The sequence below is a fragment of the Pedobacter psychrodurus genome (genome assembly GCF_004331735.1).
Taxonomy (GTDB): Bacteria; Bacteroidota; Bacteroidia; order Sphingobacteriales; family Sphingobacteriaceae; genus Pedobacter; species Pedobacter psychrodurus.
Genome location: NZ_SJSO01000011.1, coordinates 115,344 through 173,014, shown reverse-complemented (window position 1 = coordinate 173,014; position 57,671 = coordinate 115,344). Strand labels below are relative to the sequence as shown.

48 protein-coding genes and 1 tRNA gene (2 of these 49 cut by a window edge) are annotated in these 57,671 nt (G+C 36.5%); 30 read left to right on the top strand and 19 right to left on the bottom strand.

Translation table 11 applies throughout. The features are described 5' to 3' along the window. From EZ456_RS14885 to EZ456_RS14875, 3 genes are all read left to right on the top strand, one after another. On the top strand, positions 1-574 hold the 3' end of the coding sequence (locus tag EZ456_RS14885) for a glycogen synthase (protein WP_131531395.1). Its footprint begins 839 nt before the window's first position; 574 of the gene's 1,413 nt are visible here — the last part of the coding sequence; its start codon lies off the left edge, out of view; the stop codon is at positions 572-574. 8 nt (positions 575-582) lie between these two features. Continuing rightward, positions 583-1,851, top strand: a complete 1,269-nt coding sequence (locus tag EZ456_RS14880; RefSeq protein ID WP_131531393.1) for a glucose-1-phosphate adenylyltransferase — start codon at positions 583-585, stop codon at positions 1,849-1,851. Between the two features lie 647 nt (positions 1,852-2,498). Continuing rightward, positions 2,499-4,283, top strand: a complete 1,785-nt coding sequence (locus tag EZ456_RS14875) for a glycoside hydrolase family 15 protein (RefSeq protein WP_131531391.1) — start codon at positions 2,499-2,501, stop codon at positions 4,281-4,283. Positions 4,284-4,627: 344 nt separating this feature from the next. Here EZ456_RS14875 and EZ456_RS14870 read toward each other — a convergent pair whose 3' ends face one another. The 4 genes from EZ456_RS14870 to EZ456_RS14855 form a co-directional block, all read right to left on the bottom strand. Next, the gene (locus EZ456_RS14870) at positions 4,628-6,799 is read right to left on the bottom strand and encodes a bifunctional alpha,alpha-trehalose-phosphate synthase (UDP-forming)/trehalose-phosphatase (RefSeq protein ID WP_165501330.1); all 2,172 of its coding nucleotides are present in this window, start codon (positions 6,797-6,799) and stop codon (positions 4,628-4,630) included. Positions 6,800-6,884: 85 nt separating this feature from the next. Next, a complete protein-coding gene (locus EZ456_RS14865; protein ID WP_131531387.1) occupies positions 6,885-8,237 on the bottom strand; it encodes a sensor histidine kinase in 1,353 nt (450 codons plus the stop codon). Between the two features lie 67 nt (positions 8,238-8,304). Then, entirely contained in the window at positions 8,305-9,675 is a 1,371-nt protein-coding gene (locus EZ456_RS14860; RefSeq protein ID WP_131531385.1) for a sigma-54-dependent transcriptional regulator, read from the bottom strand. Positions 9,676-9,810: 135 nt separating this feature from the next. Continuing rightward, positions 9,811-10,188, bottom strand: a complete 378-nt coding sequence (locus EZ456_RS14855; protein ID WP_131531383.1) for an endonuclease domain-containing protein — start codon at positions 10,186-10,188, stop codon at positions 9,811-9,813. A 301-nt stretch (positions 10,189-10,489) separates the two neighbouring features. Here EZ456_RS14855 and EZ456_RS14850 point away from each other — a divergent pair, with 301 nt between their 5' ends. From EZ456_RS14850 to EZ456_RS14815, 8 genes are all read left to right on the top strand, one after another. Continuing rightward, positions 10,490-11,734: an efflux RND transporter periplasmic adaptor subunit gene (locus tag EZ456_RS14850; RefSeq protein WP_131531381.1), complete on the top strand. Its 1,245-nt coding sequence runs from the start codon at positions 10,490-10,492 to the stop codon at positions 11,732-11,734. A gap of 102 nt (positions 11,735-11,836) precedes the next feature. After that, a complete protein-coding gene (locus EZ456_RS14845; protein ID WP_131531379.1) occupies positions 11,837-12,535 on the top strand; it encodes an ABC transporter ATP-binding protein in 699 nt (232 codons plus the stop codon). 216 nt (positions 12,536-12,751) lie between these two features. After that, a complete protein-coding gene (locus EZ456_RS14840) occupies positions 12,752-15,124 on the top strand; it encodes an ABC transporter permease (protein ID WP_131531377.1) in 2,373 nt (790 codons plus the stop codon). Positions 15,125-15,201: 77 nt separating this feature from the next. After that, on the top strand, positions 15,202-17,574 hold the full coding sequence (locus tag EZ456_RS14835; protein ID WP_131531375.1) for an ABC transporter permease: 2,373 nt from the start codon (positions 15,202-15,204) through the stop codon (positions 17,572-17,574). 69 nt (positions 17,575-17,643) lie between these two features. Beyond that, positions 17,644-20,025 carry an ABC transporter permease gene (locus EZ456_RS14830; protein WP_131531373.1) on the top strand — a complete coding sequence of 794 codons (2,382 nt, stop codon included), beginning with the start codon at positions 17,644-17,646 and terminating at the stop codon, positions 20,023-20,025. Positions 20,026-20,100: 75 nt separating this feature from the next. Continuing rightward, complete coding sequence (locus EZ456_RS14825) at positions 20,101-22,491, top strand: ABC transporter permease (protein WP_131531371.1); 2,391 nt, start codon at positions 20,101-20,103, stop codon at positions 22,489-22,491. Between the two features lie 75 nt (positions 22,492-22,566). Further along, entirely contained in the window at positions 22,567-24,936 is a 2,370-nt protein-coding gene (locus EZ456_RS14820) for an ABC transporter permease (RefSeq protein WP_131531369.1), read from the top strand. A 75-nt stretch (positions 24,937-25,011) separates the two neighbouring features. Next, positions 25,012-25,692 (top strand): ABC transporter ATP-binding protein, encoded by a 681-nt coding sequence (locus EZ456_RS14815; protein ID WP_131531367.1) that lies wholly within the window; start codon positions 25,012-25,014, stop codon positions 25,690-25,692. A gap of 57 nt (positions 25,693-25,749) precedes the next feature. Here the strand turns inward: EZ456_RS14815 and EZ456_RS14810 are convergent, their stop codons facing one another. The 6 genes from EZ456_RS14810 to EZ456_RS14785 are packed head-to-tail and all read right to left on the bottom strand — an operon-like array spanning position 25,750 to position 33,705. Next, the gene (locus EZ456_RS14810) at positions 25,750-28,179 is read right to left on the bottom strand and encodes a glycoside hydrolase family 95 protein (protein ID WP_131531365.1); all 2,430 of its coding nucleotides are present in this window, start codon (positions 28,177-28,179) and stop codon (positions 25,750-25,752) included. Positions 28,180-28,212: 33 nt separating this feature from the next. Next, positions 28,213-28,662 (bottom strand): L-rhamnose mutarotase, encoded by a 450-nt coding sequence (locus EZ456_RS14805; RefSeq protein ID WP_205945100.1) that lies wholly within the window; start codon positions 28,660-28,662, stop codon positions 28,213-28,215. Between the two features lie 60 nt (positions 28,663-28,722). After that, positions 28,723-30,021 (bottom strand): alpha-L-fucosidase, encoded by a 1,299-nt coding sequence (locus EZ456_RS14800; RefSeq protein WP_165501329.1) that lies wholly within the window; start codon positions 30,019-30,021, stop codon positions 28,723-28,725. A gap of 13 nt (positions 30,022-30,034) precedes the next feature. Then, complete coding sequence (locus EZ456_RS14795; protein ID WP_131531361.1) at positions 30,035-31,687, bottom strand: sodium:solute symporter; 1,653 nt, start codon at positions 31,685-31,687, stop codon at positions 30,035-30,037. A gap of 18 nt (positions 31,688-31,705) precedes the next feature. Then, positions 31,706-32,926, bottom strand: a complete 1,221-nt coding sequence (locus tag EZ456_RS14790; RefSeq protein WP_131531359.1) for an enolase C-terminal domain-like protein — start codon at positions 32,924-32,926, stop codon at positions 31,706-31,708. A gap of 14 nt (positions 32,927-32,940) precedes the next feature. Then, the gene (locus EZ456_RS14785; protein WP_131531357.1) at positions 32,941-33,705 is read right to left on the bottom strand and encodes an SDR family NAD(P)-dependent oxidoreductase; all 765 of its coding nucleotides are present in this window, start codon (positions 33,703-33,705) and stop codon (positions 32,941-32,943) included. A 219-nt stretch (positions 33,706-33,924) separates the two neighbouring features. Between EZ456_RS14785 and EZ456_RS14780 the strand changes: the two genes are divergently transcribed. The 9 genes from EZ456_RS14780 (at position 33,925) to EZ456_RS14740 (ending at position 41,536) form a co-directional block, all read left to right on the top strand. Beyond that, complete coding sequence (locus EZ456_RS14780) at positions 33,925-34,803, top strand: AraC family transcriptional regulator (protein ID WP_131531355.1); 879 nt, start codon at positions 33,925-33,927, stop codon at positions 34,801-34,803. A 90-nt stretch (positions 34,804-34,893) separates the two neighbouring features. Beyond that, positions 34,894-35,691, top strand: a complete 798-nt coding sequence (locus EZ456_RS14775; protein ID WP_131531353.1) for a helical backbone metal receptor — start codon at positions 34,894-34,896, stop codon at positions 35,689-35,691. A gap of 86 nt (positions 35,692-35,777) precedes the next feature. Beyond that, positions 35,778-36,080 (top strand): hypothetical protein, encoded by a 303-nt coding sequence (locus EZ456_RS14770; protein ID WP_131531351.1) that lies wholly within the window; start codon positions 35,778-35,780, stop codon positions 36,078-36,080. Positions 36,081-36,578: 498 nt separating this feature from the next. Next, a tRNA-Leu gene (locus EZ456_RS14765) sits at positions 36,579-36,660 on the top strand. Between the two features lie 168 nt (positions 36,661-36,828). Continuing rightward, entirely contained in the window at positions 36,829-38,178 is a 1,350-nt protein-coding gene (gene tig / locus EZ456_RS14760; protein WP_131531349.1) for a trigger factor, read from the top strand. Between the two features lie 53 nt (positions 38,179-38,231). Then, the gene (locus tag EZ456_RS14755; RefSeq protein ID WP_131531347.1) at positions 38,232-38,591 is read left to right on the top strand and encodes a four helix bundle protein; all 360 of its coding nucleotides are present in this window, start codon (positions 38,232-38,234) and stop codon (positions 38,589-38,591) included. Between the two features lie 59 nt (positions 38,592-38,650). Continuing rightward, entirely contained in the window at positions 38,651-39,358 is a 708-nt protein-coding gene (clpP, locus tag EZ456_RS14750) for an ATP-dependent Clp endopeptidase proteolytic subunit ClpP (protein ID WP_057932889.1), read from the top strand. Continuing rightward, entirely contained in the window at positions 39,342-40,580 is a 1,239-nt protein-coding gene (clpX, locus tag EZ456_RS14745; protein WP_131531345.1) for an ATP-dependent Clp protease ATP-binding subunit ClpX, read from the top strand. Before clpP ends, clpX begins: the two co-directional genes overlap by 17 nt. 92 nt (positions 40,581-40,672) lie before the next feature. After that, positions 40,673-41,536 carry an AMP nucleosidase gene (locus tag EZ456_RS14740; RefSeq protein ID WP_205945099.1) on the top strand — a complete coding sequence of 288 codons (864 nt, stop codon included), beginning with the start codon at positions 40,673-40,675 and terminating at the stop codon, positions 41,534-41,536. Between the two features lie 358 nt (positions 41,537-41,894). On the opposite strand, the gene EZ456_RS14735 is transcribed toward EZ456_RS14740, so the two are convergent. After that, entirely contained in the window at positions 41,895-42,755 is an 861-nt protein-coding gene (locus EZ456_RS14735) for a sigma-70 family RNA polymerase sigma factor (RefSeq protein WP_010601359.1), read from the bottom strand. 454 nt (positions 42,756-43,209) lie between these two features. Here EZ456_RS14735 and EZ456_RS14730 point away from each other — a divergent pair, with 454 nt between their 5' ends. Genes EZ456_RS14730 through EZ456_RS14720 form a run of 3 tightly spaced genes read left to right on the top strand, consistent with a single transcriptional unit; the run spans position 43,210 to position 44,601 of the window. Continuing rightward, on the top strand, positions 43,210-43,767 hold the full coding sequence (locus EZ456_RS14730) for a DUF2975 domain-containing protein (protein ID WP_131531343.1): 558 nt from the start codon (positions 43,210-43,212) through the stop codon (positions 43,765-43,767). 3 nt (positions 43,768-43,770) lie between these two features. Then, entirely contained in the window at positions 43,771-44,358 is a 588-nt protein-coding gene (locus tag EZ456_RS14725; RefSeq protein ID WP_131531341.1) for a hypothetical protein, read from the top strand. Between the two features lie 36 nt (positions 44,359-44,394). After that, entirely contained in the window at positions 44,395-44,601 is a 207-nt protein-coding gene (locus tag EZ456_RS14720) for a helix-turn-helix domain-containing protein (RefSeq protein WP_131531339.1), read from the top strand. Between the two features lie 380 nt (positions 44,602-44,981). Here EZ456_RS14720 and sucC read toward each other — a convergent pair whose 3' ends face one another. The 8 genes from sucC to EZ456_RS14680 all read right to left on the bottom strand — a co-directional run bounded on the left by sucC (position 44,982) and on the right by EZ456_RS14680 (position 51,360). Then, the gene (gene sucC / locus EZ456_RS14715; protein ID WP_131531337.1) at positions 44,982-46,181 is read right to left on the bottom strand and encodes an ADP-forming succinate--CoA ligase subunit beta; all 1,200 of its coding nucleotides are present in this window, start codon (positions 46,179-46,181) and stop codon (positions 44,982-44,984) included. 186 nt (positions 46,182-46,367) lie between these two features. Further along, complete coding sequence (locus tag EZ456_RS14710; protein ID WP_131531335.1) at positions 46,368-47,066, bottom strand: hypothetical protein; 699 nt, start codon at positions 47,064-47,066, stop codon at positions 46,368-46,370. Between the two features lie 115 nt (positions 47,067-47,181). Then, positions 47,182-47,490 (bottom strand): hypothetical protein, encoded by a 309-nt coding sequence (locus EZ456_RS14705; RefSeq protein WP_131531333.1) that lies wholly within the window; start codon positions 47,488-47,490, stop codon positions 47,182-47,184. 98 nt (positions 47,491-47,588) lie between these two features. Then, a complete protein-coding gene (locus EZ456_RS14700) occupies positions 47,589-48,362 on the bottom strand; it encodes a ferritin-like domain-containing protein (RefSeq protein ID WP_131531332.1) in 774 nt (257 codons plus the stop codon). Between the two features lie 118 nt (positions 48,363-48,480). Next, a complete protein-coding gene (locus EZ456_RS14695; RefSeq protein ID WP_131531331.1) occupies positions 48,481-50,052 on the bottom strand; it encodes a DUF4153 domain-containing protein in 1,572 nt (523 codons plus the stop codon). Between the two features lie 12 nt (positions 50,053-50,064). Beyond that, positions 50,065-50,376 (bottom strand): hypothetical protein, encoded by a 312-nt coding sequence (locus EZ456_RS14690; protein ID WP_131531330.1) that lies wholly within the window; start codon positions 50,374-50,376, stop codon positions 50,065-50,067. A gap of 49 nt (positions 50,377-50,425) precedes the next feature. Next, the gene (locus EZ456_RS14685) at positions 50,426-50,722 is read right to left on the bottom strand and encodes a winged helix-turn-helix domain-containing protein (RefSeq protein WP_057932898.1); all 297 of its coding nucleotides are present in this window, start codon (positions 50,720-50,722) and stop codon (positions 50,426-50,428) included. A 2-nt stretch (positions 50,723-50,724) separates the two neighbouring features. After that, positions 50,725-51,360 carry a hypothetical protein gene (locus tag EZ456_RS14680; RefSeq protein ID WP_131531329.1) on the bottom strand — a complete coding sequence of 212 codons (636 nt, stop codon included), beginning with the start codon at positions 51,358-51,360 and terminating at the stop codon, positions 50,725-50,727. A gap of 203 nt (positions 51,361-51,563) precedes the next feature. On the opposite strand from EZ456_RS14680, the gene EZ456_RS14675 reads away from it, so the two are divergent. From EZ456_RS14675 to EZ456_RS14645, 7 genes are all read left to right on the top strand, one after another. Next, positions 51,564-52,214, top strand: coding sequence for an ABC transporter ATP-binding protein (locus tag EZ456_RS14675; RefSeq protein ID WP_131531327.1), 651 nt, complete (start codon positions 51,564-51,566; stop codon positions 52,212-52,214). A gap of 72 nt (positions 52,215-52,286) precedes the next feature. Continuing rightward, positions 52,287-52,766, top strand: a complete 480-nt coding sequence (locus EZ456_RS14670) for an ATP-grasp domain-containing protein (protein WP_131531326.1) — start codon at positions 52,287-52,289, stop codon at positions 52,764-52,766. Position 52,767: 1 nt separating this feature from the next. Beyond that, positions 52,768-53,376: an HAD hydrolase-like protein gene (locus EZ456_RS14665; protein WP_131531324.1), complete on the top strand. Its 609-nt coding sequence runs from the start codon at positions 52,768-52,770 to the stop codon at positions 53,374-53,376. Between the two features lie 2 nt (positions 53,377-53,378). After that, the gene (locus tag EZ456_RS14660; protein WP_131531322.1) at positions 53,379-54,869 is read left to right on the top strand and encodes a S41 family peptidase; all 1,491 of its coding nucleotides are present in this window, start codon (positions 53,379-53,381) and stop codon (positions 54,867-54,869) included. A gap of 148 nt (positions 54,870-55,017) precedes the next feature. After that, complete coding sequence (locus tag EZ456_RS14655; protein WP_108200553.1) at positions 55,018-55,284, top strand: hypothetical protein; 267 nt, start codon at positions 55,018-55,020, stop codon at positions 55,282-55,284. A gap of 51 nt (positions 55,285-55,335) precedes the next feature. After that, complete coding sequence (dprA, locus tag EZ456_RS14650) at positions 55,336-56,430, top strand: DNA-processing protein DprA (RefSeq protein ID WP_131531320.1); 1,095 nt, start codon at positions 55,336-55,338, stop codon at positions 56,428-56,430. A gap of 157 nt (positions 56,431-56,587) precedes the next feature. Next, positions 56,588-57,671: the 5' portion of a pyridoxal-phosphate dependent enzyme gene (locus tag EZ456_RS14645; RefSeq protein WP_131531318.1), read on the top strand. Its footprint extends 278 nt past the window's final position; 1,084 of the gene's 1,362 nt are visible here — the first part of the coding sequence; it begins with the start codon at positions 56,588-56,590; its stop codon lies beyond the right edge, outside the window.

Sequence of the window (57,671 nt, the reverse complement as noted above, 5' to 3'; positions counted from 1 at the left end):
TGTTTTCCAATTAGATCCGTCTAAACCCCTATTTACTTTCATCGGTAGATTGGTTGATGAAAAAGGTGCTGATTTATTGCCTGATATTTTTTATACGGCTTTACAACAGCATGGGGATAATATTAATATCCTGGTTTTAGGATCAGGTGATAATTGGGTGGAAGGCCGTTTAAATCAATTGAAAGGTATTTTTGCTGGTAAATACAATGCCTATATCGGCTACAATGAGCAGGTTTCGCACGAGATGTATGCTGGTGCAGATTTTCTGATCATGCCATCGAGAGTGGAGCCTTGTGGTTTAAATCAGCTTTATGCGTTAAGGTATGGAACTGTTCCCATTGTGCGCCGGATTGGAGGACTGAAAGATACGGTAATTGATATAGGAGACAACGGTTTTGGGATTTGCCACGATCAAACAAGTATTTGGGATGTTACCCATGCCATTAACCGTGCAGTTGAGTTATATAACGACAAGAAGGCTTTTAAAGCAGTAAGAAAAACAATGATGAAGATAGACCATTCGTGGGATAACGCAGCATTAAATTATATAGAATTATACCAAATATTAAAATAAGCTTAAACATGACCGACAAAGTTTTAGGCGTTATCCTTGGCGGTGGCCAGGGCTCTAGATTATCGCCATTAACACAAACACGTTCTAAACCAGCAGTTCCGATTGCTGGTAAATACCGATTGGTAGATATCCCGATTTCAAACTGCCTAAATTCTGGTATTCATCGAATGTTTGTGTTAACCCAGTTTAATTCAGCATCCTTAAACAAACACATTAAAAACACGTATCACTTTAGCCATTTTAGTACGGCTTTTGTTGATATTTTGGCGGCTGAACAAACTGTACAAAACTCAGGTTGGTTCCAAGGTACAGCAGATGCAGTTCGTCAGTGTATGCATCATATTGTTTCGCATGAATTCGACTACATCTTAATCTTATCTGGCGATCAGTTGTACCAGATGGATTTTAAAGATATGATTGAAAAACATATCGAAGCCAATGCCGAAATTACCATTGCCACTATCCCGGTAACAGCTAAAGACGCAACTGATTTTGGTATTTTAAAAGCCGATGATGAAAACATGATCACCTCTTTCATCGAAAAGCCTAAAACAGGTTTGGAAGATTGGATTTCGGATACCGGTGCAGAAATGCAGGGCGAAGGGCGTAACTTCTTAGCTTCGATGGGTATTTACGTTTTCAACCGCGAGTACCTGATCAATATCTTAAATGAGAACGAAGAGGAAAAGGATTTTGGTAAAGAGATTTTGCCTAGAGCGATTTCTCAGAGCAGGGTTTTAAGCTATCAGTACGAAGGTTACTGGACCGATATTGGTAATATTTCATCTTTCTTTGAAGCCAATTTAGGCTTAACGGATGAAATACCTAAATTTAATATGTTCGATAGTAACCATGCTATTTTTACAAGAGCCAGGATGTTACCGCCATCAAAAATTTCGGGTACCACTTTAGATAAAACCATTATTGCTGAAGGCTGTATTATTCAGGCCAGTAAAGTAGAACATGCTGTTTTAGGGATCAGATCAAGAATTGGCAAGGATACCGTAATTACCAATGCCTATATTATGGGTAGCGATAGGTACCAAACGCTTGAAGAAATTCAGGAAGAAACCAGTAAAGGGAATTCATTAATTGGTATCGGCGACCGCTGTTTCATCAACAACGCTATTATCGATAAAAACTGTCGCATTGGAAACGATGTGAAAATTAATGGTGGCAACCATTTAGAAGATGGCGACTTTGAACTTTATGCTGTTAAAGATGGTATAGTTGTAATTAAAAAAGGAGCAGTAGTACCTAGTGGAACCGTTATTTAAGATAATCATTATCATTAACTTAGCCAGTCGCGATTTTTCGTGACTGGCTTTTTTTTATGTACAGACCTTATAGGTTTTAAAAACCTATAAGGTCTTGATGACAACCCCTTTCTTATAAACCTGATAAAGCGAAAAGCCCGGAGCGAGGTACGAGTGAGGAATGAAGCGGTAGCAGGACTGCAGGCTGCTGTTAACAGAACCTTTCATTTCCAAGAAATGGTAGATACTTTATTTAATGCTATATTATTTGGAAGGCAATTGTTGTGGTTTATTTTAAAGTTAGCCCTGCTTTTCATTACTTCCGATGAAAAATCGGAATCATTCCAATCAGGCTTATTTGTTGGAGGTCTGTTCAAATCATCAAGTAAAAGAAACTTTCATTCCAAGATAATTATAAGAACTGACCCTTTATTCTTAAACCTGATAAAGCGTAAAGCCCGGACTGAAGAATGAGGGAGGACTTGAAGCGATAGCAGGACTGCTCTCAGCCATTGAAACAGAACCATTCATTTCAAAAAAAAACACTTAATTAATCCTTTTTTATTTGTAAACCTTATGGTTCTTTGAAACCTATGAGGTCTTTTTTGACATTTCTCCCTAACATTTTTCCGCTCGGCTTGTTAATAAATAAACAAAAAATATAGTTTATGGCTGAACAGCACCTCTATCAAACAGGAATTATAGGAAATTGCGCTTTCATTGCACACGTAAATAAAAATACTGATATATCTTGGCTTTGCTGGCCCCGTTTCGATAGCCCTTTTGTATTTGGCAGTTTATTGGATGAGAAAAAAGGAGGCGAATTTTCAATCCTGCCACAAGGCGAATTCACTTCGAATCAATATTACATCGAGAACACCAATGTTTTAAGAACAGAGATTACCGCCGAAGATGGAAAATATCGGATTACAGATTTTGCACCACGTTTTCATCTATACGATCGCTATTTTAAACCATTAATGTTTATCAGAAAGATCGAACCTTTAGAAGGAAATCCGCGCATTACCATAAAATGTGAACCAGTTTGCGATTATGGGAAAGGCAAAATGAAATCGAGTAGGGGCAGTAACCACATTGATTATTTCGGCTGCGACGAAAATATTCGTCTAAGCACTAATGTGTCGCTTACCTATATTCTTGATGAAAAAGCATTTGTATTAAATGAGGCTAAATATCTTATTATGACTTATGGTCAAAATTTAGAGGCCGCTGTAGTAAGTACAGCTGAAAATTTTTTACGGGAAACCATTGCCTATTGGCGGTTATGGATTAAACATTCATCAATAGCAGGTTTTTACCAGCCTTTTGTAATCCGTTCGGCCCTGGTGCTGAAAATCCATCAATATGAAGATACAGGCGCGATTATAGCGGCCAGTACCACGAGTTTACCAGAATCGCCTGGCAGTACCCGAAACTGGGATTATCGATACTGCTGGCTGCGCGATTCGCATTATGTACTAACTTCGTTAAATCATATCGGGCATTTTGAAGAAATGGAGAAGTATTTTAATTACTTATCTGATATTTCGCATGCCGAAGATACCCGTTACCAACCTTTGTATGGCATTGCGGGCGAAAGGGAAATTACCGAGCATACGCTAAATCATTTAGAAGGTTATAAAGGCGAACAACCCATTAGGGTAGGAAACCAAGCATACGAACACATTCAAAATGATATTTATGGTCAGGTTTTAATTTCGATGTTACCGCTTTATACCGACCACCGTTTTGTTTTTTCAGAACGTAGCGATTCGGTAAGATGGATTGAAAGTGTGCTTTCTAAAATGGAGCGTACAATTGATGAAAAGGATGCCGGAATCTGGGAATTCAGGAACATTGCCAATGTACATTGTTACAGTAATTTATTTCAATGGGCAGGAGCACAGGCTGCTTTAAAAATGGCTAAAACTATTGGTAATGAGGATTTCGAAAAACGGGCGCAGATTTTAATTGATAAGGCTGCTGCACATATAGAAGCCTGCTACGATCCGGAACGAAAAGTTTATACCAATGCTGTAGGAAGCCCACATTTAGATGCCAGTACTTTACAGTTGATTATGATGAATTATTTGGATCCGGCTTCAGATCGGGCGAAAGACCATTTAATCGCTTTAGAAAAGGAGCTGAAAACGGAAGACGGACTATTTTACCGTTACTTACATGCTGATGATTTCGGTAAACCAAAAACAACATTTTTAATCTGTGCCTTTTGGTATGTAGAAGCTTTGGCTTGTGTTGGCCGAACGGATGAAGCGATTAAAGAATTCGAAAACATTATTAAATATTGTAACCACCTTCTTTTATTTAGTGAGGATGTTGATGCAAAAACAGGTAGCCAGTGGGGTAATTTCCCCCAAGCGTATAGCCACGTAGGTTTAATGAATGCAGCTTATCGCATTGCAATTAAACTGGATAGGCCGATATTTTTGTAAAGTAGTAAGTGGATTGCAAATCGACATTCCAAGGAGGCTGTATCATAAATTGTGATTTTATTCGAATTTGTCACGTTGAGCTTGTCGAAACGCTTTGAAAGGCACTTAAGCAGGTCCTTCGACAGGCTCTCCTCAGGAGCCCTTTGGACAGGATGCAACTATATTTATGGTACAGCCTCTAACTTAATTAAAAAAGGTTTGTGGGAGACACAGACCATGGCATTTGAATTTTTATTTAGCGCTACGTCATTCTCGCGCATGCGGGAATCCTAAAGCAATAAGCATTATGATCCCCAATCGAGTTGGGGATGACGTTACGCTAAATTTTAACTCCTTCCCACAAACTATTCTTTAACTAAACTCCAAAGCAGTTTTCTCACTTCTTTAAAATCATTTAGGTAATATTTTGCTTCCGAAATGTTATTGCCAACTTTAATGGTAAAAGCATCATCTGGCAATGCCCTGAAAATATCTTCATCGGTATGGTCATCGCCAAGCGCTAAAATAAAATCTGGCTTTTTATTGTACAACCAGTTTAAAGCAGCTTTGCCTTTGTTAACTTCCATATTTTTAAACTCAATTACTTTATTGCCCGGCATGAGTTGAAGACCTTTATCTGCAGCTAAAATTTTCATGTGGCTGATAATTTCATTGGCCCTTAAATCGCCAAGTCCTTCTTCTGCTTTTCGGTAATGCCAAACCAATGAGTAACTTTTTTCTTCAATAAACGATCCTGGCGTGCGATCTGTATAGGTTTCTAATAAAGTCTTTATTTCTTGTTTCCACTGATCGGTTAAAAGTGGCAGGCTATTCCATTTATCTCCGAACGATTTTTGCCAGGCACCATGTTCCGCAATCAAATCTACCTTCAGGTGTCCAAACCATTTTTCCAGGGTTTCATTCCTTCTACCGCTAATAATTACAACTTTATTTGCCTTATCAAGTGTGAGGTTCTCAATTAAATCGTACAATTCTGCATCTGGCGAAGCGTCATCAATATTTCCCGTAAAATCTACAAGTGTACCATCATAATCTAAAAATAGCACACGATCTTGTGTTTGTACATATTTGGTTGCAATCACTTCATTAATGGCATTTACTGCATGTTTTGTTAATAATGATTTTTGAGAATCTTTCACTTCGTTTAATCTTAAAATAAAATTGTTAACCCAATGTTTAACATTGAATTTTTCTACAATTGCACGCATGGCTTTCATGCGCAGTTGTTGTTCTGCTAAAGGCATTTTAAGGGCAGTAACAATGGCTTCCATAATATCGCCCAGGTTATTTGGGTTAACAATCACAGCATCTGTTAGTTCCTTAGAGGCACCGGCCATTTCACTTAAAATAAGCACTCCATCATTATTGTTCCTACTGGCCACATATTCTTTACTCACGAGATTCATTCCATCCCGCATGGGCGTTACCAAACAGATATCTGCTGTGGAGTAAAGGGCTGATAACACTTCAATAGGGAAGGAGCGGTAAAAATAATTTACCGGAATCCAGTTCATTGAACGGTACCTCGCATTTAAATTTCCAACAAACTGATCAATCTGATGTCTTAACTCGCTATATTTTGGTACGGTATCCCTGGAAGGAACAACAATCATAAAAAGCTCAATTTTGCCGATATATTCGGGATAGTGCTGGAGTAGTAATTCTAAAGCTTTTAATCTTTCTAGTATGCCTTTGCTGTAATCAAGCCGATCTATAGACAGGATTACTTTCATATCTTCTTTACCTGTCCTGAAATATTCAATCTCTTTTTGCACCTCCTTAGTTGCGGTTAAACCTGAAAATTTATGATGATCTATTCCCATTGGAAAGGCTTCGACAACAATTTGCCTTTCATTGCTACTGAGTACGTTTGATGATGAATTTACTGGAAGCAAACGTGTTGCGGTACTGATAAAGTGGCGAACATCATCAAAAGTATGGAAACCGATTAAATCTGCACCTATAAGTCCATTTAATAGCTCTTCACGCCAGGGAATCAATCTGAATATTTCGTAAGAAGGAAAGGGGATATGTTGGAAAAAACCGATGGTAGCATTGGGTAGTTTTTCTCTTAAAATGCCCGGTAGAAGGAGTAATTGGTAGTCTTGTATCCAGATTTTATCTCTTCTGTTGAGTACCTGCATGGCACTTTTTGCAAATTTCTCATTAACAGATTGGTAGCAGTCCCAGTAGTTTTGCTCGTAATGTGCATATGTAACGAGATAATGAAATACTGGCCATAATACTTCGTTTGAAAAGCCTTCGTAATATAAATTGATTTCGGTTTGAGTAAGGTAAACCGGGTAAAGGTTTAATGCTGCCAGTTTTTGTGTAACTTCTTCCTGGCGTTCTTCTGGCACTTCGATTCCTGGCCAGCCGATCCAGATGGAATTACCCGATTTGTAAACGTCTCCCAGTCCAGTGGCAAGTCCTCCTTCACTTGGAATAAATGTGTATTCGTCGTTTTCTTCGATGATTTTAACGGGTAGTCTGTTCGATATTATAACTGTCTTCATGCTTGTATTTGATGTATCCACATCATTAAAAGCGTATTAAACTGGTTTTTGTTTGATATTTTAGTTCAAAAAAACATTCAAATGATTAAACATAATTAAATACCAACGAAAAAGTAGTGCTATTATCGGGGATAGAAATAACTTCTATACTGCCCCTGTGCATTTTCATAATATTGCGGCTAATGGTTAAGCCTATTCCTGATCCATTTTTTCTGGTGGTATAAAATGGAACAAAAATCTTCTCCAGGTCACCAGCATCGATACCTTTTCCATTATCGGTAACATCTATATAAAGTTTGGTGTTTTCTAAGCGGTAATTTACGCTAATGTGTGGGTGTTCTCTGTTTTCTACAGCATAAATACTGTTGGTAATCAGGTTAATCAGCACTTGTTCAACTAATTTTAAATCAAGCTGGATGGTGATTTTTGAAGAAGTTTGCTCCACATCCAATACCACGTTTTTAACTTTGGCAAATGGCTGCATTAATACTTTAATATGTTTCAGTATTTCGCCAATGGTATGCGGTTCAAGATTTGGTGTAGGCAGCTCTGCAATTAATCGATAGTCTTTTACAAAATCCAATAAACCCGATGATCTTCGTTGTATGGTTTGCAAAGCCGTTTTTAAATCGTCCATTTCATCCTCAGTGAGCATTTTCTTGTCTGTTACCATTTTGTTTATGGTATCTGATAATGAGCTGATTGGTGTGATCGAATTTAAGATCTCATGAGAAATTACGCCAATTAATCTATTCCATGCTTCTGTTTCTTTTTGCTCAATTTCATCTTTAATGTTTTGAAAACTAATAATGGTATAATTATTCCCATAAAGGTTTAAAGGGATCACCTCGGTTGACAATTGAATCAGTTTGTCCTGGATTTTTAGCTCCAAAAATCTTTTCCCTCCTGTAGAAATCTGTTCTATCTCGTTAGAAAAATTGGGTAGATGCTCCTTTAACCGATGCCAATATTTATAAGCAGGAACGCCTAAAAGATTGGATGCTGCCTGGTTAAAAAATGCAATCTCTTCTTTCTCCTGCTCAGTATTGTTCACCACAATTACACCTACAGGAACCTGTTCCAGGATGGTTTTTATCAGTTGAAACATGGCTTCCTGTTCCAATCGGATCTGTTTATGTACCTGTAAAATATCGCTAAAGGATTCGTATAACTCAGGAAAACTTCCTTTAGTTGCCTTGTTTTTAAAGTTTAAGGTATGATCTCTTGTTTTAACGGCAAGAATAAAACGGTTAATATCTGATCGGATTTGATTGATGTAATAGTAAAGTGAAATAATTGCTCCCAATAAAATCAGTGCAACCCCGATTATGGTAAACCAGAGCTGAGTGTTTTTAATTAGGTAAAATAAGAGGTAGCCTAACAGATTGATAATCAGCAGGCGAAATATTAAACGAAAAGTAAAACGTTGATAAAACATGTTTTTAAAGCTGAAAGCTTAAAGGCGAAAGACTAAAGCTTTAAGCTCTGGTCTTTCAGCTTTCAGCTTAGATTCCAAATTTCTCAATTCTTCTGTACAATGCAGCTCGCGTTAAGCCTAATTCTGCTGCGGCTTTTGATATATTTCCTTTGTGTTTATCAATTGCTTTCTGCACCATCATTTTTTCCATATCCTCAAGTGCCATTTCATCAGGCATTGCGTTATTCTGTGCGTAGCGCTGCGGACTTAACTGCAGATCTTCTTCTGCAATATCAGCACCATCGCTCATAATAACGGCTCTTTCTAAAACGTGCTGTAACTCGCGCACATTGCCTGGCCATTTATATTGTAAAAGTGCTTCTTGAGCTTTAATACTTAGTTTTCTTATATCTTTATGGTATTTTGAGCTAAAAACCTGCATAAAATGATTGGCCAAAAGTAAAATATCTGTTCCACGTTTACGCAATGCCGGTAATAAAAGCTCAACCGTATTAATTCGGAAAAGTAAATCCTGTCTGAAGGTGTTTTTAGATACCATTTCGTTCAAGGGCATATTTGTAGCCGTTATTAGGCGAACATTTACCTTGCGTTCTTTACTTTCACCTAAGCGGGTAACTGTACGGTTTTGCAAAACACTTAAAAGTTTAGCCTGAAGCGGTAAGGTTAAATTTCCAATCTCATCTAAAAAGATCGTTCCACCATCGGCAAGTTCAAAGCGGCCAGGTTTATCTTCCTTGGCATCGGTAAAAGCACCTTTGGCATAACCGAATAATTCACTTTCAAATAAATTTTCGTTTAATGAACCTAAATCCACATGCATAAAAACCTGGTTTTTCCGCTGCGAGTTTCCATGAATCTCATAGGCGAAAACTTGTTTTCCCGTTCCGTTTTCGCCCAGAATAAGCACATTGGCATCGGTAGGGGCTACTTTTAAGAGCGTATTTTGCAATTGTTTTATTTCATCTGCCTGTCCAACAATATTCTCGAAACCTCTTGTTAGATCTTTTTGTAACGAGGAATGTATTTTTTCTAGTTTCTTTACCTTTTTGGTCGATTCGCGGAGTTTAGATGCCGAAGAAATGGTGGCAAACAGCTTTTCGTTTTCCCAGGGTTTAAGAATAAAATCGGTAGCTCCTTTTTTAATCGCCTTTACTGCCAGTTCAACATTGCCAAAAGCAGTCATTAATATGACTACATAATCTTTATCAATCGATAAAATATGTTCTAGCCAATATAATCCTTCGCGGCCATCACTAGCACCTTTTTGGTAATTCATGTCGAGCAAAATGATGTCTATTTCATTTTTACTTAACAAAACGTTGATCTCTTTTGGCGATTTACAGGTAATCACCTGTTTTACCTGCTGCTTTAAAAACAAACGGGCACTAAGCAGGATATCGTCGTCGTCATCGATAATTAAAACTGTGGCATCAAGCATAACCTCTCCCTATTAAAGTTAGTATATATTTATTCTTTTTTGCTGTCCCTCTCCTTGAAGAGAGGGATTTGCAGTAAAGTGGTTTGAACCTAATGTTCTTGTTGGGTGTAATTTTTGGTGCCTGCCTCCCTATCCTCAAGGAGAAAGGTATCTTTTAATAACATTTATAACCTTATCCAGGTTATTATTTACATCCTCATTCGTAAATCGGATTACCGTTATTCCAATCTGCTTAAGTTCATCAGTTCGGTTTTGATCATATTCTTGATTTTCGGCTTTTTCATGTATTCCTCCATCAACTTCAATTACCAATTTCGCTTCCGGGCAATAAAAATCCGCTATATATTTGTGTAATGGATGTTGTCTTCTAAATTTAAAATTCAGGATTTTTCTATTTCTCAAACATTGCCACATGATTTCTTCAGCCTCTGTTTGATTTTTTCGCAATGCTTTCGAAAATTCAAACAGCTTCGAATTGGCACTATGAAATAACTTATCCTTATAATCATCCATATCTTATTGATTACTTAACCTATTAAAGATAATGTTTATGCTTTTTATTTTACATCAGAAGTATCAAACCTATTCTCTGTACCTTGCTTTTTTCTCCTCCCTGCCCCTCTCCACATGGAGAGGGGATAAAGGGGTGAGGCAAAAATACCAAAACTGTCCGCTCCCGCACATCAACTGTCCGATAATGAACAGATAAAAAATAAGATAACTTTTAATTTATTGATTGTTAGCGCTTTAATTATATTTTGTGCTTTTGGCACAAGCTTGGTTATTAGTGAAACCAAACAGTACAACCGAACACATGGATAAGAAAATAGAGAAGAAAAGATTTAGCACTAAAACCCTGTTAATTATGGGTGGAGCAATTGCTTTCGTGGCAGTTGTAATTTATGGCTATACTTTATCCCTCAAAAAAGTTTACAGTGCAGATGCCGATAAATTAACCATCAGTAAAGTAGAATATGGCGATTTTGAAGATGTAGTGTTATTAAATGCCAGTGTAGTTCCGTTAACTTCGGTAATTGTAAGTTCATCAGAGGGTGGCACGGTTGCCGAAATTTTTACTGAAAATGGTGCTTCTGTTGTAAAAGGAACCCCATTACTAAGAATTTCCAATTCAAATGCCATGTTGAGTTATACTTCAAGCCAAACAGCAGCTACAGAGCAGATTAATCAGTTGCGTAAATCGAGATTGGATTTAGAGCAAAACCAGAGGGTTTTAAATCAAGATGTTTTGGATGTAGAAAATAGCTTAAGAACGGCAACCCGCCAATATCGTTTAGATAGTTCTCTTTTCACTAAAAAAGTAATTACACAACAAGAATTTAATAAATCAAGCCAGGATTATGAATATTATCAGGGCAAATTGAAAATTGTACGTCAGGCCATTAAGCAAGAAAATCAAAGCCGTAAAATGCAACTGGCTCAAATCGATCAATCGATGGGACAAATGAATGAAAGTTTAGAGATGATCCGCAATAACATCGAAAATATGACGATTAAAGCTCCGGTATCAGGTAAATTATCCTCTTACGATCCTGTAATTGGTAAATCATATAATTCTAACGAAATGATTGGAAAGATTGACGTATTGCAAGGTTATAAACTTCAGGCAGGTGTTGATGAATATTATATCAATCGGGTAAAAGAAGGACAAACGGCTAACTGTGAGTTTAATGGTAAAACTTATAACTTAACCGTGAGTAAAGTAATACCCGAGGTTACAGCAGGTCAGTTTCAGGTAGAAATGGTTTTTAAAGGAGCAGCACCTGAAGGTTTACGTCGCGGATTATCGTTACAAACAAAATTAACGCTGTCTGATAATAGCAAATCGCTGCTTCTGGCTCAGGGACAGTTTTTCCAGAGTACAGGCGGTTCTTGGGTATTTGTGGTAACTAATGGTAAAGCAACCAAGAAAAATGTAAAAATCGGGCGTAAAAACTATCTGTACTACGAAATATTGGATGGTTTGCAAAAAGGTGATGAAGTAATTACTTCGTCTTACGATCAGTTTAACCAGTATGATCAGGTGGAGATTAATAAATAGGTTAGCGATTAGCGTTAGGGGTTTAGCGTCAATTAACCAAATAGACAATAAAATTAACAATATAATCAGGTCTTGATACCTTATACTTGATACTAAAAAGCTATGATTAAAATAGAAAATCTGGAAAAAGTTTACAAAACCGAAGAAGTAGAAACTACGGCACTTAACGGCATTAACCTCCATGTTGCAGCTGGAGAATTTGTTTCTATCATGGGCCCATCGGGCTGCGGGAAATCTACCTTATTAAATGTAATGGGTTTATTAGATAAGCCCGAAAGTGGAAGTTATAAGTTTATCGACACTGAACTTTTAACACTTAACGATAGGGAACGTTCTAATTTCAGAAAAAGAAATATGGGCTTCGTTTTCCAGAATTTCAATCTGATTGATGAATTAACCGTTTTCGAAAATATCGAACTGCCATTAATTTATAACAAGATTCCTGCTGGAGAACGCAAGAGGCTGGTAAATGAAATTATCGAAAGAATGAATATTGTAAACCGTAGCGGTCATTTTCCTCAACAATTATCAGGTGGACAGCAGCAGCGTGTAGCCGTAGCAAGGGCTTTGGTTACCAAACCAAAATTAGTTCTGGCTGATGAGCCTACCGGAAATCTGGATAGCGCACATGGTAACGAAGTAATGGAGCTACTTTGCGAACTGAATGAAACCGGAACGACCATCGTGATGGTTACGCACTCCAGTCATGATGCAAGTTTTTCAAACAGGATTATCAATCTGAAAGATGGTCATGTGATATCGGAGAAGATAAACAAAAGCAGGAACGAAGAGCTGATATAGAGGCCTAAGGTAAAAGGTTTAAGGCATATGGTTAAATCACATCTTAAACCTTTAGCTCTAAACCTTCAACCTCAAAAAAGATTTTAGTTTAGTTAATAATAGCCGCCCAATAATCTTCCCCGGATGGGGAGATTTGGGAAGGCAAAATGGTAAAGACCACCAGGTAGGCATTTTTGAACGCCACACACTAAACGCTTATCGCCAAACAATAAAAATATGTTCAAATTAAACTTAAAAATCGCTTTGCGAAACCTCTGGAAAAACAAGGGATTCTCCTTAATTAACATTGGAGGATTAGCCATTGGCTTGGCCAGTTGCATGGTTTTGTTGCTCTATGTTGCTTATGAATGGAGCTACGATAAGCAATTCACCAATAATGACAAAACTTATGTAGTTTATCAAAACATGGAGGCAAGTGGTAAAACTTTTAGCTGGGCGTGGACACCAAATGTTATGGCTAAAGAAGTGCAAGAAAAAATCCCCGGCGTTAAGTATACCTCTCACACTACTTATCCGAGGAAACAACTCATTACCGTTGGCGATAATAAGATAAATAGCAATGCCGTCTTTGCCGATCAGAATTTTATTAAAATATTGGATTATAAATTTCTTGAAGGTAATTCAGCAAAAGTTTTAAAAGATGTAAATACCATCATCCTTACCAAATCTTTTGCAACAAAATTATTTGGAAATGAAGATCCTATTAATAAGACAGTAAAGCTCGAGAACGAGGAAGTATTAAAAGTTGAAGCTGTAATAGAAGATGCTCCTGCAAATAGCAGCCTAATTTTTGAATGTATTATGCCTTGGGCATTATTCGAAAAGCGTCAATCTTGGGTAAAGGAAGGCAATTGGGGGAACAACATGTGTTTAACACTTGTTCAGTTAAAGGATAATAACTTTTTCACTACTGCAAATGATTTGATGCATGGTATTTACAAACGCAATCAAAAAGATAATACAGCAGTAGCTTTATTGCATCCTTTAACCAAATGGCACTTATACGATGATTTTCAAAACGGTAAATCGGTAGGTGGAAAAATAGATCAGCTTAAAATATTTTTATTGCTGGCCTTTTGCATATTGCTAATTGCCTGTGTAAATTTTATGAATTTATCTACAGCACGCTCAGAGCGTAGGGCAAAAGAAGTTGGCGTTCGTAAAGCAATTGGATCGACACGTAAATCGTTAATTAATCAGTTTTTTTTAGAATCCCTGCTCATCACATTTATCGCCACAGGTTTAGCTTTTATCTTAATTGAGGTTAGTTTGCCATATTTTAATAGTTTGTTAGATATTAAATTAACAATCGATTATTATAATGGCCCATTTTGGTTAGCATTATTGGGTTTAATGATTTTAACCGGCTTTATTGCGGGTAGTTATCCCGCGCTGTATCTATCTTCTTTTGAGCCTATCAAAGTTTTAAAAGGTTTCACGCTTAAAGCAGATTCATCCACTTCGGTGAGGAAAGTATTAGTGGTTGGCCAATTCGTTTTTGCTGCAAGTTTAATTATTTGTACAGCAGTAATTTATCAGCAACTTAACTATGTTAAAAATAAGCCTATTGGTTACGATCAATCCAATTTAATTCAAATAGCGGTATCCGGTAAAATGAATGATGCTGGTAAATTAGAATTGCTTAAAACGCAACTACTAGAATCAGGCGCTGCAAGCGATGTTACTTTTTTTAGTACAGATTTTACTGAAGGAGGAGATAATACAACGGGTGTAGAATGGGAAGGTAAAAACCCGAACGAGGCTATTTCTTTTAATCATAGAGCAATAGGATATGATTTTGTTGAAACTATTGGAACTAAGATGGTTAGTGGTAGGGAGTTTTCTGCGAAATTTCCTAATGATACAGCTAGTGTATTGTTAAATGAAGCGGCTGTGAAAATGATGGGATTAAAGAATCCGATCGGTAAGGTTATTACTTTCTGGGGAGACAAAAAGCTAACTATAGTTGGTATTGTTAAAGATTTTGTGGTAGAAAGTGTGTACCAGAGAGTGGCCCCAATGATTTTTAGGGTTAATGTAAAGGACGATGCGAAGGTTATCATTGCGCGGTTAAATCCAAATCAAAATATCAGTTCATCACTGGGTAAAATTGATGATTTAGTGAAGCAAATGGAACCTAATTATCCTGTTAACCGCAAATTTGTGAACGAATCTTTTGAAGTGAAATTTAAAAATGAAAAACTTTTAGGTTCACTTTCAAACTGGTTTGGTGGTTTCGCCATTTTCATTTCTTGTTTAGGATTATTAGGTCTGGCACTTTTTATGGCAGAGCAACGCAAAAAAGAAATCAGTATCCGTAAGGTTTTAGGCGCCAGCACTGGCAATATCCTCGTGCTGCTAAATAAAGATTTTATAAAATTGGTGGCCATTGCCAATCTTATAGCGTTCCCATTAGCATATATCATTGTAAATAAATGGCTTTCAGCTTTCGAATATCGTATTGCTATATCAGCATTGCCATTTATTGTAGCTATTGCTTTATCGGTACTCATTGCCATACTTACGGTTAGTGTCCAGTCGGTTAAGGTGGCAAAAGCAAATCCTGTTGATGCATTAAAATATGAATAATACCAGCGTAAAGCGGATCGCATTAGGCGATAAATCTGCGCCAAACGCTAAGCGCACTACGCTAAACCCTATACCTTATGTTTAGATTAAACTTAAAAATCGCTTTGCGGAACCTTTGGCGAAACAAGGTAAGCTCATTCATTAATGTAATTGGCCTGGCTATTGGTTTAGCTGCCTGTTTAATGTTGCTTTTGTATGTAACCTACGAATGGAACTTTGATAAGCAGGCTAAAGAATCGGCTAATGTTTTTACCACTATGACTAATATTCCTGGCGATAACGGTAAAATTTCCGGAACTTTTGAAGGCTCTACCACTGCTTTCGGACCAGCGATTAAACAAGATATCCCTGAGATTCAGTACACCGCAAGGATGGATTACGGTGCTAAGAATTTAATCGCCAATGGGCAGAATTCATTTAAGCGGATATCGAAATTTGCTGAACCCGATCTTTTAAAAATGTACGATTATGAGTTTGTACAGGGCGATCCTAAAACAGCTTTAAATAATCCAAATTCGGTTGTTTTAACAACAAATACTGCTAAAATACTCTTCGGAAGCACTGATGTGATAAATAAAACCATTCGTTTTAAAGATCGGTTCGATTTAAATATTACAGGTGTGATTAAAGATCAGCCAGATAACAGCTCAAATAAATTTGATTATTTAATGCCATGGTCTTTTTACGAGACTATTGATGAACGTGCAAAGAGTTTAAACTGGGAAAACTATAGTTATACAACTTTGGTGAGATTAAAAACAGGGGCAAATTTGAAGCTGGTTAACCAAAAAATATACAACGTTCTTAAAAAGAATACGAACGATAATTACCAATCTCAAGTCTTGTTTCCTTTATCTGCGCTTCATTTAAACGGAAAATTCGAAGAAGGTAAAAGTGTAGGTGGCGCAATAGAGCAAATTTATTTATTTATGGCCCTGGCACTTGGTATCTTACTTATTGCCTGTATTAATTTTATGAATATGGCTACGGCCAAATCAGAAAAACGTGCAAAAGAAGTAGGTATAAAAAAGACCATAGGTGCTAACCGGGGTTCTTTGGTTATACAGTTTTTAACCGAATCGATGATGTTAACCTTTATCGCGGTAATATTTGCTGTTGCCATTTTAGAAATCTTCCTGCCAACCTTTAACCAGTTGTTAAATATAAAGTTAAGCATGTCTTATTTTGATAAAGGTAGTTGGTTAGGCATTTTAGGCATCGTATTTATAACGGGTTTAATTGCCGGAAGTTACCCTGCATTTTATTTGTCGTCCTTTAACCCGATTCAAACTTTAAAGCGAAAAATAAAATCTGGAGGGCTGTTTTCAATCAGCTTAAGGCAGGTATTGGTTGTGGGCCAATTTTGCTTCGCCATTGTGCTCATTATCTCCACTTTGGTGATTTACAGGCAAATACAGTACATTAAAAATAAACCTGTAGGGTTTGATGTAAATGCTTTGGTTGAAATACCTCAGGATGGCGAATTGAAAACGAAATATGATGTTTTGCGCGCTCAGTTGCTAAAATCAGGTGCTGTTACCGCCATGTTCCAATCGTCTGTAAGTTTATCACATCGTGGGCAAAACTTTATGGATATTCAGTGGGAAGGCATGACCAAGCCAGACAATACCCAATTGTTTAACCAGGTTTCTACCACTTATGATTTTATTAAAACAAACGGGATTAAATTAATAGAAGGAAGAGATTTTTTAGAAAAATTTGCTTCTGATTCTGTAGGTGTTATGGTAAGTGCCTCGGCTGTAAAAACATTTGGATACAAGAACCCTGTTGGGAAAACAGTTACGGTATTTGGCGATAAGTATCATATTATCGGTGTGTTTAACGATTACGTTTGGGATTCTCCTTATAAATCAAATCACCCAATGGTGGTTTTCTTCGATCAAAGACGTACTGGAAACATTACCATGCGCCTAAACGAAAACAACAGTTTGCAAAGTAATATCGAAACCATTAACAGGATTACCAAGTCTATAAATCCAGCATATCCGCTGGAGATCAACTTCCTGAACGCTTTATACAGCGAAAAATACAATACAGAAAAAACTTTGGGCGTGTTATCGAACCTATTTGGTGGCTTAGCCATATTTGTTTCTTGTTTAGGTTTGTTTGGCCTGGTTGCTTATAGTGCAGAGCAACGGACTAAAGAATTTGGGGTAAGAAAAGTACTTGGTGCTTCGGTAAGCAATTTAATGAAGTTGTTATCGCTCTCATTTATAAAAATGATTATAGTTGCCATTTTTATTTCAGCCCCTATCAGTTACTATGCAATGGGCAAATGGCTTAATAAATTTGAATTTCATACCGAAATCAGCTGGTGGATTATCCCAGTAGCCGCTTTCGGAACCTTATTAATGGCTGTAATTACAGTAAGTTTTCAGGCTTACAAAACCGCAAACGCCAACCCTGTTGATGCACTAAAATACGAATAATTTAGTTGGCAGTTTTCAGCTGACAATATAACAATTAACCAGTTTAACAATTTATACAGTTTACCCATTATGTTCAGATTAAACCTAAAAATAGCATTGCGTAACCTATGGAAAAACAAAGGATTTACATTGATCAATGTGGGGGGGCTTGCCATCGGCATGGCCTGTTGTTTAATGTTACTCTTGTATGTAAATTACGAATGGAGCTACGATAAGCAGTATAAAAATGCCGATAAAGTATATTTTGCTGCGTTAAATTTAAAGTTTAACGGTAAACTGGCTACCACAATGGCAGTTCCTAATAAACTGGCCAAAGCTGGGGTTTCAGAATTGCCAGGCATTAAAAGTGCGGCCCGTATTTCGATGAACAATGGTCAGAAATTATATAGCCATAATCGGAATAGTTTTAAACTAATAGGATTTAATGTAGATCCCGATTTTTTAAAAATCCTTGAACAGAAATTTATCTACGGCGATCCAGGGACTGCTTTATCCGAGCCTAATAACGTACTTATAAGCGAATCGACAGCAAAGAAATTATTTGGTAACCAGAACCCAATAGGACAAAGTATTAAATACGATAATAGGGTAAGCTTAAAAGTTAGTGCTGTAATACAAGATTTGCCAAAAAATCAAAGCATGCAGTTTGATGTTTTACAGCCATGGGCTTTTTTTGAGCAAGAAAATCCTTCTGAAAAAAATTACGGTTGGGGAGCAATTACTTGTTTAACCTTATTTCAGCTTAAAGATAATGCTTCTTTAGATGCAACCAATGTAGCACTAAAACACTTCATCGTAAACAAAGAACCCGATTTAAAAGAAATGACCTACGAACCTTTCCTTTTTCCTTTAAGCAAATTTCATTTATACGATGATTTTGACAATGGGAAATCGGTAGGGGGTAAAATTGATCAGTTGCGATTATTTGTTTTTCTGGCCATCTGTGTATTATTTATCGCCTGCATCAATTACATGAATCTTTCAACTGCTAAATCAGAGAAACGTGCCCGCGAGGTAGGTGTTAGAAAGGCTTTAGGTTCGACCAGAAATACAATAATGGGCCAATTTATAATCGAATCGCTTTTGTTGTCGTTTTTAGCAATGTTAATTGCCTTTACACTGCTCGAAGTCTCGTTACCTTATTTTAATAATCTGCTCGATATTTCGATCAAAATTAATTACAATGCTTATCAGTTTTGGAGCGTATTACTTGCTATAGTACTGGTAACTGGTTTGCTTGCTGGTAGCTATCCTGCATTTTACCTTTCATCATTTATACCCGTAAAGGTATTAAAAGGGTTTAAGGGTTCAACTGGTTCATTATCTATCCGCAAAACACTTGTAGTAGTGCAGTTTAGCCTTTCCATTTGCATGATTATTTCAGCAATTGTAATTTACAGCCAAATTCAGCACCTTAAAAATAAGCCCTTAGGCTTTGATCAAACTGCGCTGGCACAGGTCGATTTAGAAGGAGAGTGGACAAAGCCACAGAAGTTGCAAACTTTTAAAAATGAATTGGAGAGGGCAGGCGCCATAATTGCTGCAACAGAATATGCAAGTTCGTTTACAGATGGTGGTTCAATTACTAGCGACATTCAATGGCCAGAAAAGCCCAAAAATGATGTCTCGATTATTAATTATAGAAGTACAGGTTTTGATTTTGCCAAAACAACTGGTGTAAAGATTCTTTCAGGGAGAGATTTTGATCCTAAATTTTCGGCTGATACATCTACATCTCTGCTCCTCAATCAAACTGCTGTTAAAATAATGGGGTTAAAAAATCCTGTGGGTACCGTTATCCATTGGGGCGATAACCCGCCACTTAAAGTGGTGGGCGTGGTGCAAGATTATTCTAACGAATCGCTTGCTTCTAAAATACAGCCAACAGTTTATTATTACAATGTCAAAACGAGTCGAGTTTTGCTGCTTAAACTCAATCCTAAGCAGTCGCTTTCTAATTCAATCGAAGCGATAAAATTGGTAAGTCAACGTTTAAATCCTGCTTATCCAATCGAAGTGAAACTGGTTAGTCAGGGCATGGCCGAAAAACTCCGGAGCGAAAAGTTGCTCAGTGTACTTTCTAATATTTTTGGAGGATTTGCCATTTTCATTTCTTGCTTAGGTTTATTAGGTTTAGCGCTATATACCGCTGAACAGCGCAGTAGAGAAATCAGTATCCGTAAAGTATTGGGCGCCAATCTTTCTGATATCCTGGTCCTTTTGAACAAAGATTTTATGAAACTGGTAATCATATCTAATGTGATCGCTATTCCGGTAGCCTATATTCTTGTTGCCAAATGGCTTGAGAAATATGATTATAAGATTACTATTAATCCATGGCCTTTTTTGCTTGCCCTTTTAACCTCGGTAATTATAGCCATTTTAACGGTAAGCCTGCAAACCTTTAAAGTAGCCAAAGCAAACGCTGTTGATGCACTTAAATATGAATAAACTTACGTATCGGGTTTGGCGTTAGGCGATAAATTTTCGCTAATCTCCAAACGCTTTTCGCTCAACCTTAAAACTATGTTCAAACTCAATTTAAAAATCGCCTGGCGAAATCTTTGGAAAAACAAAGGCTATACCTTGATCAACGTTCTTGGCCTATCTATAGGTATGGCGAGTTGTATCCTGATTTTTATTTTTATCCGTTATCAAATGAGTTTTGATGAAGGCTTTAAAGATCAGGATAGAATTTATCGCATGGTTTCCAGCTGGGATTACAGTGATGGAAACCAGTTTTATTCGCAAGGCGTGCCTATTCCGATTACACCTGCCGTACGAGATGATTTTTCGCCCTATATTGAAAAAGTTTCTGCCATACAAAATAGCGGTGGAATTGTAAAAGTAAACGACCAGCATGGCAAGGAGAAGGTAAAAAGCATAGAGAATGTTTTTTATGTTGAGCCCGATTTCTTCGAGATTTTTAATTATAAATGGTTGTCTGGTAATTATGAATCTTTAAAAGAACCAAACCATGCTGTTTTATCTAAAGAAATGGCTAAAAAGTTTTTTGGAAACTGGAATGATGCTTTAGGTAAGACGATTAATTACGATGGCAACCTGAATTACATTATAACAGGTATTATTGATGATGTACCAGAGAATAATTCTGTTCCATTGCGGATTATGCTTTCTTATAAGTCGCTAAAAGACCGGAATTTAAATAACTGGGGTTCAGTGTCATCTGCATCAGAGAGTTATTTTAAATTGAAGCGCGGAATTAAAATTGAGACATTAAGTGAACCTTTACGGCTGTTTATAAAAAAATATTATACCGAAAAAGCACCTGGTAAAGAGGGACATATCTTTCAGCCCTTGGCTGATATTCATTATAATGAGCGTTTCGGAAATTTTTCAGGCAGAATAATGCCTAAAAAACAGCTTTATGGTTTAATGGTAATCGGTTTATTTTTAATCTTAACGGCTTCTATAAATTTTATTAATCTGGCCACTGCGCAAGCGGTAAGCAGGAGTAAAGAAGTTGGCGTGCGCAAAGTAATGGGTAGCCAAAGAGGGCAGTTGGTAACACAGTTTTTGACCGAAACCTTTATCATCGTGCTAATCTCCTTGTTAATTGCCAGTGTTTTAACAGAGATTGCCTTACCCTCTATGCAAAATCTTTTTAACGCTAAAATATCGTTTAGCTTTTTTCAGCATCCTATTATTTTGGTGTTTATGTTTGTCTTAGTGGTTTGTGTGAGCCTAATCGCAGGCTTTTATCCAGCCGTAATTATGTCGGGTTTTAATCCAGCTTTGGCCATAAAAAACAAAATTTCTGCAAATACAGGTGGTTTGGGCTTAAGGAAGGTTTTGGTCGTGGTTCAGTTTGCCATTACCATCACTTTAATAATTGGCACTTTGGTTATTCTGCAGCAAATGAAGTTCATCAGAGAGCAACCGCTTGGCTTTAATCCAACGGCCATTGCCATGGTCGATTTACCTAATGATAGTTTAACTGTTGAACGTTTTAACCGGTTCAAAGCCCAACTTAAGCAATTGCCAGGGGTAGAGGAAGTGAGTTTTTGTAGAACAGCACCCTCATCGCAAAATAACAATGGAAGCTCCTTTGCTTATAATAATTCGAAAGATGCCGATTTCCAGGTAAATGCAAAAAATGCAGATGAGGATTTCCTCAAAACTTTTGATTTAAAGCTTATAGCAGGGCGAAACCTAAGTAAAAGTGATTCTACTAACGAATTTATTGTGAACGAAACTTTATTGAAAAGATTAAATGTAGCCAAACCTGCTGATGCGTTAGGGAAAATGATTTCATTAGGAGGACAGAAAAAACCAATTGTTGGTGTAGTTCAGGATTTTAAAAATAAAAGTCTGCATGAATCTATTGATCCCATTATTGTGTGTTCGCGTATAGAAAGGTATTATTATGCAGCTGTTAAACTAAATGCAAAGCAAATGATGACTACCATGAAAAGTGTTGAACAGGTTTGGAAAAGCAATTTTCCTGAATTTGTGTATAACGAATCTTTCCTTAACGACGATATAAACAATTTTTATCAGGGAGAAAAAATTATGGGTACGCTTTTTAAGGTATTTGCAGGTACCATTATTTTTATCTCCTTTATTGGTTTATTTGGTTTAATATCATTCGTTGCAGCTCAACGCACCAAAGAAGTAGCCATTAGAAAAGTTTTAGGTGCTTCGACAATTGAATTGGTTAGGATGCTTAACGGATCGTTTCTGATAATGGTTTTTATTGCCAATCTGGTTGCATGGCCACTTGCATACTTATTTATTTCGAAATGGCTATCTGGCTTTGCCTATAGAATCGATATCAGTATCTGGCCTTTTGCACTCGCAATGGTTATTTCGATGGCAATTACTTTGATTACCGTAAGTATCCGCTCGTATAAAGCAGCTGCTGCAAATACTATTGACGCACTTAAATATGAATAACCTTGCGTATAGCGTTTGGCGTTAGGCGATAAATTTTCGCTAAACGCTACCCGCTTTCCGCTAAACCTTGCACTTATGTTCCAGCTCAACTTAAAAATCGCATTACGAAACCTATTTAGAAACAAAGTTTATGCAATCATAAATATTGGTGGTTTGGCTATTGGTTTAACTTCTTGTTTGTTACTCCTGTTATATGCCGGTTATGAGTGGGGCTACGACAAACAATTTAAAAACTCGCCCCATATTTATCAGGCGATGATTAATTTAAACGGCCAGAATGGAGAGGTGATGAGAACAATTGATCAATCTCAGAATGTAATGTTAGGGGCACTTAAACAAGAGTTTCCTGAAGTAATATATGGCGCAAGGGTTACAGATGTATATAAAAGACTGGTGGCAAACGGCGAAGAAAGTTTAAAGCTAAGTAGCAGATACGTAGACGCAGATTTTTTGCAGTTGTTCAACTACGATTTTATAAGCGGAAATCCATCAAAAGCGTTAACCGATCCCAACTCGATTATTTTAACGCAAACTGCTGCAAAAAGGATATTTGGTAAAACTGATGTACTGAATCAAAAAGTGCGTTTCGAAAACCAGGTTGATTTAAAAGTTACCGCAGTAATAAAAGATCTTCCCACCAATGTTACCTATGGCTTTGAATCGTTAACAACATGGACTTTATATGAAAATTTAAATCAATGGCCAAAGAAACCAAATTGGGGAAGCCATGATTATTATACCTTGCTAAAATTAAATGAAAAAACAGATGTAGCTGCTTTTAATTCGAAATTAAAAGGATTTATAAGTCGTCACTTTTCAGCTGCAAAAGAAGATGTATTCCTTTATCCGTTAACAAAACTGCATTTACACGGAACTTTTTTAAATGGTAAAAGTATCGGTGGCAATATTGCGCAAGTTCAATTGTTTGTAGGCTTATCAATCGGTATTTTGCTTATTGCCTGTATCAACTTTATGAATTTAGCCACAGCCAGCACACAAGGAAGGGCAAAAGAAATTGGTGTTAAAAAGACAATGGGTGCATCCAGAACAAATCTGATTTTTCAGTTTATGCTAGAATCATTTATTTTAACCCTCATCAGCATTTTACTTAGCATTATGATGCTCGAATTTAGTTTGCCCATGTTTAATCGGTTGTTAGGCATTGAAATTGTTTTTGATTATTTAAATCCAATCAATTGGCTCTTGATTTTTTGTGTTTTAATCATCACTGGTTTTATCTCCGGAAGCTATCCATCATTTTATCTTTCAGGATTTAATGTTATACAAGCGCTTAAAAAAACTTTGAACTTTAAGACAGGATATGGTTTAACCTTCAGGCAGGTTCTGGTTGTTGTTCAATTTAGCTTTTCGATCGTGTTAATTGCTGCAACGATAACCATTTACAAACAGATTCAGTTTATCAAAAATACGCCTTTAGGTTACAGATCAACCGGTTTGATAGAAATACCGCACGAAGGGATGTTATACGAAAAATTCGATCTTTTAAAAACAAGACTCTTATCCAGTGGGGCTGTAGTTGGCGTAACACAGTCATCAGGCAGTATTTCGAATAAAAATAGCAGCATTAGTGGTTTAGGTTGGGATGGAATGGCCGAAAGTGATAAAATGATAGATTTTGACCAGATTTACACTACTTACGATTTTATTAAAACAACCAATATAAAATTGTTAAACGGCAGAGATTTTAACAGAAAGTTTGCTTCAGACACTGCCGCATTGCTATTGAGCAAGAAAGCTGCAGAGGTGATGCATTTAAAAAATCCAATTGGCGCCAGGGTTTTATATCAAGGCGCTAAGCGAAATGTAGTAGGGGTTTTTGAAAATATAGTTTGGGGAGATCCGAGTAAGGTGGCAGGGCCAATGGTTATTGCCTATGCAGATATTAGTGATGTAATTACAATGCGGTTAAATCCTGTTAAAAGCTTGAGTGAGAGTATTGGTGTAATTGATAAGCTGGTAAAAGAAATAAACCCAAATTTTCCTGTCGAGATAAAATTTATTGATGGTTTAAATGAAATTAAATTAAAAAATGAAAGGATTTTAGGCACTTTGGCTAATCTCTTTGGTTGCCTGGCCATTTTCGTATCCTGTTTGGGGTTGTTTGGTCTTTCATCTTTTAGTACTTCGCAAAGAATAAAAGAAGTGAGCATCCGCAAAATTCTGGGTGCTTCAATTCTAGAACTAATGACCTTGCTCTCATTAAATTTTATAAAATTAATATTTATAGCAATAGTAATATCTCTTCCAATTGCGTATTACATCATGAACGATTGGTTGCAGCATTTCGAATTAAGAGCATCTTTAAGTTTATGGATGTTTGTATTAACTGCGACACTTACTTTGTTGATTTCCATTTTAACAATTACCTGGCAAACCTACCGTGCTGCAAAAACAAATGCTGTTGAAGCACTTAAATATGAATAAGACCGCGTAAAGCGTTTGGCGGTTAGCATGGATTTATCGCTAAACGCCAAACGCTCCACGCCAAACCCTAAAAATATGATACAATTAAATAACATCGAAAAATATTACGCAAACAAAGGCATTAAAAACTATGTGTTGCGTTTGGTTACTACCACCATTAAAAAAGGTGAATTTGTTTCTATTATGGGCCCATCGGGTGCAGGGAAATCTACTTTGCTTAATATTATTGGTATGCTTGAAGAGCCAACTTATGGAACCTATGAGTTTTTGGGAGAGGATGTAACTTCGTTGAATGAACGTAAACGCATTGAACGCTATCGAAATCACATCGGTTTTGTTTTTCAGGCCTACCACTTAATTGATGAGATGACCGTTTACGAAAATATTGAAGCACCATTGCTTTACAAAAAAGTGGGAAGTGCTGAACGGGCAAGTAGAATAGCAGATCTTTTAGACCGTTTTAATATTGTGGCCAAGAAAGATTTATTTCCAAACCAGCTTTCGGGTGGTCAACAGCAATTGGTTGGCATTGCAAGGGCTTTAGCTGCCCAACCATCAATTATTTTGGCCGATGAACCAACTGGAAACCTCCAATCGGCACAGGCAGAAGAAATTATGACCTTGTTTAAAAAGTTAAATCAGGAAGATGGCATTACCATTATTCAGGTTACGCACTCCGAAAAAAATGCGCAATATGGAAATAGGATTTTGCACATCGCCGATGGGGTAGTAAAAGAAGATATAACGGTAGCATAACATAAAATGAAAAATTCGGGATGTGGATTTAAATGTATCCCGAATTTTACATGAAAATTATTTAAAATCTGATGGGACAAGTTTATATACTCCACCAGCCTTGGTTTGCAGTTTAGCTGTTTTATTTTTATAATGGATTAAACATTCGCCACCTCTTTTTGCAACAATAGTACTGGTAGAAAGGCTGTTATTTTGCCATTGCATATCCACCACAAAACCACCTCTTGCAACAAGCCCTTTTATCTTTCCATCTTTCCATTGGCTTGGTAATGCAGGTAATAGTTCTATAAAATCTTCATGGCTTTGCATCAACATTTCGGTAATACCTGCAATTACGCCAAAATTTCCATCTATTTGGAAAGGAGGACAGGCATCAAAGAGGTTATAATAACTTCCACCACCCTCATCGTACCTGGTATCTATATCCGATGTTGGCCGCAATTGGGCGTTTAATATTTTAAATGCCCTATCGCCGTCGTTTAATCTCGCCCAAAGTGCAATTTTCCAGGCGTATGTCCATCCAACACCTCCATCACCTCTCATTTCCAATGATTTTTTTGCCGCTTCTGCTAGTTCTGGTGTTTTATCTTTCGTAATCTGATTGCCAGGGTAAAGCGCATATAAATGTGCTAAGTGGCGATGTTGTATTTCTGGTTCCTTAAATTCATCTGCCCATTCCATTAATCTGCCATCTGAACCTATTTTTGGAGCGGCTAAATGCTGCCTGGCCTCATTTACTTTTTTAAGAAAGTCTGTTTCGTTAATGTTTAAAATGCTGGCAGCTGCCAAAGTGTTGCTGAATAATTCGTTAATCAGTTCCTGATCGTGGGTGGGGCCCATACTAATCTGTACTTTAGCCCCATCGGGAGCTAAAAATGAATTTTCGGGTGATGGTGATGGACCCGACACCAATTTCCCCGTTTTTGGATCTTTTACCAGCCAATCTAAGTAAAACTGACTTGCTTCCTTAAGAATAGGAAATACCTTCGCTAAATAATTTTTATCCCTGGTAAAGGCATAATGTTCCCATAAATGCTGGCACATCCATCCACCACCGCCTACATGCATGCCCCAGCTTGGATGTTCTCCCGGGGCGGTGTAACCCCAAACATTGGTAATGGTGTGCAATACCCAACCTTTCATTTGGTATTGGATTTTTGCTGTACGTTTTCCAGGTTCTAATAACGATGAAACCAGATCAACCAATTGCTCCTGACATTCGGAGAGATTGGTAACCTCAGCCGGCCAGTAATTCATCTGAACATTAATATTGGTATGGTAATCTCCATTCCACGGGGTTTGTATCTGATTGGCCCAAATGCCTTGTAAATTGGCCGGCAAACTTCCTTTACGTGATGAAGATAACAAAAGGTAACGACCGTATTGATAATACAGGCCATATAAGGCCGATTCATTTTGGCTCTGTACATTTTTGGTCATCAGCTCATTTGTGGGTAGGGTATTGTCGCTGTTATTTAAATTTAACGTAGACCTTTTCATGAAAGATGAAAAATCAGTTACATGCCTGTTTCGCAATAATTCGTAGTTTTTGGCAGTTGCATTTGTAGTAACCATATTTAATTCGCTTTCGAAATTTGCATTGGTATAATCTGGATAATGTAACCGATAGTTTGTAGCAGCCGTTAATATAATGGTAACTGAGGTTGCTTTTGTGATCTGCAAAGCGTTGCCATTTGCCTTTAGAGTTCCACCCGTAAGCTGTGGAATAGCATAGGTTTTATAGCGCATGCCATCGCCATTTTTCCCATTATTTAAAATTCCATTCATTACTAGGCGGCCATTTTTGGCTGTCGTTTTAAATCTTTCTGGTCTGCTTAGTGATAACGAAAAAGATAAAGAATTAGGTTTGTCGGCTGTTAACCTTATCACCAAAGCCCGATCTGGAAAACTAGAAAAAACTTCTCTTTTATATTTAACGCCATCTTGTTCGTAACTGGTTAAGGTTATTCCCGTAATCAGATCTAGTTCGCGATAATAATTTTTAAAGTTAGATTTTTTGCCGAAATCTAATCGTAAATCGCCTAAAGTCTGGTAGCAACCAAATGGTACGGTTGCACCATTACCCTGCCCACTACCTTTACCTTTACAAATTTGGGTTTTGTTAGTTAAGTCTGCCGCTTCCTTGTATTTCCCAGCAAAAAGAAGTTTCCTTATTTCGGGAATATATTTAGCTGCATCAGGGTTATCGTTATCGTCAGGACTTCCGCTCCATAAAGATTTTTCGTTAAGCTGTATCCTTTCCTTGTTTACATCACCAAATACCATCGCACCTAAAAAACCATTACCAACAGGCAGTGCTTTTAACCATTCAGGGTCACTTTTCCAGCCATTTGGATTGTCTTTTGTATTCGCGTTAGCTGGAGAGGTATACCAGATTTTATCCTGCTGTTTTGATTGTGACCAAACTGTGCTTGTGGAACAGGTTATCAATATAAAAAAAAGAAAGGGGTATATTTTCTTGATCATAAGTATTTAGTGAGCTATTTATTGATTGTAAGATTAATCATGGTGAAAAACTTCTTCCATATTGCTCCAGGTTTCGCCCTTAGCCGCAGCATCGGGCAATGGGATTTGAGTTGGTGCAGTTTCTTTCCACCAACGCTGGGTAGTGCTATCGGCAGCCATTTTTTTCATATCGGCGGCAAAATCGTTCCCCGTATATTCGAAATAGCTGAAAAGGTATTGCTTACCCTCAATTTCTTTTAAATAAATGGAATAGTTATGAATGTTGCATTCGGTTATTTTTTTTAATACCCCAGACCACACTGCAGCATGTAACTTTTTGTAATAAGCCATCTGTTCGGGCTTCAGACCTGTAATACTGCCATAACGCAGCACCTTGTTTGCTGCATTTGATGATTTGGCTTCTGTTTTTGCAGGTGGATTACAGGCGGAGAAAATTAGCACGAAAGCTAAGGCCAAGAAATATATTGTCTTTAAATTTTTCATTAGAATATTATTTACTTTTTAATGGTTATAAAGCCTTACCTGCTAGCAAGCTGTATCGGTTTATTTAATAACTGGAATGTTTTCGGCGTTTCCGTTTAATTCTAGCACAACAATATAATCTGACTGATTGGTCTGGTGGCTGGGAAGTTGCAGAGAAATAGCATCTTTTTGCTCCACATTAACAGTTTGGTTATTTAACAGGTATGCTTTTTTAACTTTTAAACCTGGAATAGTTTTCAAACTCAGCTTGGCCAGATTGGTATTTAATACATGTAGATAAATTTTATTTCCCTTTCTTGTGGTGGCGTAATCATCATTAGGCTGGTAAGGCCCACCCAATGTGCCATAAATAGCTTCGCCATTTATTTTTAACCAATCGCCAATTTCTTTTAAGCGTTCTATTTGACGGGCTTCGATTCTACCATCAGGCATAGGGCCAACATTTAATAAAAGATTACCATTACCACCTGCTGTTTTCGAAATAATTTCGAGGCATTGTTTTAACGATTTCATTTTATCATTTGGTTTCCAGGCCCATTGGTTACAAATGGTAAAACAGCTTTCCCATGGGGTTTGCATATTTAATTTTCCTACTACTTGTTCAGGCGTGTCGTAATCACCTATCATTTTAGAAGCATCAATGTTTTTATTTTCCATTGCTGCAAATTCTTTTCCCAATCGGTTATTGGTAATTATAGTTGGTTTTAGCTGTTTGAGATAGGCATATAAATCTTTTCCCATTTCATCAGTCCATGGTTTTTCCCATTGTCCATCAAACCAGAGCATATAAGGGTCATATTTGGTAATGAGCTCTTTTAACTGGTTTTTCATGTAAATTAGGTATCTGTTCATATCCGATTTTGGATCGATAGTTTGATTTTTTGACGAATGGATTGGGTAATCAGGATGGTGCCAGTCTAAAACTGAATAGTAAATACAGAACTTAATGCCCTGTTTTTTACAAGCTTCGTTTAATGCGCCAACAATATCTATTTTATAGGGTGTGTTGGTAATGTTGAAGTTGGTATAAGCCGTTGGCCATAAACAGAAGCCATCGTGATGGCGGGCAGTAATAGTTAGGTATTTCATGCCGGCATCCTTAGCTGTTTTTACAATAGCATCAGCATCAAAAAGAACAGGATTAAATTCTTTATATAAATTGTCGTAATCTTCTACCTCCACCTGGTCGCCACGGCTCCAGCCAATTTCGGTACCCCGCAGACTTACCGGACCCCAGTGGATGAACATTCCGAATCGTTTATCCATAAAATCGTTCATTACTGAAGCATCTGTTTTGGTTTGTGCGTTAACACTAAAAAAAGTGGTTAATGCAACGAAGAACAAGAGAAATCTTTTCATATTCATATCAATTTTATTTAAAGCAGACATATAAAACGCCCATTATAGTTAGCAAAAGCACAGATAAAAATTTATAATTTCCTATCCCGCTCCAACCTTTACTTTTAAGGGGTTCCCAAATAGAAGTCCAGTATAAGGCTTCACTTTGAGCGGTGTGTTTTACCGGATAGAGGTAAGAAAATACTACCTGTATAAACACACAGATGCAGAACAGGTAAAAGGCCATCATCATAAAGGGTATATTACCAATTATAGTTTCTGTGCCATATACTTTATTTACTACAAAAACACTGGCCCCAATAATAGAACCCAGCAGCAAAGTATATTGTGCTCCTTTTGCCGATGCTTTTTTCCAAAATACACCCAATAAAAATACGCAGGTAATAGGAGGGGCAATATGTGCTATCACATCATTTATACCTTCGAAAAGACTTTGATAGCTATTTAATAATGGTAAGAGACCTATTGAAACGGCTAAGGCAATACCTGCAGACCAACGGCCTACACTAACTAATTTTTTATCGCTGGTTTCGGGTTTAAATCTTTTGTATAAATCATAACTGCTTAAAGTGGCGATAGAATTTAATGCACCTGCAATTTGGCTCATTAATCCTGATAACAAGGCGGCTACCAAAATCCCCACCAATCCTTTTGGCAGAAGTTGGGTAATCATTAAAGTATAAATGCCTTTGGTGTTTAACACCGTTTCGCCATTGGCGCCAACAGTTTGTAAACTCGATAAATCCATTGTACCAGACTTATATAAAATGTAAGCAAACAAACCTGGTAGTACGAAAATAAAGACCGGTAAAATTTTGATAAAACCGCAGAATAACGAGCCTACGCGGGCGTGGTTTTCATCTTTTGCGCCTAAAACACGTTGTACAATAGTTTGATCGGCACACCAGTACCAAATACCCAAAACGGGATAGCCTAAAAATACAGCTATCCAGCTCATCCCACTCTTATCGCCAATCGGGCGTATCATACTGAGCTTATCCATGGCATTTTCTTTTTGTAGTATAGCTGTCATTTGATCCCAGCCACCAACTTTATTCCATGCAAAAACTGTAATGATAATGGCTCCGGTAATTAGTACCAAACTTTGTATGGTTTCGGTAACCACTACAGCCCTCAAGCCGCCTATAATGGTGTATAGACCGGTTAGCGAAGCAATTACCACTATGCTCACATACATATCTATACCGAATAAAGTTTCGAGTACAATACCACCTGCTAAAAAAGAAAAGGCAATATGAATAATAATGGCCGATAGGATAGAGATAAATGCAAGCCAATCTCTACAGGCACGGTTATATCTCCGTTCTAAAAAGTCGGGTAAAGTAGAAATACCCGAACGGATATAGAAAGGAATAAATAACAAGGCTAAAAGAATGAGGGTAAATGCAGCCATCCATTCAAAATTGCCATTTAAAAGTCCGCTGTCGAATCCACTCTGTGCCAAACTTACCAAATGGAGGCACGAAATGTTTGTTGCAAACAGTGCCAGGCCAATCATAGGCCATTTAAGCGATTTGCCCGCCAAAAAGTATTCCCCACTGGTGGTTTCTTCGTTTTTCTTTTTTCGCGTCCCGGTCCATAAACCTATGGTTACAATAAAAAGTATATAGGCAACGGTAATTACGATATCGATTGTACTGATCATATTTGGTTAGACTTTTCGTTATTTTAAATCACAGCTGCTTCCGGCTTCTTGTGGAGTGATGTAAACTCCGTTTTCAATCTTAATGGGGTTTTTAAAATGTTGTTTTAAATGGGGGATATGTTCCAGAAATAAAGCTTCGTGCCCCATAGCAATATGGTTAAAGAGTACCAGATGCTGATGTAACTGTCCCATGTCGCCAACGTGTGGTACTACGGGCACGCCAAATTTTTTGCATAATAAGCTAATCGTGATGAACTCACTAACACCACCTACACGCACTGCATCTACCTGGGCAAAACCCGTACAACCAGTTTGCAGATAGTTTTTAAAAATAATGCGGTTGGGTACATGTTCGCCCAAAGCCAATTTAACAGGAGCAATTTCTTTGGCCAAAATCTGATGTGCCAATACATCATCTGGGTGCGTGGGTTCTTCGATCCAGAAAGGATTCATATTTTTAAGCTCATTACATATTGAAATGGCTTGTGGCAGTGTCCACTGCTGGTTGGCATCTAACATTACTTTTGAGGTTTCACCAGCAACGTCTCGTACAATGTTTGCCCTTCTAATATCACGTTTAGGATCGGTTGATCCTACTTTAAGCTTCATTGCCGTAAAACCATTGGCTATAGCTTTTTTGCAGTTTTCGCGTACTTTTTCATCGTCGTAGTTAAACCAGCCCACGGAAGTATCATAACCTGGATAACCGATATCAAGAATACTTTCCCTCGATTTTTTGAAATCGGTTTGGCTTTGCAGCATGGTTATTGCCTCCTCTTTAGTGAGTACATCTTCCAGGTAGGAGAGATCGAGTGTATTTACAATTTCTTCAGGACTTAAATCAATCAGGAGTTTCCAAAGCGGTACACCACGTTTTTTTGCCCATAAATCGTAACAGGCATTGGTTACAGAAGCTAATCCTAAATGTACAACACCTTTGTGAGGCCCAAGCCACCTAAATTGCTGTTCGTTTGATAAGGTGCGAAAGGTCTGTCCAAAATCGCTCATCAATTCTTCAATATCTAGTCCCTTTAAAGTATTGGCATAAAATTGAGCAGCATTGCAAACCAAATCGTTACCAGCACCCAGTGTAAAAGCTAAGCCTGTTCCTGTAATGCCGTTTTCGTTGGTTAAATTGGTAACTGCATAAGAGTATTGTGGGTCTTTATGTATGGCATCGCTACCTGCACCGGTTGATAGTTCAAATCGTTTATCGCTAATTTCTATTTTGTTTATCATGTTAGTAATCTGGATTATATGATGGTTCTGTATCCAAGTTCGGCACCACCGCTTACTGGTAAAATAGTTCCTGTTATAAATCTGGCAGCATCGCTCAATAAGAATAGGCAAGCATCTGCAATTACATCACCAGCTGGCATGCTGCCTAACGGTTGGAGCTTATCTAAGTAATGCTGTATTTCTTCTTTATTGGACTGTTCTTTGCTCCATAATTGCAAGGTTGGAGTGTTAATTGCTGCGGGCGAAATCGCATTAACACGTATTTTGTATGATGCATAATCTAGGGCCATGGCTTTGGTTAATGCATTAATTGCCCCCTTTGTAGCTACATAAGCTGCATGATTGTCCTGCCCAATAGTGCCTACCATCGAGCTGGTATTTAAAATACAACCCTTTGTTTTTTTAAGATGCTCGATGCCGTAACGGGTGGTATATAAAATGCTCTTTAAGTTAACATTCATCAATAAATCCCACTCAGCATCTGTAGTTTGATCAAGCGTTTTTGAAGGATGTGCAATCCCCGCATTGTTATGTATGGCATCTATATTACCAAACTTTTGAATGATGGTTTTAAAAGCAGTAGCAATTTCATTTTCATTAACTAGATTGCAGGATATGGCTATTTTTTTTGCTGTTTCGAGTTCATTTAGTTTGTTTTCGGCTATTGGGTTTTTATCAAGGATACAAACAGTTGCACCAGCTTTTGAATAAGCTTTTGCACATTCCCAGCCAATGCCATCGGCGCCGCCTGTTAGTACAATAATTTTATGATGAAGCATGTTGTTTAATTTGGTTAGTATTTATAATAAGCTAAATTATTAAGGAAAAAAGAAATTAACTGAGGTGTAATTTGCTAATAGTGATGTTATATTAGCCTATTTGTTAAATTTGTTTGTCGTAATTGGTAATTTAAGATGTTAAATAGTAAATTAGTTTCTCATAACTAAATAGCTGCCATAAGTGCTAAAACTTACTGTAAAGAAAATAGCCTGTATCAAATGAAACCGATTTTTGCCAAAATACTGGATGGAAAAATAAACGACGTTTATGGTATAAAGGTAGTAGACGCACCCTATTTCTCTACTGATTTCCATTTTCACGAAGAATGTCAGCTTACTTACAAGATTGAAAGCGAAGGGCGGCGCATGATTGGTGATAGCATTGAAGATTTTAATAATGAAGAGATAATTTTTGTAGGATCTAATTTGCCTCATGTATGGCACAATAGCCAGCAGTATTTTAGCGATTCGACACCAAATACCCATGCATATTCGATTTCGCTTTTTCTCCATCCCGAAAAAATACTCGATATTTTCCATGAGCCAGAGAATATACAGAAGCTTAGAAATTTTTTCCAACTGGCTAAACGCGGAATGAAATTCAACCTTTCGACCAGAAAGGAAATAAAACCTTTGTTGTTAAAAATTACCCAGGCAACGGAAGAAATAACCCGTTTAATAGTGGTGCTGGAAATTTTAAACCTGCTTTGTCAAAACAAAGATTATGTATTACTGGCGAGCCCGGGCTATACCAATAACTATCAATTAAAAGATAATGATAGAATGGACAAGATTTTGAAATATGTTTTTGATAATTTTAATAAAGAGATATTGTTGGTTGATGCTGCTGAGATGACCAATATGAATAAACAGGCTTTTTGCAGATACTTTAAGAACCGTACACAGAAAACTTTTGTAACTTTTGTTAATGAAGTAAGAATTGGCCATGCCTGTAAATTAATTGCCGAAAGTGATCACCAAATAAGTGAAATGGCTTATATATGTGGTTTTAATAGTCTTTCTAATTTTAACAAATTTTTTAAGCTCGCAAAAGGCGTTACCCCAAAAGAATATAAAAAAATGTTGATTGCCGATTAAATAGCGCCTGCTGTAGTAGAATCGTTGATAAGTAACAGCCTAAACACATTATTTAAATAGGCTAATCTTCCCTAAATCATATATTTGCACATGCAAAAGTCCTTTATCGATCAAATGGGCAGGGAAATTTCTATCAATTTTCCTCCTAAACGGATTATTTCTGTTGTGCCTTCACAAACAGAATTGTTATTTGACTTGGGATTGGATCAGGAAATTATCGGATTGACCAAATTCTGCATCCATCCGATAGAAAAATTTGCGGCAAGAACCAAGGTAGGTGGAACAAAAAAACTCAATATCGATTTAATCAAAGATTTAAAACCCGATTTGATTATTGGGAACAAAGAAGAAAATACGCAAAGTGATATAGAAGAGCTTGCGATATACTTTCCTGTTTGGATGAGCGATATTTTCACTTTAGATGATGCCATGAAGACTATTGGCCAAATAGGGGCGCTGGTAGATCGTGAACCAGAAGCCGGTTACCTTAACCATTTAATTTCTGCCGGATTCAATGATCTAAAAATACTTGCACTTCAACATCACATTGATAAAAAAGTAGCTTATCTCATCTGGCGCAAACCCTACATGGCAGCTGGAAAAAATACATTTATTGATGATACATTGTTAATTAACGGAATGACGAATGTGATCAAACAAGACCGTTATCCAGCGGTAACACTAGATGAACTGAAAACTTTAAACTGTGAACTTATTTTACTGTCTTCCGAGCCCTATCCTTTTGGCGAAAAGCATATTGAAGAAATACAAGCTGCCATTCCAGGTGTAAAAATTATGCTTGTTGATGGAGAGATGTTTAGCTGGTATGGAAGCAGGCTGGTTAAAGCCGTTCAATATTTTTTCGAATTCCAAAAAGAACTTTATTAGTTTTTGGCGATTAAATTTTTGTAATTTGTAGCACACCATTAAATTATCCCGTTATCATACCATCACCAATAAAAAACATAAGCCCAATGAAAAAAATATTAATTCTTTCCCTATTCGTAGCCATAATTTCTGGTTGCAGTTCTATGAAAAGTGGAAACTCCACTGGCACTGTTACAGCAAGTGGGACTATTGAAAAATTAGGAATGACGACCTTTCAATATGGTACACATCTGCTTAAAGCCGATAATAAAAGCTATGCCTTAAAAAGTGCAACCATAAATCTGGATACTTATTTAGATAAGAAAGTTACCATAAAAGGGAAGAAAGTTTCTGGTTATCCATTAGAAGGTGGCCCAGAGCTTATCGATGTAACATTGGTGAAATTTTAATGGCTAAGATCTTAATTATTCTCTCTACATATGAGTTCTGATGAACTTGTTTTGGCATCTATCTATGTTGAATTATTTTTAATAAGATCCTGAAACAAGCTACCATTGACAGAATCCATAGAAAGGTCGTCATCCGATAGCTATCGGATGCTAGGAATGAAGCAATCTTAAAGCGCACGCTAGTAGCGATTGTTGTAAGATTGCTTCGTCGGCTGAAAAAGCCTTCTCGCAATGACGATTCCTCGCAGCCTATTACTGCAAAAAAAAATACTCTGTCATCTATATTGATTTTTATACAATAAATTATCCCTCAGGATGACTAACCTTTTAAGTAATATGTCAGATGCAGGATAATAATTCTAAATATTTTATTGAATTTTTTCTCCTTCAACCTTAATGACTTAGCTTTTTTGATCAAAAATATTTGACAATTTCGCACATATATTTTTGATTATTCAATCTAGTTCCTATCTTTGCAATCCAAAATAAATCCTAATTGCGGATGTGGCGTAATTGGTAGCCGCACCAGACTTAGGATCTGGCGCTTCACGGCGTGGGGGTTCGAGTCCCTTCATCCGCACTACAAATGAAGCCGTTCCGATATTAATCGGAACGGTTTTGTTTTTTAAAACATTGATTAAATAAAAATTGATGTGCTGTTTAATTGAAGCGATGTGTGGCATTTGTCTCAAATCTCATGTCTCGAACTCAAATCTAATTGCACATCTCAATACTCATATCTGATAAAATGAATATTACACAGGAAAAAACCGGCAACTTAAATGCTGTTGTAAAAATCAAAATTGCACCTGCAGATTATACTGGAAAAGTAGAGAAAGCCATTAAAGATCAAGCTAAAAAAGCACAATTACCTGGTTTCCGTAAAGGAATGGTTCCTGCTGCCCACATTAAAAAAATGTACGGTAAAAGTATCTTGGTAGAAGAGGTTAACAGCTTGTTAAACGATACTTTATCTAACTACATTGCTGAGCAAAAATTAGAAATTTTAGGTCAACCGCTTCCTAAAATGGACGATGAACGCGAATTTAAATGGGATAATACAGATGATTTTGAGTTTGATTATGAATTGGGTTTAGCGCCTGCTTTTGATGTAAACGTTTCATCTAAAGATAAATTTACCGAATATGTTGTTAAGGCTGATCAAGAAACTTTAGAAAGCCGTATCAAAAATATTCGTCGCAGTTATGGTAAAATGACTAATCCTGAGGTTTCGGCTGATGATGACGTTTTATATACCGAATTAACTCAGGTAGCTGCTGATGGTACTGCTGTTGAAGGTGGAATTACCAGTACGGCAACTATTCGTTTAGATCAGGTTAAAGATAAAAAAATCCTTAAATCGTTGATCGGTTTAAAGAAAGATGATGAAGTTACGATCGATATCCAAAAAGCATTAGAAGATGCGGCGGTAATTGCTAAAGCTTTAAACATTTCTGAAGAAGAAGCAGCAGAATTAAAAGCAAACTTTAAACTTCACGTTAAAAATGTGAACCGTTTAGAGGAGTCTGACTTAAACCAAGAGTTTTTTGATAAATTATTTGGTGAAGGTACCGTAACTGACGAAGCGGGTTTCAGAGCGAAAATTACTGAGGAAGTAGAAAGTATGTTCAAACAAGATGCGGAGCGTAAATTATCGAACGATATTTATGAAGCACTTTTAACTAAACACAACTTCGAATTGCCTGATGAATTTTTACGTCGCTGGTTAAAGGCTACAAATGAAAAATTAACCGACGAAGAGTTAGCAGAAGGTTATGATGATTTCGCTAAAAACCTTAAATGGACTTTAATTGAAAACAAAATCATTAAAGATAACAGCATCGAAATTAAATATGAAGATGTAGTTCAGGCAGCTAAAGCTAAATTAGATGCTCAATTTAGAATGTACAGCCCAAGTCCACTTCCTGAAGATCAATTGGCTCAATATGCAGTTCAATTTTTGCAGGAAAAAGAAAATGCTAACCGTGTTTTCGAAGAGGTAAAGGCATTAAAAACTTTCGAACAAATCAAATCTATTGTTACTTTAGAGCAAAAAGATATTGAGTACGATAAGTTTATTGCGCTTGATAAAAAGTAATGCGTTTGGCGTAAGGCGTTTTGAAAATGATTGTGCTATTCCTATATTTAGTTATGGCTCAATTTAAATTTCAATCGCTCGAGGTTTGGCAGTTATCAATAACATTAACTGATAAACTACTTGATATAGCTGACCGATTGTCAGTTGATAAAAAATATAGATTTGCAGAGCAGCTCAATGGGGCTGCTCTTAGCATATCCAATAATATTGCCGAGGGCTCAGGCTCTATTTCCAATAAGGAATTCGCTCATTATCTGAATATTGCGCATCGATCAACCTTTGAAAATGCAAATATTTTAGTAGTTTTAGAGCGGCGAAAATATATTTCTGACACAGAACTGAATGATTATCTGGAGGAATTAGATAAATTGGCACGGAAATTAACCAACTTCAGGAAATATTTATTAAAATAACCCGCGTATTTGGTTTAGGCTTAAAAACGCTTATCGCAAAACGCCAAACTCTATAACTCATGAACATAGATTCACAAGAATTCAGAAAATTTGCCGTTAAACATCAGGGAATTGGCGGTTTACACGTAGATAAATTTATTGCTCAGGCTAATCTGAACCCTAAGAGCATGACACCATATATCATTGAAGAACGCCAGTTAAATGTAGCGCAAATGGATGTTTTCTCCAGGTTGATGATGGATCGTATTATCTTTTTAGGTGATGCCATTTACGATCAGAATGCAAACATTATCCAGGCACAGTTGTTGTTTTTGCAATCAACAGATGCCGATAGAGATATTCAGATCTACATTAACTCTCCTGGTGGCTCGGTTTATGCAGGTTTAGGTATTTATGACACCATGCAATATATACAGCCAGATGTAGCTACAATTTGTACAGGTATGGCTGCATCGATGGGGGCAGTTTTATTGGTAGCTGGTGCAAAAGGAAAACGTGCTGCATTACCTCACTCAAGAGTAATGATTCACCAACCATCAGGCGGTGCACAAGGTGTGGCATCTGATATGGAGATCAACTTGAGAGAGATGTTGAAATTGAAAAAAGAATTATACGATATTATTTCAGAGCACTCTGGCCAAACATATGATTGGGTAGAGAAAGCTTCAGATCGCGATTACTGGATGACAGCTGACGAGGCAAAAGGATTTGGTATGGTTGATGAAGTGTTATCGAGAAACGCAAAAAAAGATGGCGAAACAAAATAAAGAATCCCGTTGCTCATTCTGCCATTCTGGCAAGCATGAAACGTTAATGTTGATTGAAGGCATGGATGCATTTATCTGCGATAAATGTGTAACCCAGGCCAATCAATTGCTTGCGCAAGAATTAGGGACCAAAGGGACAAAAAATATTCAAGAGGCAATAAACTTATTAAAGCCTCTTGAAATTAAACAACATCTTGATCAGTATGTTATTGGTCAGGATGATGCTAAAAAGGTGTTATCCGTTGCCGTTTACAACCATTACAAACGTTTAAATCAAAAAGTTGATAAAGACGAGATCGAGATTGAAAAATCAAATATCATGTTAGTGGGCGAAACAGGTACTGGTAAAACACTTTTGGCTAAAACCATTGCAAAAATTTTGCATGTGCCATTCTGTATCTGTGATGCAACTGTTTTAACCGAAGCAGGTTATGTAGGTGAAGATGTTGAAAGTATTTTAACGCGCTTGCTTCAGGCTGCTGATTATGATGTAACGGCTGCTGAACGCGGTATCGTTTACATTGATGAGGTAGATAAAGTAGCGCGTAAAAGTGATAACCCATCCATTACACGTGATGTATCGGGAGAAGGTGTTCAGCAGGCTTTATTGAAAATCTTAGAAGGTACGGTTGTAAATGTTCCACCTCAGGGCGGACGTAAGCACCCAGATCAGAAAATGATCCCAGTAAATACGAATAATATTCTATTTATCTGTGGTGGCGCATTTGATGGTATTGAACGCAAAATTGCCAATCGTTTACGCACGCAAGCTGTAGGTTATAAAGTAAAGAAAGATGAGACAGTTTTAGATCTTAAAAATCTTTATAAGTATATTACACCTCAGGATTTAAAATCTTTTGGATTAATTCCGGAATTAATTGGTCGTGTACCAGTTCTTTCTCACTTAAACCCATTGGATAAAGAATCGTTAAGAAACATTTTAACAGCACCTAAAAACTCATTGATCAAGCAATATGTGAAGCTTTTTGCTTATGAAGATGTTAAGTTGATTTTTGAGGATGACGTTTTAGATTTTATTGTGGATAAAGCAATGGAATATAAACTAGGAGCCCGTGGTTTAAGATCAATCTGCGAAGCGATTATGTTGGATGCGATGTTTGATACACCAACGCAGACGGATGTCAAGGAATTGCACATCAATCTCGATTATGCGATAGAAAAATTTGAAAAAGCCGACTTTAAAAAGTTGCAGGTTGCTTAAAAATTCAAATCCTCTCGCGAAAGCGGGGGGATTTTTTGTAATATAGTATTGTTAACGCTTTGCGCCATGCGCCAGGCTCTAAACTAAAAAATATGAATGAAGAAAAAGACGTAAAAAAAGACGAAGCCATTTTAGAGAAATCAAAAAAAATAAAAGAAGTAGAAAGTCCCGTTAAATCAGGATTAAAATCGAAAGATGAAATTGTTAAAAACTGGTTGCCACGTTATACGGGCAGGCCGTTAGATCAATTTGGAGATTATATTCTGCTAACCAATTTCAGTAAGTATGTAACCATGTTTTCGGAGTGGAATGATAATGCGCCGATTATGGGTTTAGATAAGCCTATGCAAAGTGTTACTGCAAATGGCATTACGATTATCAACTTTGGTATGGGGAGTCCTTTAGCTGCGACAATGATGGACTTATTGACGGCCATTAAGCCTAAAGCAGTTCTGTTTTTAGGTAAGTGCGGCGGTTTGAAGAAGAAAAACCAGTTGGGCGATTTAATTTTACCGATTGCAGCAATTAGGGGAGAAGGTACTTCAAATGATTATCTTCCAGCTGAAGTGCCTGCCTTGCCAGCTTTCGCTTTACAGAAAGCGATTTCTACAACCATACGCGATCATGGTAGAGATTATTGGACCGGAACCTGTTATACCACTAACCGCAGGGTTTGGGAACACGATAAAGAATTTAAAAAATACTTGAAAACTTTAAGGGCGATGGCTGTAGATATGGAAACAGCTACGGTTTTTACCACGGCTTTTGCCAATAAAATCCCAGCTGGCGCATTGCTTTTAGTTTCCGATCAACCCATGATTCCTGAAGGTGTTAAAACTGCAGAAAGCGATAGCAGTGTAACTGAAAAGTATGTAGAAACCCATTTGCGCATTGGTATCGACTCATTGAAGCAATTAATCAATAATGGATTAACCGTAAAACACTTGTTGTTTTAGAATAAAATAGCGCTGTTATAATTAAAGAATCGTCATCCTGAACTTGTTTCAGGATCTTTTTGATCTGAATTATTTTTCATCGGATGAAGCAATCTTGTCGCAAATAGGAAAGATTGCTTCGTCGTTCCTCCTCGCAATGACGACTCATTTTTAGAATCTTTTATTGATAACTTTTTATTGAGTTGAAAAAGATGTTAAAAATCCGATAGCTATCATATCAGCATGACGCATCAAGTTAGGATAATCGTCCTCCTGAACTTGTTTCAGGATCTTAATAAGCACAATTAGAAATAAATGGTATAGACAAAAAAAAGACCGGCATTTGCCGATCTTTTAATATTTATATGAATCTAATTTCCTATCCTAAGTAAGATTTTAAGATTTTACTTCTTGAAGTATGACGTAAACGTTGTAACGCTTTATCCTTAATCTGACGAACACGTTCGCGAGTTAAATTAAACTTCTCGCCAATTTCTTCTAGAGAAAGGGGGTGATTAGAGCCTAAGCCGAAGAATAAAACGATAATTTCTCTTTCTCTTTCAGTTAAAGTAGATAAAGAACGTTTAATTTCTTCTGATAAAGATTCGTTAATCAATGAACTATCTGTATTTGGTTCGTGGTTCTCCAATACATCTAATAATGTATTTTCTTCACCTTGAACAAAAGGAGCATCCATTGATACGTGGCGACCAGAGTTACTTAGAGTGTCCGAAATTTTATCCACTGTAGTTTCTAAAATATCAGCAAGTTCTTCTGGAGAAGGCTCACGCTCATATTCTTGCTCTAATTTAGAGAAAGCTTTACTGATTTTGCTTAACGAACCTACTTGGTTTAAAGGTAAACGTACAATACGGCTTTGCTCGGCAATTGCCTGCAAAATAGATTGACGAATCCACCAAACGGCATAAGAAATGAATTTGAAACCTTTGGTCTCATCAAAACGTTTTGCCGCCTTAATTAAACCTAAGTTACCTTCATTGATTAAATCACCTAAGGTTAAACCCTGATTTTGATATTGTTTTGCAACAGAAACAACGAAACGCAAGTTGGTTTTAGTCAATCGCTCTAATGCAGCCTGATCGCCCTCACGAATCTTCCTTGCTAAAATTACTTCCTCTTCTGCTGTTATTAAATCTACTTTGCCAATTTCGTGCAGGTATTTATCTAATGACTGACTTTCACGGTTGGTAATGGATTGCGTTATCTTGAGTTGTCTCATTTATACGAATTGTGTGCTCTTTAATTATTGAGTGTGCAAAGTTACGAAATTGTATAGCAATCCGAAAGGATAAAATGCTGAAAATGTTACTGTTTGCACAAGTTTTTTATAGTTTTACTTATAGCAAAAACCATTCCAAATTAAATTCTGACATTATTTGTTTAAATAACTGCATTATGATTGCTTTTCGAATAATATTTATTGTAGATCAATAAATATATTTTGAATTATAATAATTTATTATTTATGTTTGCGCTATAAATAATTAAATAAACATGACGTTTCTTGAATTTTCAACTATTTAAAGTAAATAACTAGATCCTTATTTTCTGGTGTTTTTCATCATGTAGTTTTTGTCAGGTTGTATGTATAAAAAATCAAAACAAGAAATCGGTTTAATTATTTAAACAGTAAATTAAATCTCAGGCATTACATTTTAAACTGGTATGTAATTATGGAAATTAAAATAACAACCAATCAGATTTTGAAAGTATTACAGATACTTTCCTGGATAATTTTTATCGGCCTATGTGTAGAAGCAGGTGGGATACTTGTTAACACAATTATTACATCGTTTATAAACCCAAATGATGTGCGGAACTTTTGGGATGGAGCAGATTATTTGTCAAGCGTTTATAAATTTGATCAAGGGTATTTCTTGGTAATTACAGTCGTTATGATTATTGTAGCCGTGCTAAAAGCAATTATGTTCTATTTAATTTTGAAATTGTTTATCGAGAAAAAACTTAGTATTTCTCAGCCTTTCAGTATAGAATTGAAGCGTTTTATTTTAAAACAAGTTTTTTTAGCTCTTGGGATAGGTTTTTTTGCTCATTTAGGCGGTAAGTATACAATGTGGTTAACAGCGCAGGGCGTTGCGACTGCGGACATCCAATCGTTAAATATGGATGGCGCTGATGTTTGGTTCTTTATGGCCGTGGTACTTTTTATAATAGTACAGGTAGTAAACAGAGGAATAGAAATTCAACAAGAAAACGATTTAACGATATAAATAATGAGTAATACAGTAAAAATTCTAAGAAACTCGGCTTATAGCCTGATTGCTTACGCGCTGATTTCTGCCTTAACACATTTTGTGTATGCCGCAATAGATTACAGCAGGGGTATTTTAAGCATTAATGTTGTCAGGCATCTAAAAGCCAGTAAGGTTAATGTAAACGGGTTTGATTTTACGAACAGCGAAATTGGAGTAATACAGATAAAACCCAGCTTTATTGAGTCAGTGATATTGGAAAATCAGATGTTCAACGATGGGGGCTCCAGTGTAGTTTTTTATCTTACATTAGGAGGAGCCATTTTACTAGCCATAAATTTTAAACTGATCAATATTTATAAGTTGGAAGAGCAGAATGTTTACCAGCTACTGCTTATAGTTGTGTTTTTGTTTTTTGCAATTAGTTTGACGGGAATGGCGTTGATGGATAATTATGTTGGCAACTTAACAAATGGTGCATTTAAGCATGACCATACACATGGTTTCTCCAATCTTTATCCCATGGGACTGATTGTAATAGCCAGTGTAACCTATCAGTTTGTCGTATATACTAGAAAACTCAAACAAGAAAACGATTTAACGATTTAGGTTAACTGAAAACATTTCTAACTTTATCGATCCAAAATGCCCATAATAATAAATTTAGATGTAATGTTGGCCAGGCGTAAAATGTCGTTAACCGAATTAAGTGAACGGGTAGGGATTACGATGTCTAATTTATCGATACTTAAAACAGGCAAAGCGAAGGCTGTGCGTTTGGAAACTTTAGAGGCGATTTGTAAGGCTTTAGATTGCCAGCCAGGAGATATTTTAGAATTCCGGGCAGATTAACTTACAAAGTCTAAAAGGGCTCGAGTGCAGGAAAGACTTCGCAAGTTTAGCGTTTCATTAGCTTGCCAAAACAGGCGGACTCAGATTAAATAAACCTGATAGAACGAAAAGATTGTAGTGATAGCGGGGCTTTCGGAACTGAAGAGAGCAGGACCTTGATTTTCAGAATAAATTTTGACCACCTAGGATATTTTCTTTGAAGTATCCAGATATTATGGTCTTATGAAAAATAGACCAAGTTAAACACCCCGTCCTGCGGACACCCTCCGTTATGCGGAGCAGGCTCTCTAAAAGAGGGGAATAAAAAAACCTTCCAGTTTTCACTGAAAGGTTTTAATATATGATTTGCTTTAAGCTTTAGTCTTTCTGCTTTAACCTTATTATGCTTGTTCAGCCAATACTTTAGTTACTAAATCTGCAGCTTCTTTTAAAGCGATTGCTGAGTAAACCTGAAGGCCAGACTCATCAATTAATTTTTTAGCTTCTACTGCATTTGTACCTTGCAAACGGCAGATAATTGGCACTGGAATGTCTCCAATTTCTTGGTAAGCATCGATAACGCCTTGTGCAACACGATCACAACGAACAATACCACCGAAAATATTAATTAAGATTGCTTTAACATTTTTATCTTTCAAAATGATGTTAAAAGCCGCTTTAACGGTTTGTGCATTTGCAGTTCCACCAACATCTAAGAAGTTAGCAGGCTCACCACCGGCCAATTTAATAATATCCATAGTTGCCATGGCTAAACCAGCACCGTTAACCATACAACCTACATTACCATCCAGGTTAACAAAGTTTAGGTTAGAAGCACTTGCTTCAACTTCCATCGGATCTTCTTCCATCGTATCGCGCATTGCTGCGTAATCAGGGTGACGGAATAATGCATTTTCATCTAAATCAACTTTAGCATCAACAGCAATGATTTTATCATCACTTGTTTTTAATACCGGATTAATTTCAAACATCGCAGAATCAGTTGCATCATATGCCTTATATAAAGCGCTTACGAATTTAACCATTTCTTTATGTGCAACACCGCTAAGGCCTAATTTGAAAGCTATTTTACGGGCCTGAAAACCTTGTAAGCCAACTTTAGGATCGATTTCTTCTTTGAAAATTAAGTGTGGAGTGTGCTCAGCAACCTCTTCGATATCCATACCACCTTCGGTACTATACATAATGATGTTACGGCCTTTTGCACGGTCTAACAACACGGAAATGTAGAATTCTTTGGTTTCAGAAGCACCTGGATAGTAAACATCCTGGGCCACTAAAATTTTACTCACTAACTTACCTTCTGGACCGGTTTGAGGAGTAACCAATTGCATACCAATAATATCGGTTGCACGTTGTTTAACTTCTTCCAGGTTTTTGGCTAATTTAACACCTCCACCTTTACCGCGACCACCAGCGTGGATTTGCGCTTTAATTACAACCCAGTCAGAATTGTAATCAATTTTCAGTTGCTTAGCAGCCTCAACAGCTTGCTCAGGAGTGTCGGCAACTATTCCTTCTTGAATGTTAACACCGAAACTTTTTAATATTTGTTTACCCTGGTATTCGTGAATATTCATTTGCTACAAAATTTGCCCAAAGCTACAATTTCAAACCCTTTAAACAAATAGCATTTGCCGATTTTTTCAGAAAATGAACGTTTTATGTTAAACGGAAAAAAGAGTGGCATAAGTAAGAAGGTTATTTTGTCTGCACCTTGCTTACAGCTTTTGATTTTTAAATTAAAACGGGGTGGTGTGGATGTTCTACAATACTTTTTTGGCTAAATTTTTAATTTCATCCTTAAATTTCTGATCGAAAACGGCTTTAAAAGTCCGTGTTTTTAAGTTGTAAATAAAGTATTCAACTTCATCCTTATCGTTAAATTCTTTATCACCATTCGAATCCTTGATTAAATCCATTAATATTAAATCGTGTTTATCGTCTATTTTCCAGCTGTTCAGGTTGTAATTGTTCGGAGATATTCTGGTAAAGGATTTTCCATCAAGTTTAGATAGGTAAAGTTTGTTAGGATCTTTAGCTGTTAATTTTTTATCTCCATCATAATCTGAATCGGTAATATTGTAATAGATAAACTGATCAGATAAGGTTGTCTGGTTATTTGGAACATTTTCTGAATGACCAATATTGAAAGAATTAATGTTGATTTTTTCTTTCGTTAGCAATTCACTTTTACCAGAAATAATATCGTAAAAAATAAGATTCCAATGATTGACATTGGCTTCTCTTTTATAACTGTCGTGATTATCATCGGCATTTAACCTTAGTGGATACAGAATAATATCTGTTTTGTTAACAATGATAGGAGAATCGTATTGTACTTTTGGCTGACCCTTAGTTGGTGTGTTACTGGTTTCATCAGTAGAAATGGTTTTACTTTCTTCAGTACAGGCTGACGCCAATATTATAAAACTTAATAATGCTGTTGAGATTACTTTTTTCATTGTCGTTAATTTTGGTTTGTGAGTGTAATTTAATCAAAATAAGCTTTTTATTAGCTCTCACTTGGCGATGCGGATTACACAGGGAAAATGATATTGTGACAGTTGCATCTAAATGTTAACTCCCTGCAAATGGTGTTCCGAATATGCCAACTGCTAATTCCGCCCAGATTAGGAATAAGGCTAGTAAAATAACAATAAGTACCACTGTCCTTAATGTGCCTGTTTTTAAATTTCTAATTACAAGTTCTATGGCCAAACCTGTACTCAACAACAATATACCTGCTGTTATAAAATCTGATAGGTTCCATGCCACTTCGTTGGTGAATTGCATTGCTATAAGTGGAATAGCCAATATTGACGCTATTACGCTTAAAATGATAGTAATTCTTAGTTTGCCAGCGCTAAATGTTTCTTTATTTTTCATGATTTTTATATTTTAATATACAGTTTAAATGGATAATTAAATCATTTTAGATTCCCTGATGCGGTTGACACCAGGGAGCTAAAGGAGTGAGAGGTTAATTATAAAAGATTTTGATTTAATTCTTTAAATGAAAGACCTGGTTGTTCTTCTTTTTCATATAAAACAGATTTACCGGCAACCTTACCGAGTTTAAATTTCATCTTGTTGATATACCTATAAAAGTTAAGCTTACCCGCTTTAAATAATGTTTTGTGTGCTAGCCAAACCACTAAACTTGTGCAGATGAAGAAACAAGAATAGGCATGGTAAGTTATCCATTTCGAGAAAGCACTTTTTTGATTAAAAATAATATATAAACGTTCTCTTTGGAAAGTAATGTGAGCAGCTTCATCAATTAAGATATCGGTGCAGATTTGTTTGAGCAAAGTGCAATTTGTGGCATCTTTTAGTGCTTGATAAAATATTTGTGCAGCACTTTCTACGGTAATTACAGCGATTGTCCAAAGCTCCATGTTTGTGTTGAAATATCTTATTTTTCGAAATAGCGTGTCGCCCCAATCATTTTTAATTCTTTTTTCTTCAATTAAATCAAGGTATTTGCCTAAGTTATTTCCATGTTTTTGTTCTTCTTTGATAAAGAGACTTACTGCGTTCAGATATTCGTCGTCATTTATGGCTCTTGCATATTTTTTTGATGCATGGATCAGATGTTTACCTTCCGATGTTTCTCCGAGTTGCCAAGCTTGCAGAGATTTCAGTATTTTTTGTTTTTCTAAATCAGAAATTTCTGGTTTAATTGTCCAATCAAGCCTCATAATTTTAGCATTGTTTGTGAAGTAGTTGGTCCAATATGCTGAACTATGTATTTTCATAAATTAATGAGTTTGTGTTTCATCAATTATTAGGTTAAAAATATCCTCAATAGCACAGCTTATAGCAAACCATGTTAAAGCAAAAAGCGCTAGGACCATTGCGATGACTTTATGTTGCCTATTCATGTTGTTTTTTATTTAATCCAAAATATTCTGCCGTATTCCAATCTTGTAAATTCCATGAGAGCCAGCTCGATTCCTCGTATCGTTCTTTAAAATAACCAATCCTTTCATCTAATTTTTTCATTAGTGCTTCTTCGGACTGGTCTACTTTAGCAATCTCTGCTTCGCTATTTGTGGTGGGATGGATTTTCGACCTGTTTTTATCTAAGAACGGAAGCGTTTTTTCTGATAGAGAAGTTAAATAATAAGGATCGATAGCAACGGCATCGACATGGTTTAGGTTATACTTCACAATTAAAACATCCCAATTGATGACGCTAAAGGCCAGCAGCAGTGCGAACCAGATATTTCCATTTACTTTAAATAAATAGAATATGGTTTTTTGCTTGGCTACTTTAAAATAAACAGTTGCCAAACCAATGATACAAAGAATGGCAAATACCAATACGCCAATTCTTTTGTGCGTCAAACCATGAAATTCTATATAATAACCATCGCGAATAAATACCGATATAATCAGGATGAAGTTTTGAACCATCCAGGTAAAGGCAAGTACTCTTAGCGTTTTGCTTTTGTGGTAAAAATTTAAATTCCCCCTAAAAAAGTAAAGGATTACAGCCATGGCCATTACAATACTAAAGATTAAGGCATTTGTACCCTGATGTAACTCTCCAGAGAAATTTCCCGAAGGTTTGTAGCCAAACCAAAGCGTGGTAATATCAATGGCATTTAATAACAACAATAATAGGTTAAGTGCAATGAATGAAATTACACCCACAATATATTCGGTTTTTAGGGCCATTTTACGTGTTAAGAGGTTGCCGCTAAATGTTTCTACAATATTATACCAAATCGTTTTTTGACCTAATATCTTCCTGATCCTTACTAATTGTTCCTTGCATTTCAGTTCTGCTTTTTCTAAACTGTTATTAAAAAATGCAAGCAATAAACCACCTGTTAAAACTAATCCAAAACAGAAATGCATGATGCGGCCGATACTTAAATCTTTGAAAAAGAAATGAAGGATATTTTCAAAAAACTGTCCGATGTTCGTTAATGCGCTTTCGGCATAGTGCGCAAAAACATTATTGGCTGCAGAATACAAACACGTAAAAAAGATTACGGCAATTACCGGGATGAAAATGTACTTGATTAATTTAAAAATAGGTTTTAGGTTAAAATTGCCTATGCTTATTTTACTTAGATGCCGTATCGCATTAAAAGGAACTGTGATCATTTGTAAAATACTGGCGAGAAAAGCGGTAAAAATTGTTCTGATTTGTTGGTTATGGCTAAAACCAATAAATAATAGTAAGCTGATGTAATAGGTGGCAACAGTTAAATCAGAGTTGTTAACCACCACCAGTACCGTAGCCAAAAGATGTGCTAAACCATAAATTTTAAGTTTGGTACTTTTAACTACATCGGGATTAATGAAAGTGATAGCCAGTACATAAATGCTATAAATAAGCAAATTGAGTGCTAATCTTTCTTTCCAAAAGAGAAAAGTAAACAGCAGGCCACCCAGCAAGACAGAGAGTGATAAGAGGTTGGATCTATTTTTCATTTTTAATAAGGTTTAATGATTGAAGTTTAAGGCTAAAAAGCAATAAAATATGCTTAAAGGAATGTTTAGAAGCATGAAAAACATGATGGCTGCAATTTTTCGCCAATGGTCTTGTTGCCTGAAACACTCGAAGAAAAGAATAAGGAAAAATATTCCATTTATTGCGGTAGCAAAATAAATGTAGAATAGTCCGATGAACATAAGCACATCAACTTTTAAAGCAAAGAATGCTAAAAGTATGATGGTGCCAATTGCCGCAGAAAATACAGACATCCATTTGCCGGTTTCAATTAGTTTAGGCCTTTTTATTTCTTCTAATTTCATGGTTTTAAAAGTGCTTTGTATTTCAAAGTAAATAGTTAAAAAAAATTGTTTATAGTTTCTTGATCATTTTTTCAAGTGCATCTAAATGTGCTTTAAAGGCTTGTTTGCCCAAAGCTGTAATAGAATAGGTGGTACTGGTTTTTCTACCGATAAAACCTTTATGTACCTTAATAAATTCGGCCTGTTCTAATGTATTCAAATGTGAAGCCAAATTGCCATCAGTTAATTCGAGCATTTGTTTCAAGTCGTTAAAGCCAATTTCGTCGTTTACCACCAGGATAGACATTACGCCCAACCTGATCCGGCTATCGAATATTTTATTTAAATCTGCTATGGGGTTTTTCATGCTTACTGACCTCTCTCATATTTAAAATACATTAAAAGACCATAAACAATGTGCAGTATACCAAAGCCAAAAGCCCAAAAAATTAAGCCATAACCCACATAAAACATGCAGATCAATCCAAGTATTACCTCGCAAAGCCCCAGATAGCGAATGTCACTGTAAGTATATTTACTGGCATTAATAAGCGCTAAACCATAAAAAATTAAACAGCTTGGTGCAATAATGCTATAAGTATTCGGATGGTTAATCAATAAAGCAATAATAAATAATCCCCCTGCAAACAATGGAACAAATAAGTTAATTAAAAGTGATTTAGAGGTTTTATCCCAGATGGGAAGATTGTTTTTCTGACTTTTCCGATAAGTAAATAAAATGCCGCCAGCCAAAGCAATCACTAAAACGAAAATGCCAAGTTTTATTAAGTTAAATTCCAGGTCCATTTCTCCACCAACACCGTAACCATAGCCACGTCTGTTGATGAATTTATTAATTTCATCGTTGGCAAAATAAGCACCAATTAAAGCGATAACGCCCGCAAAAACACCAGATAAACCGCTCAAAGAAATAAATCTTGATGACCTATCCATCATTTGTCTGATATCTTTTAAGGCATTTAATTGTTCTTCTTGAGTGCTCATTTTAAAAGTGCTTTGTTTTTCAAAGTTAAATAAGAATTTGATATTTCCAAAATTATTTTTTCCTTCGGGATGATTACACAGATTTAGAGATTACACAGATTCAAAAAGCCCGATCTTTCGCGATTGGCTTTTCTAATTTTAGCTTTGGCCTTTAGTCTTTATGCTTTTAGCTTTAGTCTTTGATTTTTTATTAAATTTGGAGCATGCTAAAAGCCACTGGAATAAGAAAATCGTACGGAAATCTGCAAATTTTAAAAGGCGTAAATTTTGAAGTACAAAAAGGGGAGATTGTAAGTATTATTGGGCCATCTGGTGCTGGAAAAAGTACTTTATTGCATATTTTAGGAACATTAGATAAACCTGATGATGGTACTGTCGAATTAAAAGGCACTGTTATTAATAAATTGAATGGCGATTTGCTGAGTACTTTCCGCAATCAGAATATAGGTTTTGTATTTCAGTTTCATCATTTGTTGCCAGAATTTAGTGCAATTGAAAATATTTGCATTCCGGCATTTATAGCTAAAACCAATAAAAAACAAGCCGAAAGCAGGGCATTTGAACTGTTAGATCTGTTTGGATTAAAAGATAGAGCCCAACATAAGCCCAATCAGCTGTCTGGCGGTGAGCAACAGCGTGTGGCCATTGCAAGAGCACTGATCAATAATCCTTCAATTATATTGGCTGATGAACCTTCAGGGAATTTAGACTCTGAAAATGCAGCCGGATTACACCAGTTGTTTGTAAGTTTGCGCGATAATTTCCATCAAACGTTTGTAATTGTTACGCACAATGAACACCTGGCAAAAACCAGCGACCGTGTGGTTAGCATGAAGGATGGTTTAATCGTATAAGATCATGATCATTCTTTAATTCAGTCATTCTATCATTCAATAATTCTAATTTATTCATTCAATAATTATACCTTGAAAATACTGATAACAGGAGGGAACAATGCCAAGGCTTTGAAGCTGATGAAAGCGTTTCCCAGTCATTTTGTTTTACTTGCCGATTATGGCGATGTGCCGGGGATAATAACTGAAAATTATGCCTTTTCGTCGCTAGGTCTGCTAAATAAAGATAGTATCGCGCACATTCTATTAAATTTTTGCATCACCGAAGCCATAGATTGTATTATCCCTTTGCACCATTATGAGCTTGAGCCACTGGCTAAATCTGCTGTGCTTTTTGGAGAGTATGGAATCCAGGTGTTGTTGCCCAATGCTGATGTAATTGCTGACTATTTAGCTGAAGAAAAGGTTACATATCAAAATTTTGCGGTGTTTATTCATGGTGATCAGATTTTTTCAACCGATGGCAGTCTTATGCCTACAAATGTTTCTTCAGAATTGAATGGCGTATTTGGTTATAATAATTCTGATGGTTTAAAACTTTTTACAATTTAATATGGATGCAAATCAATACGTGAAAGATAAGCAGATTGTAATTTTTGAATTGGATGACGTGTTATTTCCAGAGAAGGATTATTTGCTGCAGGTTTATTATCTGTTTGCTCAGTTTATAGAATACACTGAGCAAAAAAGTGCACAACCTATTCTTGAATTTATGCGTGCAGCATATGAGAGTAATGGTACTGAAAAACTTTTTGAGGAAACAGCAAACCAGTTTGCTATTGATGTGAAGTACCAGCATAATTTTGATATGCTGCATCAAAATGCCCGTTTACCTTTAAAACTTTTGCTTTATAAAAATATGCTCGGGTTTATGCAGGAACTTGTGGTAGACCGCAAACAAATATTTATTGTAACTGCCGGTAACCCTGCGCAACAACTTAATAAAATTAAGCAAACAGAGTGGAATGGGCTAGAGCAATATCTTACTGTATATTTTGTTGAGGAACTTGGCTTAGCTAAATCAGAAATTTTTCAGAACATATTAAACAGCAACAATTTATCACATAACCAAGCGTTAGTTGTTGGTGCAAATAAATTTGATGAGCAACAATCTAAATTAATTAATTTGCCGTATATTGAGTCACTAGAAATTTACAAATAAATATGCTTAGAAAATTTATTTCGCAAAATACATTTTTGTGTGCTTTGATCATTGTGGTTGGGTTTACAACATCGTGTAAAAAATCAAATAATACACCAGATGGAGATGGGGCACCACAAGGTACTGCTGGAACCCGGGCAGAGTTAACTAAAGATTCGATTTACCTGTATGCACAGCAAACTTATTATTGGAATGTGGGTATGCCAAGCTATTCTGCCTTTAATCCAAGACAATATAGTTCAAACAATGCGGTTTTAGCTGCTTTAAAAGCATTACCAAGTACGGGAGGAAAAGATAAATATTCGTTTATTGATGACGGGACTGTAGCTGGCGAGTTAGGTGGCGTAGCTGGAGATTTTGGTTTCTCCGTATTTTTTGCCGGTTCGAATGATTTAAGAATTAAATATGTATATGCAACATCTCCTGCTGGTGTTCAAGGCTTAAAGAGAGGTTATCAGATTACAAAAATTAATGGTAGCACAGATATCAATACCACTGATGCAAGGATTGATTATGTAGTGAATGCTATTTTTGGCACAAGTCCAACGGTTGCATTGACGGTTTTAAAACCAGATGGTACTAGTCAGGATGTAACGATAACCAAGGCAAGTTATAATATCAACCCGGTACTTTTTACCAAAACCTACACCGTAGGACCAAAAAAAGTGGGATATATAGTATTCAACAGTTTTACCACCAATTCAACTGATTTCCTGGATGCAGCATTTACACAGTTTTCGACAGCGGGAATTACTGAACTTGTTGTCGATTTACGTTATAATGGCGGAGGTTCAGTAGCTACGTCAGAAGCGTTTTCTAATTTGATTGCACCAACATCTCAAAACGGTAAAGTGATGTATACTACTTACTGGACGCAGACCATGCAGGATAATCAAGCCACAATTCTTCAAAATCAGAAGTTTTATGCGAAAGGTAATGATGGTGTAACACGGATGTATTCTTATTTTGATTATTCTTATAAACCTACAGTTGCAGCCGGAAACCAAGAGGTTTTTGCTAAACGTGGATCGTTAAATAGCCTAACCAGGGTTTACTTTATTGTAACCAGTAGTACGGCATCAGCAAGTGAGTTGTTAATTAATAATTTAAAACCTGTAATGGATGTTAAACTGATTGGTAAGAAAACCTATGGAAAACCCGTTGGTTTTTTCTCCATCCGTATAGATAAAAACGACTTATATATTCCTCAGTTTGAAACTAAAAATCAATTAAACCAAGGCGGTTATTTTGATGGAATGGCAGTTGATAAAGATATTTTTGATGATGTAACCAAAGATTTTGGAGATCCAACAGAAAAACTATTAGCACAGGCTCTATACTATTCTGCCAATGGAGGTTTCTCTTCTTTCCTTAAAGATAATCCCATTAGTAGTACCTCACCACTATCTAAAACCCAAGTTCAAGATCTTTCTGGTAAAATGGATCATGAATTTAAAGGAATGGTTGAAACCAGAAAGCTGAGATTTAAATAATTAGCTGCAAATTAATACTGAAACGGCCAGATTTGTACTTCAAATCTGGCCATTTTTTTATAATTATTACACAAAACGAATAAATAAGAGTTGCTTTTTTTATAAAAAATTGATAAGCTTGTTTAACATTAATCGTTAAAGAGATACCATGCCAATAGAAATTGTAGAAAAGGAACATATCAGTTATTTAAACATCATCAATGCAAAAGAGGATCATACCAATGAGTTGCAAACCAAACTCGATGAAGCGCAAAGGCTAGGTAATGAATTTAAATCAAAAGCCGTTATTACTTTTAATACTACTATAGGTCCAAAACGTGTTGATACTACAGTTTGGGCCGTAACAGAGAAATATATACAACTAAAAAACAATATTCATATTCCATTAAAAAGTTTAATCGACATCGATTTTTAAGCTTGCTTTAAGGAAATAAATCATCCCGCATTTATTTAACCTTACCAGATCATGAGCATGCTCCATAAAATTGCCTTAACTTTTATTAAATCTATTGGCCCGGTAACGGCCAAAAACCTTCTTGCCTATTGTGGAAGCGCCGAAAATGTATTTTCTGCAAGTAAAAAACAGCTTTTACAAATTCCAGGTATTGGAGAGAAAACAATTGAAGCCATTCGTAGTACCGATGCTTTGGTAAGGGCCAGGCAAGAACTAGAATTTATTGAAAAACATGGGATAGAAGTATTGTTTTTCTCTGACGAAAAATATCCTAAAAGGTTAAAGAATTGTATCGATTCACCTATTCTACTTTATGCCAAAGGTACAGTCGATTTTAACCATCAGCGTATCATCAGCATTGTTGGAACCCGTAATGCAACAAGCTATGGGAAAAATCTCTGTAAGGAATTGTGCGAAGTTTTAGCGCCGTACAATGTTTTGATAGTTAGTGGCTTGGCTTATGGCATTGATGTAACGGCACATAAAGAATGCCTGGTAAATAATATTCCAACTGTTGGTGTGCTTGGTCATGGCTTAGATCGAATGTATCCAAAAATTCATAAACCGATTGCTCAGAAAATGGTTTTGAATGGAAGCCTACTCACCGAGTTTCCAATCCTGACCAATCCCGATCGACCGAATTTTCCGCAAAGAAACCGGATTATTGCAGGGATTGCAGATGCTACCGTTGTAGTTGAAGCATCAATAAAGGGAGGCGCCTTAATAACCGCAGAAATCGCAAATTCTTACAATAAAGATGTATATGCTTTTCCGGGTAGAACAAATGATGTTTTTTCGGAAGGCTGTAATTTCCTGATTAAGACCAATAGAGCCGGATTAATAAATAATGCTAATGATCTGATTTATTATTTGGGTTGGGATGATGAAGTGAAGGTAAAGCACAATACCCAACAAACCACGTTGCAGTTAAGTCTTACCCCTAACGAACAGCGTGTTGTTGATGCATTACAAAATGGTCAGCTTTCTATAGATGAACTTTGTGCTCAATTGAATATTCAGCAAAGTAAACTGGCAATCGTAATCCTTACATTAGAGATGCAGGGGATTATTGTTTCGCTACCAGGAAAAATATATAAACGCCTATGAGAGAATTGAAATTGTATTTTACCCAATAATCAATCTATAATGCCTATCATAATTATAGATTATACAATTAAATTCTTTTAAATTATTATTTTCAAAATTATGTTTCAAATAAAATATAGTTTGTAAAATACTTAATGCCTTTGCTTAATTTTGTAATATGTGGTACAATAATATTTTAGAAACTATTGGCAATACGCCATTGGTCAAATTAAATACGATAACAAAAGGAGTTCCGGGAACAATCCTGGCGAAAATAGAGACTACTAATCCAGGCAATTCAATTAAAGACCGTATGGCGGTTAAAATGATTGAAGATGCCGAGAAAAGCGGTAAACTAAAACCAGGCGGAACAATTATAGAAGGAACATCCGGAAATACGGGTATGGGCTTAGCTATGGCGGCTATTATTAAAGGTTACAAATGTATTTTTACCACAACGGATAAACAATCGAAAGAAAAAGTTGATGCTTTACGGGCCTTTGGTGCCGAAGTAATCGTTTGTCCTACAAACGTTGAACCTGAAGATCCCCGTTCTTATTATTCTGTTTCTTCGCGTTTAGAACGCGAGGTTCCAAATTCATGGAAACCCAATCAGTATGATAACTTAGCCAACTCTCAGGCACATTATGAGCAAACTGGGCCTGAGATATGGGAGCAGACAGAAGGTAAAATTACACACTTAGTGGTTGGTGTGGGTACTGGTGGAACCATTTCCGGAACCGGGAGATATTTGAAAGAAAAGAATCCAAATATTAAAGTCTGGGGAATCGATACCTATGGCTCGGTTTTCAAGAAATATAAAGAGACGGGCATATTTGATAAGGATGAAATTTATCCATATATCACAGAAGGTATTGGCGAAGATTTCCTTCCAGCAAACGTCAATTTTGATGTGATCGATCTATTTGAAAAGGTTACGGATAAAGATGCTGCTTTAATGACACGCGATATTGCCCGTAAAGAAGGTATTTTCGTGGGTAACTCGGCTGGTGCTGCTATTGGTGGATTAATCCAGTTAAAAGATAAACTGAAGCCAGAAGATGTTGTTGTGGTTATTTTTCACGATCATGGTAGCCGTTACATGGGCAAAATGTATAATGAAGATTGGTTACGCGAACGCGGATTCTTGCAGGACGAAAAATTAACCGCTAAATCTATCTTAGCTAAAAAAGAAAGCACAGAGATTGTAACACTTGATGCGCAAAAATCGGTGCTCGAGGCGATCAATACCATTAAATCGA

Excerpts from the sequence above, each read along its gene's own strand:
- tig (WP_131531349.1), top strand. The coding sequence starts at position 36,829 with ATGAATATTACACAGGAAAAAACCGGCAACTTAAATGCTGTTGTAAAA.
- dprA (WP_131531320.1), top strand. The coding sequence starts at position 55,336 with ATGAGCATGCTCCATAAAATTGCCTTAACTTTTATTAAATCTATTGGC.
- EZ456_RS14780 (WP_131531355.1), top strand. The coding sequence starts at position 33,925 with ATGAAACCGATTTTTGCCAAAATACTGGATGGAAAAATAAACGACGTT.
- EZ456_RS14875 (WP_131531391.1), top strand. The coding sequence starts at position 2,499 with ATGGCTGAACAGCACCTCTATCAAACAGGAATTATAGGAAATTGCGCT.
- EZ456_RS14695 (WP_131531331.1), bottom strand. The coding sequence starts at position 50,052 with ATGAAAAATAGATCCAACCTCTTATCACTCTCTGTCTTGCTGGGTGGC.
- EZ456_RS14685 (WP_057932898.1), bottom strand. The coding sequence starts at position 50,722 with ATGAAAAACCCCATAGCAGATTTAAATAAAATATTCGATAGCCGGATC.
- EZ456_RS14655 (WP_108200553.1), top strand. The coding sequence starts at position 55,018 with ATGCCAATAGAAATTGTAGAAAAGGAACATATCAGTTATTTAAACATC.
- EZ456_RS14880 (WP_131531393.1), top strand. The coding sequence starts at position 583 with ATGACCGACAAAGTTTTAGGCGTTATCCTTGGCGGTGGCCAGGGCTCT.
- EZ456_RS14735 (WP_010601359.1), bottom strand. The coding sequence starts at position 42,755 with ATGAGACAACTCAAGATAACGCAATCCATTACCAACCGTGAAAGTCAG.
- EZ456_RS14775 (WP_131531353.1), top strand. The coding sequence starts at position 34,894 with ATGCAAAAGTCCTTTATCGATCAAATGGGCAGGGAAATTTCTATCAAT.
- EZ456_RS14705 (WP_131531333.1), bottom strand. The coding sequence starts at position 47,490 with ATGAAAAATAAAGAAACATTTAGCGCTGGCAAACTAAGAATTACTATC.
- EZ456_RS14860 (WP_131531385.1), bottom strand. The coding sequence starts at position 9,675 with ATGCTTGATGCCACAGTTTTAATTATCGATGACGACGACGATATCCTG.
- EZ456_RS14770 (WP_131531351.1), top strand. The coding sequence starts at position 35,778 with ATGAAAAAAATATTAATTCTTTCCCTATTCGTAGCCATAATTTCTGGT.
- EZ456_RS14850 (WP_131531381.1), top strand. The coding sequence starts at position 10,490 with ATGGATAAGAAAATAGAGAAGAAAAGATTTAGCACTAAAACCCTGTTA.
- EZ456_RS14845 (WP_131531379.1), top strand. The coding sequence starts at position 11,837 with ATGATTAAAATAGAAAATCTGGAAAAAGTTTACAAAACCGAAGAAGTA.
- sucC (WP_131531337.1), bottom strand. The coding sequence starts at position 46,181 with ATGAATATTCACGAATACCAGGGTAAACAAATATTAAAAAGTTTCGGT.
- EZ456_RS14730 (WP_131531343.1), top strand. The coding sequence starts at position 43,210 with ATGGAAATTAAAATAACAACCAATCAGATTTTGAAAGTATTACAGATA.
- EZ456_RS14755 (WP_131531347.1), top strand. The coding sequence starts at position 38,232 with ATGGCTCAATTTAAATTTCAATCGCTCGAGGTTTGGCAGTTATCAATA.
- EZ456_RS14810 (WP_131531365.1), bottom strand. The coding sequence starts at position 28,179 with ATGATCAAGAAAATATACCCCTTTCTTTTTTTTATATTGATAACCTGT.
- EZ456_RS14865 (WP_131531387.1), bottom strand. The coding sequence starts at position 8,237 with ATGTTTTATCAACGTTTTACTTTTCGTTTAATATTTCGCCTGCTGATT.
- clpP (WP_057932889.1), top strand. The coding sequence starts at position 38,651 with ATGAACATAGATTCACAAGAATTCAGAAAATTTGCCGTTAAACATCAG.
- EZ456_RS14825 (WP_131531371.1), top strand. The coding sequence starts at position 20,101 with ATGTTCAAACTCAATTTAAAAATCGCCTGGCGAAATCTTTGGAAAAAC.
- EZ456_RS14805 (WP_205945100.1), bottom strand. The coding sequence starts at position 28,662 with ATGAAAAATTTAAAGACAATATATTTCTTGGCCTTAGCTTTCGTGCTA.
- EZ456_RS14830 (WP_131531373.1), top strand. The coding sequence starts at position 17,644 with ATGTTCAGATTAAACCTAAAAATAGCATTGCGTAACCTATGGAAAAAC.
- EZ456_RS14815 (WP_131531367.1), top strand. The coding sequence starts at position 25,012 with ATGATACAATTAAATAACATCGAAAAATATTACGCAAACAAAGGCATT.
- EZ456_RS14675 (WP_131531327.1), top strand. The coding sequence starts at position 51,564 with ATGCTAAAAGCCACTGGAATAAGAAAATCGTACGGAAATCTGCAAATT.
- EZ456_RS14835 (WP_131531375.1), top strand. The coding sequence starts at position 15,202 with ATGTTTAGATTAAACTTAAAAATCGCTTTGCGGAACCTTTGGCGAAAC.
- EZ456_RS14820 (WP_131531369.1), top strand. The coding sequence starts at position 22,567 with ATGTTCCAGCTCAACTTAAAAATCGCATTACGAAACCTATTTAGAAAC.
- EZ456_RS14725 (WP_131531341.1), top strand. The coding sequence starts at position 43,771 with ATGAGTAATACAGTAAAAATTCTAAGAAACTCGGCTTATAGCCTGATT.
- clpX (WP_131531345.1), top strand. The coding sequence starts at position 39,342 with ATGGCGAAACAAAATAAAGAATCCCGTTGCTCATTCTGCCATTCTGGC.
- EZ456_RS14795 (WP_131531361.1), bottom strand. The coding sequence starts at position 31,687 with ATGATCAGTACAATCGATATCGTAATTACCGTTGCCTATATACTTTTT.
- EZ456_RS14660 (WP_131531322.1), top strand. The coding sequence starts at position 53,379 with ATGCTTAGAAAATTTATTTCGCAAAATACATTTTTGTGTGCTTTGATC.
- EZ456_RS14790 (WP_131531359.1), bottom strand. The coding sequence starts at position 32,926 with ATGATAAACAAAATAGAAATTAGCGATAAACGATTTGAACTATCAACC.
- EZ456_RS14870 (WP_165501330.1), bottom strand. The coding sequence starts at position 6,799 with ATGAAGACAGTTATAATATCGAACAGACTACCCGTTAAAATCATCGAA.
- EZ456_RS14700 (WP_131531332.1), bottom strand. The coding sequence starts at position 48,362 with ATGAAAATACATAGTTCAGCATATTGGACCAACTACTTCACAAACAAT.
- EZ456_RS14840 (WP_131531377.1), top strand. The coding sequence starts at position 12,752 with ATGTTCAAATTAAACTTAAAAATCGCTTTGCGAAACCTCTGGAAAAAC.
- EZ456_RS14720 (WP_131531339.1), top strand. The coding sequence starts at position 44,395 with ATGCCCATAATAATAAATTTAGATGTAATGTTGGCCAGGCGTAAAATG.
- EZ456_RS14785 (WP_131531357.1), bottom strand. The coding sequence starts at position 33,705 with ATGCTTCATCATAAAATTATTGTACTAACAGGCGGCGCCGATGGCATT.
- EZ456_RS14690 (WP_131531330.1), bottom strand. The coding sequence starts at position 50,376 with ATGAAATTAGAAGAAATAAAAAGGCCTAAACTAATTGAAACCGGCAAA.
- EZ456_RS14665 (WP_131531324.1), top strand. The coding sequence starts at position 52,768 with ATGGATGCAAATCAATACGTGAAAGATAAGCAGATTGTAATTTTTGAA.
- EZ456_RS14855 (WP_131531383.1), bottom strand. The coding sequence starts at position 10,188 with ATGGATGATTATAAGGATAAGTTATTTCATAGTGCCAATTCGAAGCTG.
- EZ456_RS14680 (WP_131531329.1), bottom strand. The coding sequence starts at position 51,360 with ATGAGCACTCAAGAAGAACAATTAAATGCCTTAAAAGATATCAGACAA.
- EZ456_RS14740 (WP_205945099.1), top strand. The coding sequence starts at position 40,673 with ATGAATGAAGAAAAAGACGTAAAAAAAGACGAAGCCATTTTAGAGAAA.
- EZ456_RS14800 (WP_165501329.1), bottom strand. The coding sequence starts at position 30,021 with ATGAAAAGATTTCTCTTGTTCTTCGTTGCATTAACCACTTTTTTTAGT.
- EZ456_RS14710 (WP_131531335.1), bottom strand. The coding sequence starts at position 47,066 with ATGAAAAAAGTAATCTCAACAGCATTATTAAGTTTTATAATATTGGCG.